This window comes from Arthrobacter sp. SX1312 (assembly GCF_002929295.1).
Lineage (GTDB): Bacteria > Actinomycetota > Actinomycetes > Actinomycetales > Micrococcaceae > Arthrobacter_D.
On sequence record NZ_PJIM01000001.1, the window covers coordinates 1,393,099 to 1,449,098 of the forward strand.

The window sequence follows — 56,000 nt, forward strand, 5'->3', positions numbered from 1 at the left end:
TGGGTGTGCGCCGCCTGCGAGTGGCGGGTCGGCGACGTCCTCGACGACGGCCTGCCGCCGCCGCGCGTGGACATCGTGTACTACCTCAGGTTCGAAAGCCGCATCAAGATCGGCACGACGGCGAATCCGCGGCAGCGGCTCGCCCGCCTGTGGCATGACGAGGTACTGGCGTTCGAGAAGGGGGACCGGCTGGTGGAGCACCGTCGCCACCAGGAGTTCGCCGCCTCACGCCTCGGCCGCTCGGAGTGGTTCGCGGCGTCGCAGGACCTCGAGGAGCACGTCCGCGACCTCGCCGCGGGGGTCGAGGACCCGTGGGCGCTGTACGCCCGGTGGCTGGGCGAGGCGGCGGCGTTACGGGGCTGAACGAGCCTGCCCTGAGAAGCAAACACCGGATGAACGGGGTGCCGGGTGGATGAAGGGCACCTTAATGCATTAGAACTGTTTGATGAAGTCCGCGCCCTTGATGACGGGGCATGCCCCTTACAAACTCTTCCGCACAGCCTTCGCGGTGGCGGCTGCCTTCGCCGTGCTCACCGCCCTCGTGGCCGTGGTCTTCGGCCTGCCCCTGCGCGATCCCGACGGCTTCCTCGGCCCCAGCTACGTCCGGCTGCCCCTGCTCCTGGCGGCGCTGATCCTCGTCGACGTGATCACCTCCATGCTGCGCAGTCGGCCCGCCCGGGGGGACGTGCTGCGCGCGGCGGCCGTCGAACTCCGCAGGCGCTGGCCGGCCCCGCGGCTGGTGGCGACCTCGGCGGGTCTGCTGACCTTCTACCTGGCGTACGTCTCGTACCGCAACATGAAGAGCTTCCTGCCGTTCGTCCGCGACCGGGTGACGGATCCGCTCCTGCAGGCGAGCGACCGCTGGCTCGCCGGCGGCGACCACCCCGGCGACGTGCTCCAGCAGGTCCTCGGCACGGGAGCGAGCGCGCACGTCCTGTCCGCCGTCTACGTGTCCTACCTCGTCTTCGTGCCCGTCTCCGTGGCTGCGGCGCTCGTCTGGTCACGCCGGCTCTCGCACGGCGCCTGGTACGTCACCGCGCTGTCCTTCAACTGGATCCTCGGAGCGCTCAGCTACTACGCCCTGCCCTCCCTGGGCCCGATCTACGTCGAACCGAAGCACTTCGCGGACCTGCCGGACACCGCCGTCACCGCGCTGCAGGAGTCCCTCTACCGGAACCGGGTACGGGTCCTGGGTGACCCCCACGCGACCCAGTCGGTCCACGGCATCGCCGCCTTCGCCTCCCTGCACGTCTCCGTCGTCTTCACCGCCGCCGTCATGGCGCACCTGCTCAACCTGCCGCGCGTGATCAAGGCGGCGCTCTGGGTCTACATGCTGCTCACCGCCCTCGCCACCGTCTATTTCGGCTGGCACTACGTCGTCGACGTCGCCGCCGGCGCAATCCTCGGTGCCCTGGCCATCTGGCTCGCAGCACGCGCGACGCGGTCCGGGGAGGAGGCGCCGCCCCGGACGGCGCCGGTCCTGGCGACGGCGGGCAGCGTGTGAGGTCAGGTCACCGGACGCCCGGTGCGTCCGGGCCGCCCTCGCAGGGACGGACCGACGGTGAGGCGTCGGAATGCCGCGCGATCGTCGCCGCTGCCCTGCGCGATGCCTGGCCCGGGACGTCGGACACGAGGTCCTCCAGGAAGGCGTAGCGGCGCCGCAACTGCTTCTGCACCGCGTCGCGTCCCGCGCTGACCCGGTGCCACCAGTCCGCGATGTCACCCCACCCGGGAGCTGCCAGCGAACCGCCGACGTGCTGCACGGACAGCGAGGCGCAGAGATTCGCGAAACCCAGGCGTTCGGCGAGCGGGAAGCCCGCCAGGTCGGCCATGACGAAGGCGGCGCTGAAGCAGTCGCCGGCGCCCGTGGGGTCGTGGGCGGACACGGGAAGGGCGGGCACCCACTCCTCCTCCCCCGTGAGCGAGTCGATGGCGATCGCGCCGTGCTGGCCGACGGTGACGACCGCGACCGGAACCCGGTCCGCCAGCGAGTACAGCGCCGCCCACGGATCGTCCATGCGGGTGTATGCCATGGCTTCGACGGCGTTCGGCATGAACGAGTAGAAATGATCGAGTGAGGCGAGCGTCTCGGGCGCCCACGCACCATCCGGGTCCCACCCCACATCGCCGAAGAGTTTCGTGCCGCGGGCCGCTGCCGCCTCCGCCCATGGCTCGATCTCCTGCTCCACGCTGACGACGGCGGCACGGCACGACGGCGGCGGCGCTCCGATGAGCTCGGTGGCGCGCAGCGGCGCGGCGTGGCCGTGCGTCACCATCGACCGGTCCTGGTGCACGGAGAGGGAGACCGTGACCGGAGAGTGCCACTGCCCGAAGACGCGCGAGCGGGACAGGTCCACGTGTTCCTGGTCCTGCAGCACGTCCCAGTTGAACTGCCCGTAACCGTCGTCGCCGAACGCCGCGGCGAGCGTGGTGCGCAGACCGAGGCGGCTCGCGGCGATCGCCTGGTTCGCGATCCCTCCCGGGCCGGAGCCCATGCCGTCGGTCCACACCTCGGTGCCCGGCGCCGGAAGCCGCTCCAGCCCCGTGAACACGATGTCGAAGAAGACCTGCCCGGTGAGGAGCAGGTCGAACTCGGGCCCGTCCGGGCCCCGCGTGGCTGCCAGGGGATCGAAGCGGTGCTGTTGGGCCATGTACGGCACCTTACTGGTCCGGCGAGAGGTCGGCGGCCCGCAGGAGTGCTCGTCTTGTGGAATCACCCCGAGGGGCGAGGATCCGGTGCTTCTTCCGTAGGCTGGAGGCATGGCAGGGACACCATGACCCCGGACAGGGACAGCGGCAGGGACACGGGCATCGACCGGTATCCGGGGGAGCCGTCACCGCTGCTGCCCTTGGGCGCCCGCATCCTGATCGGCGTGGCGGCCGTGGTCTTCGCCCTCTCGCTCGCCTTCGTGCTCGCGTACACCACGTCGGTGCCGGTCCTGGTATGTGTGCTCATCGGCCTGGTCCTCGCGGGAGCGCAGGTGTATGCCCTGCGCCGCGCCCTGTTCCGCGGCGGCCGATGAGCGCCGGCGCCACCCTCGTCGTCGTGGGGGGTGGGGGTTTCCGCGTGCCCCTCGTGTACCGGGCACTGTCCCAGGCACCGTTCACGGGACTGGTGTCCCACGTGGTCCTGGTGGACAGCTCGCCGGACCGCGCCCACGCCATCGCCCGTGTGCTCGGCGCACTGCCGTCGGGCGCGTCACCTGCGCCGTCGGTCCGCGTGGCAGCCCGGCTGGAGGACGCACTGCCCGGCGCCGACCTCGTGTTCGCCGCCGTGCGCAGCGGCGGGGCGGAAGGCCGGATCCTCGACGAACGCGTGGCCCTGGCCTCCGGGCTGCTCGGCCAGGAGACCGTGGGAGCCGGCGGCATCTCGTACGCCCTCCGGTCCATTCCCGACATGATGCGCGTGGCCACGCTGATGCGTCACCTCGCCCCCGACGCCTGGCTCATCAACTTCACCAACCCGGCCGGCATGGTCACCGAGGCGCTCTCCGCGGTCCTGGGCCACCGCGTGATCGGCATCTGCGACTCGGCGTCGGGCCTCGTCACCCGGGCGGCCCGCGCCGCCGGCGTGGATCTGCGCGGGTCCCTCGCCGGGGTGGACTACGTGGGCCTCAACCACCTGGGCTGGCTGCGCCGGCTCGACGACGGCGGCGCCGACCGCCTCCCGGGGCTGCTCGCCGACGCCTCGCGCCTGGCGGGCTTCGAGGAGGGACGACTCTTCGGCCCGGATCTGCTCCGGGTCCTGGGCGCGCTGCCCATCGAGTACCTGTTTTACTACTACTTCCATCGTGAGGCCCTGCGCTCCATCCGCGCCGCCGACAGGACGCGCGGCGAGACGCTCCGCGACCAGCAGGCGGACCTCTTCCCCCGACTCCTGGCGTCCGGGGATCCGCTCGCGGTCTGGGAGGCCGCGCGGCGCGAGCGGGAGTCCGGCTACCTGGCCGAGGCCCGGACGGCGGAGGAGGAGCGCGACGAGGCGGACCTCGCCGGCGGCGGCTACGAGCGCGTCGCCCTCCAGGTCATGCGCGCGCTGCTCACCGGACGCCGCGCGGAGCTGATCCTCAACGTCCCCAACGGTGCGACCTTCGGGGAGCTGCCCCCGGATGCCGTCGTCGAGGTGCCGTCCGTGGTGGACGCCGGCGGCGCCCGTCCCCTGCCGGCGGCGCCTTTGGCACCCCACCAGCTGGGGCTCATGGCCGCGGTGAAGGCCGTCGAACAGGACACGATCCGCGCCGCCGTCGACCGGGACCGCGATGCCGCCCTGCGCGCCTTCGCAGGGCATCCCCTCGTGGACTCCTTCCATGCCGCCACCCGCGTGCTCGCGGGTTACGAGGAGGCGTTCCCGGCGCTGAAGGCGTCCTGGTCCGGCTGATCCTGCCGGGCCGTCCGCGCCTGTCCGTGCAGGGCCTGGACGCCCAGGGCGAGCAGGCCCGTGTCCGTCGCCGCGGCGATCCAGTCGAAGCCCGCCGCCGCGAGCAACGCCGCCCGGTCGGCTGAACCCCCGTACGCGCCCGCCCGGATCCCGGCCTGCCTGCAGGCACGGACGATCCGTGCCAGCGGTGCGCCGTCCTCCGCGGAGGACAGGAGGTCGTCGACGTCCAGCCCGAGGGCGAGCGACAGGTCGAACGGCCCGACGAAGATCATGTCCACGCCGGGGACGGCGGCGATCGCCTCGACCGCCTCGAGCGCGGCGGCGGTCTCGATCATGACGGCACAGAGCGGTACGGCGACGGGGGCGTCGTCGGCCCCCGGACCGTGCACCGCCCGACTGCCCGGCAGGGGCCCCCAGCTGCGGGCGCCCCGTGGCGGGTAGCGGCCGGCCGACACCGCCGCTTCCGCGTCGGCGACGCTGTTGACGAGCGGGACGACGACGCCGTCGGCTCCGGCATCCAGCGCCCTGCCGATCAGTGCGGCGTCATTGGCCGCGACCCGCACGAGCATGGGGGCGGCGTCCGCGGCCCGGAGCGCGAGGGCGTCCCTGAGCGACCGGTCGTCGAAGTGCCCGTGCTGGGCGTCGAGGCCCACCCACCCCACGCCCGACCGCGCCAGTTCGCTGGTCAGGCGGGGCTCCCCGAGCGTCGCCCAGGCGCCGAGGAGCGGATGGTGGACGGCTGGTTCAGTAGTCATGCCCCATTGTGTCCCGGCGTCGCCGCGCCGGTGCCCCGCGCCGTCGTGTCGATGCCGTGGCGATGCCGTGGCCCGCTTACAGGAAGCGGTGCATGATGTGGAGGCCGGTCGGTCCGGCCGAGGGATGGAGGAAGGCGCCCGGGACGGTCCCGACGATCGCGAAGCCCAGTGAGATCCAGAGGGCGACAGCCCGTTCATTCGTCTGGACGACGGCGTTGAACTGCATCGCCGTGTAGCCCGCCGCACCCGCTTCCTCGAGCACGTGGCCGGCGAGGGCACGGCCCACCCCACGGCCCCCGGCGTCGGCCGCGACCAGGAAGGAGGCGTTCGCCACATGGGCCCCGTTGCCGCCCCGGTTGGCGTGCAACTGCGCCGTGCCGACGACGCGACCGGTGTCGGCCTCCACCGCCACGACCACGACGAGGGTCGGATCGGTCCCGGCCGCACCGGGAAGCCATTCGAGCCGGCCCGCTGCCTCGTCCAGGGAGGTGTCCCAGCAGTAGGTCTCACCCGCCCGGGCCACCGGTCGCAGGATGTCCCAGATGGCCGGCCAGTCCTCCGGGACGGCCACCCGGAACCGGAGCATCAGGCCTCGAGGGCGTTGGCCCAGAGGTTGATGTCGGACTCGACGGCGTATTCGTCGATGGCGTGAAGCTCCTCGGCCGTGAAATCCAGACGTTCGATGGCGGCGAGGCTGTCCTCGAGCTGGCGGACGCTGGAGGCCCCGATCAGCGCCGAGGTCACCGGGGTGCCGCTGGACCGATCCCGCAGGATCCAGGCGATGGCCAGCTGCGCCAGGCTCTGCCCCCGACCCTCGGCGATCCGGTTCAGGCCCCGGATCCGGTCCAGGTTCTCCGCACTGAGCTGGCCCTGATCCAGCGATTTCCCCGCGGCGGCCCGGGAGTCCTCCGGCACCCCGTCCAGGTACCGGCTCGTCAGCAGGCCCTGCGCCAGCGGGGAGAACGCGATCGAGCCTGCCCCGACCTGCTCCAGGGCCTCGAACAGATTCGGGGACCCGTTCTCCGTCCACCGGTTCAGCATCGAGTACGAGGGCTGATGGATCACCAGCGGCGTCCCCAGGTCCTTCAGGATCGCCGCGGCCTCCAGGGTCCGCTCCGGCGAGTACGAGGAGATCCCCGCATACAGGGCCCGCCCGGAGCGCACCGCGGTGTGCAGGGCGCCCATCGTCTCCTCCAACGGGGTCTCCGGATCGGGGCGGTGGCTGTAGAAGATGTCGACGTACTCCAGACCCATCCGCTCCAGCGACTGGTCCAGGCTCGCCAGCAGATACTTCCGCGACCCGAAGTTCCCGTACGGGCCCGGCCACATGTCGTACCCGGCCTTCGTGGAGATCACCAGCTCATCGCGGAACGGGCGGAAATCGTCCTTCAGATGCCGGCCGAAGTTCGTCTCCGCGCTCCCGTACGGCGGGCCGTAGTTGTTGGCGAGGTCGAAATGCGTCACCCCCAGATCGAACGCCCGGCGCAGGATGTCCCGCTGCACCCCGAACGCCTTGTCGTCCCCGAAGTTGTGCCACAGGCCCAGGGACACCGCGGGTAACTGCAGCCCGCTCACCCCCACCCGGCGGTACGGCATCGACTCGTAGCGGCTCTCAACAGGGTGATACGTCATTGCTTCATCCTAGGGGAGCATCCCGACGCGGCGTGGGACGGAATGACGTCGCTGGACATCCGGCGAGGAGGCGTGGCCGGCCTGATCGTCGGGAAGCCCGGGCCGGGGCGCCTGGTCAGGCGCTGGCGCTGATCGCCGCACCCGATCGGATCCGGACCTGAGGGAGTTCCTCGAAGGCCGGCTTCGCGAACCAGTAGCCCTGGAACAGGCGGATGCCGCTCCGCTTCAGGAACGCGAACTCCGCCTCCGTCTCGACGCCTTCTGCGAGCACCGTGATGCCGAGGTCCTCGGCGATGCCCACGATGCCGGCGACGACGGCCTGGCGGGCCGGGCTGCTGTCGGCTCCCCGGACGAGCTTCATGTCGATCTTGATCAGATCCGGCTGGAACTCGACCAGGAGCCCCAGTCCCGCATGGCCGGCACCGAAGTCGTCGATGGCGGTGGTGAAACCATGCTTGCGGTACTCGGTGATGATGTTCGTGAGGTGGGCGGTGTCCGCGACTTCCTCGTTCTCGGTGAACTCGAACATGATCGACGACGTCGGGAAACTGCATCGAGCGGCCGCGAGCAGCGTCGCACGGAGGCATGCCGCCGGTTCGTAGACCGCGTTCGGCATGAAGTTGATCGACAGCTTCACCTCTTCGTCCGCGGGAAACAGCCGCGACGCGAGTTCGATGGCCTTGATCCGGCAGTCCTGGTCGAAGCGGTATTTCTGCTCCGGGGAGACCCTCGACAGCACCTCGAAGGCGCCCTCGCCCGCCAGCCCCCTGACCAGCGCCTCGTAGCCCCACACCCGGTCGTCCACCGCGTCGTAGATCGGCTGGAAAGCCATGCTGAAATCGAAGTCGAGTCGTGACGATGTCGCGCAGCCGTTGCATGCCATGCGGAGTGCCCCCTTACTGGTCCGGTCCACCATAGGACATGCACCGTCCGGTGCGGATGTGCCACGCGAGAGCCGGTTTCCTCGCGCCGCGCCGGGCTGGTGATCACCCGACGCGCGGTTCAGACCCTGACGTCGTCCCCGGGAGATCCGGGGGACGTGCCGTGTCGCTGGTCCGCCGGTCCGACGGCCTGGACGGACTTGTCCCGCCCCCCGGCTTTCGCCGTGTACAGCGCGCGGTCGGCCGCGGCGATCGCCGCATCGAGGTCGTAGCCGGACGCCTCGATCGAGGAGATGCCGTAACTCACCGTGGGCATCGTGAAGCCACCCGGTGTGGGCTGCACCCGCAGCGCCAGGCTCACGTCGCGGGTGATGTCCTCGGTCCGGGAGACCGAGGCACCGGGCAGCAGGAAGATGAACTCCTCGCCGCCGTACCGCCCCACGAGATCCGTGGCACGGACCGTCTCCGAACAGGCCTGCGCGAAGGCCTTCAGCACGCTGTCACCGGCTGCATGGCCGTGGGTGTCGTTGATCGCCTTGAAGAAGTCGAGGTCGGCGAGGATGAGCGCTCCGGGCCGTTCCGTCCGTGCCAGGCGGTCCACGTGCAGGTGTGCGAGGTCGAGGAAGCCGGCGCGGTTGAGCAGCCCGGTCAGGGCGTCCCGGTCGGCACGCGTCCGCAGGTCGGCCGCGATCTGCTCGGCGCTGAGCGCGGCCGCGCTGAAGGACACGATGACCAGCAGGACCAGGGTGACCAGTGCCGTGATGCTCGAATCGAAGAAGGTGGTGAACACGTAGCCGTCCGGTCCTCCCACGACGAAGGCGACGCCCCGGGCGAGGTACAGCACCGCGACGGCCCCGGAGGCGGCCGCGAGCGGCGCCTGCACCCTGCTGTAGCTGCTGGGCAGGCGCCACAGCTCCCACGAGGCGAGCCCGATCGTCAGGGACATCATGCCGAGGAACACCGCTCCACCGGACCACGTGTTCGTCGCCGGGCTGTCGACCACCGAGGCCAGCAGGGTGAGCAGCGGCGCCGCCGCGAGTTGCAGCCAGCCCGGCCTTCCGGTCCGCAGGGTCCGCGCCCCGGCCCAGACGCTGACCGTTCCCATGACCGACAGCGTGTGGGCCGTGGGGTGCGCCCAGACCTGGTGGTGCGAGCCGTCGAGCAGGTGGATGGAGGATCCGATGCAGAAGAACAGGATCGCTGCACACCACCAGGCGCTGTAGGCGGAGCGGGTCTGGCGGAACGCCACGGTGTAGAAGAGCACCAGGAGGGTGATCGCGACGGCGCCGAAGGCAACCCGCAGTGTGGTGATGTCCAGCGTCATAGGTGTTCCTGCCGTCTCGTTCTTCCTGGTCCCGTCTCCGGATGCCCAGGGGATTCGCCTCCCGGGGGAAGAATCTCCAGCCAGTATGCAGGAGCCCACCGACCCTTCGGCCGGTGGGCTCCCTCTCCTGTCGAAACCCTTGCAGAGTCCTGATCTACGCTCGGCCCGGGGCGAGGACCAGGGAGGCGTGTGCCGGCAGCTGCACCGTGTCGGCCAGCAGCCCGACGCCGTCCACCGTGGACAGCAGGACCTCCGCGGTGCTGCCGCCCACCGGGACGGTCACCATCGCATCGCTCAGGTTGAGGATCACGGCGGTGCTGCCCCGATGCAGGACGATCCAGCGGCTGTCCTCGTCGAAGTCCACGGAGATGCTGCCGAAGTCGGGGTCGCGCAGTTCCGGTCGTGACCGGCGGAGGCGGATGAGCTCGCGGTACGTGGACAGCAGGTCGGCGTGGTGTCCCTGCTCCACTTCCGCCCAGTCCAGCTTGGCCGAGGCGAAGGTCGCGGGGTCCTGCGGGTTGGGGACGTCCTCCGGGCGCCAGCCCATGCGCTCGAATTCCCTGAGCCGCCCCTCCGCGGTGGCCTTTCCGAGCTCCGGCTCCGGGTGGGACGTGAAGAACGGCCACGGCGTCGACGCCCCGTACTCCTCGCCCATGAACAGCATCGGCGCGAACGGCCCGAGGATGTTCAGGACCGCCGCCTGCGCGAGCTGCGCCGGGTTCAGCGTGGCGCTGATGCGGTCGCCGGCGGCCCTGTTGCCGATCTGGTCGTGGTTCTGGGTCGCGACGACGAGTTGCAGGGGGCTGACCCGGGCCGGGTCGATCTCGCGGCCGTGGTGACGTTCCCTGAAGGACGAATAGGTGCCGTTGTGGAAGAAACCCTTCTCGAGGACCTTGGCGAGCGCGCCCACCGAGTCGAAGTCGAGGTAGTACCCCTCGGTCTCCCCCGTCAGGTTGACGTGCACCGCGTGGTGGAAGTCGTCGCTCCACTGCCCGGCGAGACCGTAGCCACCGACCTCGCGGCCCTGGATGAGGCGCGGATCGTTGAGGTCCGATTCGGCGATGAGGAACAGCGGCTTGCCGAGTTCCGCCGCGCACTCGTCCGTGCGGATGGCGAACTCCTCGAGAATGTGCACCGCGCGCTCGTCGTGGAGTGCGTGCACGGCATCGAGGCGCAGCCCGTCCACGTGGTAGTCCCGGAACCACATCAGCAGGTTCTCGAGGACGTAGTTCCGGACCTCGTCCGACTGCGGGCCGTCGAGGTTCAGGGAGTCGCCCCACGTGTTGGACAGGCCCTCGGTGAGGTAGGGACCGAAGAGCCCGAGGTAGTTGCCGCTCGGACCGAGGTGGTTGTGGACGACGTCCTGGATGACGCCCAGACCCGCCTGGTGTGCCGCGTCGACGAAGCGCTGGTAGGCGGCCGGGCCGCCGTACGTCTCCTGCACCGCGTACCAGAGGACGCCGTCATAACCCCAGTTGTGCGTGCCGTTGAACGCGTTGACGGGCAGGAGTTCCACGTACTGGACACCGAGGTCCACCAGGTGGTCCAGCTTGCCGATGGCGGCGTCGAGGGTTCCCTCGGGGGTGAAGGTACCGAGGTGCATCTCGTAGATGACGCCGCCGTTCATCCCCGGAGACTGCCACGATGCGTCCTGCCACTGGTGCGCGGACGGGTCGAACGTCCGCGAGAGCCCGTGCACTCCGTCGGGCTGGCGCCGTGACCGGGGATCGGGCACGGGTGTCCCGGCGTCGTCGACGAGGTAGCCGTAGGACACGTCCTCGCCGGCCGCGGGGGCCTCCGGGGCGTGCCACCACCCGCCTCCACCCTGCGTCATGGGGTATCGGGCGCCGTCGGCGACGAGGGTGAGGGACGTGGCGCGGGGTGCCCAGACCTCGAATGGCGAACTCATGCTGCGTCCTCCTGGACCAGTAGTGCTGCGGGGAAGGTGGAGAAGATGTCGGCGGCCCTGACGGTGCCGCCGGTCACCGAGGCGCCCGTGAGGGCACAGGTGTACCGGCCCTCGGGGAGCTCGAGCGTGGTGTCGCCCCAGCCGGAGCCCTGCGCGAGCGTGTAGGGCAGGCGCGTGATCAGGGTGACGGCCCCTCCGCGGTCGAACGCGAAGACGTGGTCCGCTGCCGCACCGGAGGACGTGATCGCGGTGTAGCCGGTGAACAGTTCGGGACGGTCACGGCGCAGTCTGAGGGCGCGTGACACGACGAGCAGCTTCGCGTGGGCGTCGGCATCGACCTGGGGCAGCGCGCCGAAGTCGAGGTCGGTCAGCACCTTGCGGCGGGCGTCGTAGTCCACCTCGCGGCGATTGTCGGGATCCACGAGGGAGGTGTCCCAGAACTCGGTCCCCTGGTAGACGTCCGGCACCCCCGGCATGGTGAGCTGGAGCAGCTTCAGTCCGATCGAGTTGGACCAGCCGGCCTGCTGGATCCGCGCGACGAGGCCGGAGATCAGCGACGCCACGGCGTCGTCGTCGAAGGCCGCGTCGACGGCGTCGTGCATGCCGCGTTCGAATCCTTCGTCCGGCGCGGTCCAGTGCGTGCTGGAATCCGCTTCGCGGGACGCCTTCTCGGCGTAGGCGTGGGCCCGCTCCCTGCTGAGCGGCCAGGCCCCGATGAGCGACTGCCACAGGAGCGGCGCGAAGGACGGGTCCTTGATGGGGGCCAGCTCCTCCAGCTGGTCGAGGAGGCCTGTCCATTCGCCGGCGAGTTCCGAGAGCACGGAGATGCGCGACCGCGTGTCCTCGCTGCGCTTGGTGTCGTGCGTGCTGAGGGTCGTCATGCCCAGCGGGCTCTCGGCCTGCCGTTCGAGCAGGCGACGGTGCAGTTCCAGCGGGTCGATCGAGAAGATGGACGGGTCGGCGCCGACCTCGTTGAGCGAGACGAGGCGGGAGTACCGGTAGAACGCGGTGTCCTCGACGCCCTTCGCCATCACCATGCCGGAGGTCTGCTGGAAGCGACGCGCGAGTTCGGTGAGCTCCCCGGGGCCCTCGAGGAACGGGTCCAGGAGCGGGTGGAGCACGGCGAGGGCGTCCGCGAGGTCGGGGCGGCGCACCTGGGCGTCCCGTACCGCGTCGGCGAGGTACTCGGCACCGCCGGGCAGGTAGCTGCGGTAGACGGGGAAGCAGGTGAGCAGTTCGGCGATCGCGTCGGCCGTCGTGTCGGCGTCGAGGTCCGCAGTGGCCGGGACGAGCCGCGCGAGCCGCAGCACCTCGGAACGGAGGATGCCGTCGGCGATGCCGCGCTTGGTCCCGTGGATCATCTCGTGGAACGGCGCGACCGGCACGGACCGCGTGAGCCCGTGCTCCCCCGCAGGGTCGGTGAACAGCCGGTCGATGTCCGCGAGGGCGTCGTAGCCGGTGGTGCCCTCCGTCGCCCAGTCCGTCGGGAGCTTCTCCCCCGGCTCGAGGATCTTCTCCACGAGCACGTAGGCGCCACCGGTCAGGGTGCGGAGGTCCTCCAGGTAGCCCTTCGGGTCGGCGAGACCGTCGGGGTGGTCGATGCGCAGTCCGTCCACGAGCCCCTCGTCGAACCACCGCTTGACCTCGCTGTGGCTCTCCTGGAACACCCAGGGGACCTCGACGCGCAGCCCTGCGAGGGTGTTCACGCCGAAGAACCGCCGGTAGTTGAGCTCCGCATCCGCCCGGCGCCAGTTCACCAGTTCGTAGTGCTGGCGGGCGTGGACCTCCGCCCCCGTGTCGCCCGGGTGGGCCGTGCCGTCCGCGATCGGGAACCGGTTGTCGTAGTAGTGCAGCTCACCGTCGACGACCGCGAGCTGGTCCAGCTCGTCGTCGCCGTCGCCGAGGACCGGGACCCGGAGGCGCCCCCCGTTGGCGTCCCAGTCGACGTCGAACGCCTCGGCCATGCGCGAGCGGCGGCCCTCCGCCAGGAGCTGCCACCACCACGCGTTGTCCGCGGGGGTCTCGATGCCCATGTGGTTGGGCACGATGTCGACGAGGACGCCCAGGCCCGCCGCCCGGGCGGCCTCACTGAGGGCAGCGAGGCCGTCCGGACCGCCGCGGTCGGGGTCCACGGTGGTGGGGTCGGTGACGTCGTACCCGTGCCCGGACCCCTTCTCCGCCGTGAGGATCGGCGACAGGTACACCCAGTCCACCCCCAGGTCGTGCAGGTACGGCACCAGGGCCGCGGCCCGATGCAGGTCGAACTCGCTCCGGATCTGCAGCCGGTAGGTCGATTTCGGTGTCAACACGTGGGGGTCCTCCTGGGACGGTGGGTGGGTGTACCTGTCGGGGCGGGACAGGCGCTAGGGGGTGCCCGTCTTGGCGGTGACCTCGTTGGCGAGGATCGCCAGCGACGCCGCGACCGAGTGGTCGAGGTCCTCGACCTCCGTGTGGACCCGGAGGACCACCATGGACTTCGCCTCGACCGAGACCGTGGCGCCGGCCGGGATGGCGGCGGTGTCGGCGTACTTGCCGGCCGTGTCGATCACCTCGTCCCAGGAGGTGCCGTACTCGTCCGACGGGATCGTGAAGTCGACGGCCTCGTCATGCGCGTTGAAGTAGAGCAGGAAGTTGGCATCGACGATCCGCTGTCCACGGGCGTCGCGCCCCTGGATGCCCTGCCCGTTGAGGAACACGCCGATCGAGCGGCCGAAGCCGCTGTCCCAGTCCTCGGGGGCCATGAGCTCACCTGCGGTGTCCAGCCAGACGATGTCCGGCAGCGCCTCGCCCTCGCCGCGGCGCACGGGCCGTCCGTCGAAGAACCGGCGACGGCGGAAGGTGGGGTGCTCGGAGCGCAGGCGGTTGACGGCCGCCGTGAACTCGAGCAGCGGCTGGTCCATCTTGTCCCAGTGCACCCAGCTGAGCTCGGAGTCCTGGCAGTAGGTGTTGTTGTTGCCGTCCTGCGTGCGGCCGATCTCATCGCCGTGCAGCAGCATCGGAACGCCCTGGGAGAGCAGCAGTGTCGCGATGAAGTTGCGCTGCTGCCGGACCCGGAGTGCGAGGACCCCGGGGTCGTCGGTGGGTCCCTCGGCGCCGCCGTTCCATGACCGGTTGTGCGATTCGCCGTCGTTGTTGTCCTCGCCGTTGGCCTCGTTGTGCTTCTCGTTGTAGGACACGAGGTCGCGCAGCGTGAACCCGTCATGGGCCGTGACGAAGTTGATCGAGGCGACGGGGCGTCGCATGCTGTGCTCGTAGAGGTCGGCCGAGCCCGTCAGGCGGGACGCGAACTCACCGATGCTGGAAGGCTCGCCGCGCCAGAAGTCACGGACGGTGTCGCGGTACTTGCCGTTCCACTCCGTCCACTGCGGCGGGAAGTTGCCCACCTGGTAGCCGCCGGGTCCGACGTCCCAGGGCTCGGCGATGAGCTTGACCTGCGAGACGATCGGATCCTGCTGCACGAGTTCGAAGAAGGCCGACAGGCGGTCCACCTCGTAGAACTCGCGGGCGAGGGCCGAGGCCAGGTCGAAACGGAAGCCGTCGACGTGCATCTCGGTGACCCAGTAGCGCAGGGAGTCCATGAGCAGCTGCAGGGAGTGCGGGTTCCCGACGTTGAGGGAGTTACCGGTGCCCGTGGTGTCCATGTAGTACTGCTTGTCGTCCTCCACCAGGCGGTAGTAGGACGCGTTGTCGATGCCGCGCATGGAGATGGTGGGGCCCATGTGGTTTCCCTCGGCGGTGTGGTTGTACACCACGTCGAGGATGACCTCGATGCCCGCCAGGTGCAGTTCGCGCACCATGGCCTTGAACTCCTGGACCTGCTCGCCCTGGTCCCCGGAGGAGTTGTACTTGTTGTGCGGCGCGAAGAAGCCGATGGTGTTGTAGCCCCAGTAGTTCGAGAGGCCCTTCTCCTGGAGCGTGCTGTCGTTCACGAACTGGTGCACGGGCATGAGCTCGATCGCCGTGACGCCGAGCTTCTGCAGGTGCGCGATCACCGAGGGGTGGGCGATGCCGGCGTAGGTGCCGCGCTGCTCCTCGGGGATGTCCGGGTGCAGCTGCGTGAGGCCCTTGACGTGCGCCTCGTAGATGACGGACTGGTGGTAGGGCGTCCGCGGCATGCGGTCGCCGTCCCAGTTGAAGAAGGGGTTGACGACGACGCCGAGCATCATGTGCGCTGCGGAGTCGTCGTTGTTGACGGAGTGCTCGTCGCCGAAGTTGTAGCCGAACAGCGCCTGGTCCCAGTCGAGGTCGCCGGAGATGGCCTTCGCGTACGGGTCGAGGAGGAGCTTGTTCGGGTTGCAGCGGTGTCCCTCTGCCGGGTTGTTCGGGCCGTGGACCCGGTAGCCGTACTTCTGCCCGGGAGTCACCTGCGGGAGGTACCCGTGCCAGACGTAGCCGTCGACCTCCTTGAGCTCGATGCGCGTCTCCGTGCCGTCGTCGTCGAAGAGGCAGAGGACAACCAGGTCCGCGACCTCACTGTAGAGCGCGAAGTTCGTGCCGGTGCCATCGTAGGTGGCTCCCAGGGGATAAGCGTCGCCGGGCCATAGTTCCATGAGTTCTCCTTGTATCTTCTGCCGCGGCCGCCTCCATGGGCGGTCACGTATCACTCGCAGGCGTCGGGGTCCTGGTGCCCCGCGTGCTTGCTTCATACATAGCGCATTCGTCTGTCAACGCGGTTAATTGGGTCGGTCACCTCAGGGGGTTGCGGCTAGGCGACGCTCCTCCACGAGGTCCGCGACCACCGCACGGATGGACCCGGGCAGACCGGACACCACCACGGGTCCGGACCGGGCAGCGAGCTGTCCGGCCCTTCCGTGGATCAGTGCTCCCGCGGCGGCGATGGCCGCCCAGAGGTCGGCATCCGCCACCCCTACGCGGTCCGCCGCGCCGTCGTCCCCGGCGAGGGTCGCGATGAGCGCACCGATGATACCGGAGAGCGTGTCCCCGGAGCCTGCGGTGGAGAGCCAGGGGGTCGCATCGGCCTGGACGAACAACGCGCCGGAGGGGGCTGCGACGACGGTCGTGTACCCCTTGAGCAGCACCGTGGCGCCCGTGCTCTCGGCGGCACGCAGCGCGAAATGCGCGGGCTCGGCCTCGATCTCGGACCGCTCCGCGTCGACCCCGCGGGCCGCCAGCAGCTCGCGCAGTTCTCCCGCGTGCGGCGTGAGGACGACCTGCGGGCCCATGCGTTCGGGCACCGCGGTGAGCGCCCCCGCGTCGACGACGACGGGCAGCCCCGAGGCGATGGCGTCGACGGCCCGGCGCCGCTGGTCGTCGTCGTCCACGGCACCGGGGCCGACGAGCCATGCCTGGGAGCGCGCCTCGGCGATCGATCCGGTGGACGCCACGGCCTCGGGGTTCCACTGGTGGACCAGCGCGGCGACGGGGTCCGGGCCGAGGTAGCGCACCATCCCGACTCCGGTGGCCAGCGCCGCACCGACGGCGAGGGCGGCAGCTCCCGGGTAGCGCGTGGATCCCGCGGCGACGCCGAGCACCCCGCGCGAATACTTGTGGTCGTGCGCCCCGGGCAGGCGGAGGAGGGCTGCGGCGTCGGCGCCCTGGAGGCTGCGCGCGGCCGGCGTGAAAGCGGAGAAGTCGAGGCCGATGTCGACCACGTTCAGCACACCGGCCGCCACTGCGCCGTCGCCGATCAGGAGGCCGGGCTTCGCGGCCCCGAAGGTGACTGTCGCATCCGCGAGGAGGACGGGCCCGTCGATGCGGCCTGTGTCCACGCCGATGCCGCTCGGCAGGTCGCAGGCGACGACGATCGTGGATCGGGCCGCACGCGGGCCGGCTGCCGCGTCGAAGGCCCGGACGAAGTCCGCGGCGGGGCCGCGCAGGCCGCCGCCGGCACCGGTGCCGAGGATCCCGTCGAGGAGGATGTCGGAGGCGGCCGCATGGGCCGCCAGGGCGGCGAGGTCGGGGGCGTCGCCCAGGCGGACGCTCGTCCCGCCGGCGTGCGTGAAAGCCTCGAGCGCAGCGTCGTGGACGCGGTCCGCCGTGAGGATCGCCGTTGCCCCGACGCCCCGCCGCAGGAGACGCTCCCCCGCGTACAGCGCATCCGCGCCGTTGTTCCCGCTCCCGGCCAGCACGACGGCGGTGGCCCCGTAGGTGCCGCGACCGGCCTCGCGCAGGAGGCCGAGGGCCACGCCGAACAGGCCGTGGGCAGCCCGCTGCATCAGGGCGTCACCCTGGCCGGCGTCGAGGAGCGGTGCCTCCGCAGCGCGGACGTCACCAGCGGAAAATGCTTGGAGCATATGATCGAGCTTAGCGGTAAGCCAGACGATAATCAGCAAGGTTACTATTGGCGGCCTGCCGGTATGCTGCCCTCGGCCACGACCATGGCCGTGGCGAGCCCGCCGTCGTGGCTGATGGACAGATGCCACGTCTGGACGCCCCGGGCGGCGGCGGCCTCGGCCACGGTCCCGTCCACCACGACGGACGGCGCGCCGGTCTCGTCCACCGCGATGGTGCAGTGCTGCCAGTTCATGCCCACGGGAGCGCCGACCGCTTTCGCGACGGCCTCCTTGGCCGCGAAACGCGCGGCGAGCGACCGGGTGTTCAGGTGGCGTTCGGCGGGCACGAACAGACGCTCGAGGAGCGCCGGGGTGCGTTCGAGCTGCTGCCGGAAGCGTTCGACGTCCACGACGTCGACGCCGATGCCGACGATCACACCCGCACCCGGCCAGGTGCCGCCGCGGAGCTCCGCAGCGGCACCGGGAAGGGACTATTCAACCGTGACCGACTTCGCCAGGTTGCGCGGCTGGTCGACGTCGTAGCCCTTGGCGCTGGCCAGGGCGAGGGCGAAGATCTGCAGCGGCACCGTGGTCAGCAGCGGCGCGAGCAGCGTGGGGGACTCCGGCACGTAGAACACGTGCTCCGAGTACGCCTCCACCGAGGTATCGCCCTCCTCCGCGATGACGATCGTCACAGCGCCGCGCGCGCGGATCTCCTGGACGTTGGACACCACCTTGGCGTGCAGGGAGTCGCGGCCGTTCGGGGACGGCATCACCACGACGACGGGCTGGCCCTCCTCGATCAGGGCGATCGGCCCGTGCTTGAGCTCGCCCGCGGCGAAGCCCTCGGCGTGGATGTAGGCCAGCTCCTTGAGCTTCAGGGCCCCCTCCATCGCCACGGGGAAGCCCACGTGGCGGCCGAGGAACAGGACCGACTTGGCGTTGGCCATGTCCGCGCCGAGCTGCTTGATCTTGTCGGCGTCGTCGAGGATGGACTGGATCTTGGCGGGGATGCTCGAGAGGTCCGTGAGCACGTCGGCGATCTCGTCCCGGTACTTGTTGCCGCGCAGCTGGGCGAGGTACAGGCCCAGCAGGTAGGCGGCGGTGATCTGCGCGAGGAACGCCTTCGTGGAGGCGACGGCGATCTCCGGGCCGGCGTGCGTGTACAGCACGGCGTCCGACTCGCGCGGGATCGTGGAGCCGTTGGTGTTGCAGATCGCGACGACCTTCGCGCCCTGCTCGCGGGCGTAGCGGACCGCCATGAGCGTGTCCATGGTCTCGCCGGACTGGGAGATCGCGACGACGAGCGTCTTCTCGGTGACGATCGGGTCGCGGTACCGGAACTCGTGGGACAGCTCCACCTCGGTGGGGATGCGGCACCAGTGCTCGATGGCGTACTTGGCCACCTGGCCGGCGTAGGCCGAGGTGCCGCAGGCGAGCACCACGATCTTGTCGACCGAGCGCAGGATCGTCTCGTCGATGCGCAGCTCGTCGAGCATCAGGTTGCCATCGACGTCGGAACGGCCGAGGAGGGTCTGGCCGACGGCGTCGGGCTGGTCGTGAATCTCCTTCTCCATGAAGGAGTCGAAGCCGCCCTTCTCGGCGGCCGCGGCGTCCCAGCTGACGTGGAACTCCGTGCCCTCGGCGGGGGCGCCGAAGAAATCGGTGATGGTGACGTCGTCGGGCGTGATGGTGACGATCTGGTCCTGGCCGAGCTCGACGGCGCGGCGCGTGAAGTCGATGAACCCGGAGACGTCGGAGCCGAGGAAGTTCTCCCCGTCGCCCAGTCCCACCACGAGCGGTGAGTTGCGGCGGCCGGCGACGACGACGCCGGGCTGGTCCTGGTGGATGGCGAGGAGCGTGAACGCCCCTTCGAGGCGCTGGCATGCCTGCTGCAGGGCGAGGGTCAGGAGATCGCCCTGGGCGCCGCTCTCGACGAGCCCCCGGTACAGCTGGCCGACGAGCCCGGCGGCGACCTCGGTGTCGGTGTCCGAGATGAAGCTCAGTCCCTCACCGGTCAGTTCCGCCTTCAGTTCGGCGTAGTTCTCGATGATCCCGTTGTGGATCAGCGCGAGCCGGTCGCCGTCGGCGAGGTGCGGGTGCGCATTCTCGTCGGTGGGTCCGCCGTGGGTCGCCCACCGCGTGTGCCCGATCCCGGTCAGCGAGCGCGGCAGCGGGTTCTCCGCCAGCTCCCCGACGAGGTTCGTCAGCTTGCCGGCCTTCTTCCGCGACTCGATGCCGGTCGGGGTGATCACTGCCACCCCGGCGGAGTCGTACCCGCGGTATTCGAGGCGCCTGAGGCCCTCCATGACGACGTCGAGCGCGCCGTGCTGCGCTTCGGACGGTTCCTGATCGAACGCCGGGGCGACAGAGTCAAGCGCCGACGATCCCTGGCCGTTGTCCCGGCCTACATATCCCACGATTCCACACATGACACCTAGCGTACCGGTGGCCGTGTTTGTTAATGCGCAGGCCACCGGGCAGAATCGTCGGGTGAATGACAGAGGCACGGGGACGCAGCAGGCCATCAATGCCGAATCCTTCACCCCCTTCGTCGAACTCGACCGCCAGATGTGGTCCCGCCTGTCCCACGAGATCAGGAGCCCCCTGAACGTCGAGGACGTCCAGCGCCTGCGCGGCCTGGGTGACGCCCTGAACCTCGACGAGGTGCGCGAGGTCTACCTCCCCCTCTCCCGCCTGCTGAACCTCTACACGGCGGCGGCCGGCCAGCTCCACGCGGCCACCAACACGTTCCTCGGCGAGCGCACCACGCGCACGCCCTTCGTGATCGGCGTCGCCGGGTCCGTGGCGGTGGGCAAGTCGACGACGGCGAGGGTGCTCCGCGAGCTCCTGCGGCGCTGGCCGGACACCCCCGACGTGGCCCTGATCACCACGGACGGCTTCCTGTACCCGAACGCGGAGCTGGAGCGTCGGGGCCTCATGCAGCGCAAGGGCTTCCCGGAGTCCTACGACCGCCGGCGGCTCCTGCGCTTCGTCAGCGAGGTCAAGAGCGGTGCCGCCGAGGTCCGCGCCCCCTCGTACTCGCATCTGACCTACGACATCGTGCCGGGCCGCGAGGTGGTGGTCCGCCGGCCGGACGTCCTCATCGTCGAGGGCCTCAACGTCCTGGCCCCGGCGCGTCCGCGGCCGGACGGCATCACGGGACTCGCGCTGAGCGACTTCTTCGACTTCTCCATCTACGTCGACGCGAAGACCGCCCACATCAAGGAGTGGTACGTCCACCGCTTCCAGTCGCTGCGCTCCAGTGCGTTCGCCAAGCCCGAGTCCTACTTCCACCGGTACGCCGACCTCAGCGACGAGGAAGCCCGCCGGACGGCGACCAGCATCTGGGAGCGCATCAACGAGCCCAATCTCGTGGCGAACGTCCTGCCCACGCGCGGGCGGGCGCAGCTGGTGCTCACCAAGGACGCCGACCACTCGGTGCGCCGTATGCTCCTCCGGAAGACCTGACCGTGCGCGTCCTGCCGTCGGTCGCGTTCGTCGTCCTCGCAGTGACGCTCTCGGCGTGTTCCGGGCCGGATCCTGCCCCCGCTACGCCTTCCGGCACCACGTCGGGTACCACGGCTGCGGGGAGCACCGCTCCCCCGGCTCCGGCGTCGGACCCGGCCGGGCCCACCCGGACGACGACGGACCTGCCGGCCCCGCCCCAGCGTGAACCCCGTCCCGCCGGGAGCGGTCCGGCGGCGGCACCCCCTCCGGCGTCGTCGGCACCCCCTGCCCCCGCCGCGAGCGCGCACACCGACCCCGTGGCCATCGACGTCGTCGTCAACAAGCGCAGGCCCCTGACCCCGCTGGACTACGCGCCCGCCGACCTGCGCCGGCCCGACGTCGCCACGCCCACCGGGTTCGACCTCCTGCGCCCCGATGCCGCCGAGGCCGTGGAGGAGATGTTCGCGGCGGCCGCGGCGGACGGCGTGGGCCTGGCCATGGTCAGCGGGTACCGCTCCTTCGCGGACCAGGAATCGACCTACGCGTACTGGGTGGGCCAGTACGGTGGTCCGGCGGGTGCGGACACCGTGTCGGCCCGCCCCGGCTACTCGGAGCACCAGACGGGCCTCGCCTTCGACCTCGCCCAGGCCGACGGCGCCTGCACCCTGGTGCGCTGCTTCCGGGACACGCCCGCCGGGCAGTGGGCGGCGGCCAACGCGGCCGACTTCGGGTTCATCCTCCGCTACCCGCTCGGGTTCCACGAGATCACCGGCTTCTCGGCGGAATCCTGGCACTTCCGGTACGTGGGCCGGGACGTCTCCCTGGCCATGGAGGCGGCCGGGACGCAGACCCTGGAGGAGCACTTCGGCCTGCCCGCGGCGCCCTCGTACTGAGCGCGGCGCGTCCCCTCACCGGCCGTCCGGGCGGCCGACCGGCAGGGACACGCCGGTCTCCCCGGCCAGTGCCTCGAGCAGGCGGTCCTGGAACGCGATGTCCCGCACGGCGTCGTGGGGCTGCCGCCGCCGGCGGTGGAACCAGTACCCGCCGGTGGTGAGTGCCTCGGGATCCTCTCCCGTGGCGAGCCACACCTGGGTCCGGTGGCCGAGGTCGAGATCATCGGGTGCATCGGGCCCGCCCATCCTCGTGGGGACCCATCCCGGATCCACCGCGTTGCTCAGGACGTCCGGACGCAGGCGTGCCAGCGCGGCGGAGAAGGCGGTGAGGAAGAGCTTGCTGTCCCCGTAGTGGCCGGGCGTGCGGCCCCGCCAGTCGACGCCGTCGAGGGACGGGCGCCCGCTGTAGTGCGACCCGCTGCTGAGGTACACGTGGCGCCGCGGACCCTCGAGCAGTGCGGTCAGGAGGTACGGGGCGATCACGTTGACGGGCATGACGGCGGTGCCGCTCCAGACTCCCGCGTTGTGGATGACGGCGTCGGGGGTCCCGCCCGCGTTCAGCCCGGTGGCGATCCGCAGGACCGCCTGCCGGTCCTCGAGATCCCCCACCACGAGCCCCGCTCCCTGAGCGGTGAGGGGCGCGAGAGCGCCGGCACGGCTCCCGGTGCGGGCGTGCACGACGACGTCGTGACCCTCCTTCAGGAGGGCCTCCGCCGCTGCCAGCCCGAGGCCGTCCGTGGATCCGGTGACCAGCACCCTCATGATCGTCCCCCTTCGCGGGATCCGGTGTCCGCTGCGCAGCGTGCACCCAGGACCTCACCGTACCGATCCGGCGCGGATAGGTGAACGTCACGGAGCGTTTACGCAGCACGCAGGGGACGGAAACGCGCGCTCACTAGCGTCGGGGGGAAGCAGCCACACCAGCCTCTGGAGGACGTCCGTGAGCATCGACGAAGCAGCATCTCCCGCACGTGCGACGGCGGCTCCCGCGCCTGTCGCGAGCGCACCCCCGCTGGTCCACCGCCCCGGCCGGTGGATCGACAACTGGGACGCCGAGGACACCACCCAGTGGAACAGCGGCGGCAGGTCCATCGCGCGGCGCAACCTGCGGTGGTCGATCGCCTGCGAGTTCCTCGGGTTCGTGGTCTGGCAGCTGTGGTCGATCGTCGTCGTGTACCTGCCGGCGGCGGGCTTCACCTTCTCCACCTCGCAGATCTTCTGGCTGATCTCCATGCCCTCCCTCGTCGGGGCGACGCTGCGCATCCCCTACACCTTCATGGTGCCGAGGCTGGGTGGCAGGAACTGGACCATCATCTCCGCGCTGCTCCTGCTGATCCCGACCATCGGACTCGGACTGTGCGTCTCGAACCCCGAGACCCCGTTCGGGGTGATGCTCGCCGTGGCGGCGCTGGCCGGCTTCGGCGGCGGCAACTTCGCGAGCTCGATGGCGAACATCACGTTCTTCTACCCCGCCCGGGAGAAGGGGTGGGCGCTCGGCCTGAACGCGGCGGGCGGCAACCTCGGCGCCGCCGTCGCCCAGCTGGTCGTGCCCATCGTCGTCGCCCTCGGCGCCGCCGCCACACTGGACCTGCCCCTCGCCGGCTGGATCTGGGTGCCCCTGATCCTCGCCGCCGCCTTCGGTGCCTGGAAGTTCATGGACAACCTCTCCAGTGCCCGGAGTGATCTCGCCGGGTCCCTGGCGGCCGTCCGTGAGCCGCACCTGTGGATCATGGCGCTGCTCTACATGGGGACGTTCGGCTCGTTCATCGGATTCGCCGGAGTCTTCCCGAAGCTGATCGTCGATTCCTTCCCCGCCTTCTCCACGATCGCCATGGGACCGGCGACGCTGTCCCTCGCGTTCCTCGGTCCCCTGGTGGGGTCCCTCGCCCGGCCCTTCGGCGGCCGGCTGGCCGACCGGTTCGGCGGAGCAGTGATCACCGTGTGCGCCTTCGCGGTCATGGCCGCGATCGCCCTGGCCGTCGTCTGGACGCTCCCCCTGGCCGACTTCTGGCTCTTCCTCGGGCTCTTCCTCGTCCTCTTCGCCGCAGCCGGTGCCGGCAATGGGGCGACCTACCGCATGATCCCCGTCATCTTCGCCCGGCGCGGCGCCGCAGCAGGGTCCGAACTCCGGGAATCGGTGAGCACCGCCCGCAAGTCCGCCGCCGCCCTCGGGCTGATCTCGGCGGTCGGCGCCTACGGCGGCTTCCTCATCCCGCAGGTGCTCAACGCCTCGAAGGGCGCCTCGGGCAGCTACGACGGCGCGTTCTACGGCTTCGTCGGCGGGTACGTCCTCATGCTCGCCGTCACCTGGTTCTTCTACCTCCGCCGGTCCTCGACCCTCGGCAAGGTCTGACCGATGCAGCAGGCAGCGACCGGACAGCCCACACACTGCCCCTACTGCGCCCTCCAGTGCGCCATGACGGTCACCGCGTCCGGTACGCACGACGGCGGTGCCCGCGTCGACGGCCGCGACTTCCCCACCAACCGGGGCGGGCTGTGCCGCAAGGGCTGGTCCGCCGCGGAGTTGCTCCGGCATCCCGACCGCCTCACCGCGCCGCTGCTCCGCGACGCCGACGGCGTCCTCCGGGAAGCCGCGTGGGACACCGTCCTGGACCTCATCAGCGACCGCGTCCTGAGTATCCAGGCCGGGCACGGCCGGGACGCCGTCGCGGTGTTCGGTGGCGGCGGGCTCACCAACGAGAAGGCCTACACGCTCGGCAAGTTCGCCCGCCTCGCGCTGCGCACGTCCCGCATCGACTACAACGGCCGGTTCTGCATGTCCTCGGCGGCCGCCGCGGGCAACCGGGCCTTCGGCCTCGACCGCGGCCTCCCCTTCCCCCTCGAGGACCTCGGCGGCGCGTCCGTGGTCCTGCTCCTCGGCTCGAACGCCGCCGACACCATGCCCCCCTTCGTCCAGCATCTGGGAGGAGCCCAGGCCGCGGGCGGCCTGGTCGTCGTCGACCCCCGGCGGTCGGCGACCGCCCGGCTGACCGACCAGGGCAGGGGGATCCACCTGCAGCCCACCCCCGGCACGGACCTCGTCCTGCTCCTGGGCCTGGCCCACGTCGTGGTGGCGGAGGGCCTGACGGACAACCGCTTCCTGGAGGCGCGGACCAGCGGGTACGACGGCGTCGCCCGTGGCCTCGCGCAGTGGTGGCCGGAACGCGTACAGGGCATCACGGGAGTCCCTGCGGCGTCCCTGCGTGCCGTGGCGCGGCTCCTCGCCGCGGGGGCCCGGCGCGGCTCGGACGGCAGCCAGGGCGCCTACATCCTGACCGGCCGGGGCATCGAGCAGCACGCCGACGGCACCGACACGACGACGGCCGCGATCAACCTCGCGCTGCTCCTCGGACTCCCGGGCACGGCCCACAGCGGCTACGGGACGCTCACGGGCCAGGGCAACGGGCAGGGCGGTCGGGAGCACGGGCAGAAGGCCGACCAGCTTCCGGGCTACCGGAAGATCACGGACCCGGCGGCGCGGGCCCACGTCGCCGCCGTCTGGGGCGTTCCGGAGGACCTGATCCCCGGGCCGGGCCTGCCCGCCGTCGAGCTCCTCGCCTCGCTCGGGAGGCCGGGCGGCACGCGCTGCCTCTTCGTGCACGGCGCGAACGTCGCCGTCTCCGCGCCCGACGCCGCCACGGTCATCGAGGGCCTGCGCTCCCTCGACCTCCTCGTGGTGTCCGACTTCTTCCTGTCGGAGACCGCGGCGCTCGCGGACGTCGTCCTGCCGGTCCTGCAGTGGGCCGAGGAGGACGGCACGGTGACGAACCTGGAGGGCAGGATCCTGCGGCGGCGCCGGGCCGTCGAACCGCCCCCCGGTGCCCGGAGCGAGCTGTGGGTCATGCAGGAGCTCGCGTGTCGACTGGACGCGCCCTCCCGGTTCAGCGAGGACCCGTCCACCATGTTCGACGAGCTCGCCCGCGCCAGCGCCGGCGGCATCGCGGACTACTCGGGACTCGACTACGGCGTGCTCGACAGCGGCGCCCCCGCGTACTGGCCGTACCCGGCGGGCAGCACCGGGACACCGCGGCTGTTCGTCGACGCCTTCGCGCACGCCGACGGCCGTGCCGTGCTGGTCCCCGTCGTCCCGCGGACCGCTGCGGCGGCGGCGCGCCGGCCGGGCCCCCTGCTCCTGGCCACGGGCCGGCTCCTCGAGCACTACCAGTCCGGCACCCAGACCCGGCGCGTCCCGGCGCTGCTCGCGGCACAACCGGTCCCACGGTTGCAGCTCCACCCCTCCACCGCGCAGGACCTCGGCATCGCGCAGGGCGAGCGCGTGGTCGTGACCAGCCCCCACGGCGAGGCCCGGGCGCTGGCGGATCTCACCCCCGACATCCGGCAGGACACGGTCTTCCTGGCCTTCCACTTCGCGGACGCCGGGTCCGCCAACCTCCTGACGGGCGGCAGCACCGACCCGGTGTCGGGCATGCCGGAGTTCAAGACGACGCCCGTCCGCGTGGCACGTCTGGTCCCGCTGGACGACGGCGTCCGCACGGACGGACTGGAGGTCGTCGCTTGAGACCGCCGGAATCCTCCGTCGCGTGCCGCGTCGTCGTCGTCGGTTTCGGACCCGTCGCGGCGCGGCTCGTCGAACACCTCGAGCCCCTCGTCGCCGCGGGGCTGGTCTCCCTGACCGTGATCGGGCAGGAGGCCGACGCCGCCTACAACCGGGTGCTCGTCGCCGATGTCGCCGTCGGCCGTACCCCTGAAGCCGCCATCCGGCTCGCCGACGCCGACACGCTCCGGTCCTCGGGCATCGACGTGCGCCTCGGGGCCTGCGTGGCGCGCATCGACCGGCCGTTCCGCCGCGTGCTGCTGACCGGTGGCGAGGCCGTCGACTACGACCGGCTGGTCCTCGCGACCGGTTCCCGCCCCGTCCGCCCGCGGCTGAAGGGACTGGAGGGGCCCGAGACCTCGCCGCTCCCACCGGGGGTCAGCTTCCTCCGCGACCTCCGCGACGCCCGGGCGGTGGCCGCCGCGCTCGCCGCGCAGCAGCGGATCGTCGTACTGGGCGGCGGCATCCTCGGGATCGAGGCCGCCCTCGCCGCGGCCGAGGAGGGTGGGCGCATCACCCTCCTCCACCACGGCCGCTCCCCCATGGAACGGCTCCTCGGGGACGGCGCGCGGGTGCTGGCGACCGCTCTGCGGCACGCCGGCATCAACGTGGTGGCCGGGACGTCCACGGGGATCGACCTGGAGGACGGGCGATTCGCGGGCGTCGGTCTGGAGGGCGGGACCCGCATCGACGGCGGCGCGCTCGTGCTCGCATGCGGCGTGCGTCCGCGCACGGAGCTCGCCGAGGGCAGCGACCTGGCGGTCGCGGACGGCATCCTCGTGGACCATTCGCTGCGAGCGGTCGGCACGGAGGACATCTGGGCCATCGGCGACTGCGCGGAGGTGTGCTGCCTCCGCCTCTCCTGTGAGGCGTGCGCGGGCGTCACCGCCCCCCAGGGCCTCATCGGCCCGGGCTGGCAGCAGGCGGACGACCTCGGGGAAGCCTTCGCCGCGGAGTTGTCCGGGGACGCCCGCGGGCCGAGCGACGGATCTGGCGGAGGGCCCGGCGCCGGGGCTGCCGGACGGCGTGACGCCGTCGTCGTGCTGAAGGCCCGCGGCGTCGACGCCGTGGTCGCGGGTGAGACGGACGCGGATCCGTGGACGGTGGAGCCGGGCCTCGCGGTGGCGGAGTGGGCGGACCCGGGGCACGGACGCTACGCGAGGATGGTCACGCGCGACGGCGTCCTCACCGGCCTCGTATGCGTGGGGATGCCGCGCACGGGCGCCGAACTGGTCCTGCTGTTCGAGCGCGGCAGCGAACTCCCGGCGGATCGCTCCAGCCTGCTGCGGCTCGACAGCGCGGAGGGACTGCCGGCCGCCTCACCTCCCGGCCCGGCCGCCACGCTGTGCCGGTGCGCGGGGGTCACCCGCGGCTCCGTGCAGGAGTCCGTGGCCGCCGGCTGCGCCTCCGTGCAGGACGTCTCGACCGCCACACGGGCCGGGACGGGGTGCGGCGGATGCCACGACGACATCCGGACCGTCATCGAGCGGCACTTCGCCGCAGCGGTCGCGTCGTGACGGTCGCCTCGTGACGCGGTGCCGGTCCGGGTCGGAGGTGGGTCCGGTCAGAGGTGCAGCCGGTACCCGCGCTTGACGACCGTCTCGATCAGGGTGGGGTCCGGCAGGGACTTCCGCAGGCGGTTGACGCTCATGTCGAGCGCGTGCGCCGCACCGGCGGGGGTGAGGAGGTTGGTCAGGGCCTCCCGGCTGAGGACCGCGCCGCGGGCCGACAGCAGGGCCTTGAAGAGCGCCAGCTGGGCGGGGGCGAGATCCACCTGAACGCCGTCCACCCGCACGGCCCGGCCGCGCACCTCGACGTGGCCGGAGCGCGTGGAGAGCTGCTCCACGTGGTGCTCGGCCAGCTGGTCGCAGACCAGTCGGATCAGCGCACCCATGCGGAACCGCTCGGGGACGATGGGCGTGATCCCGGCGTCGAGCAGGGGCTGCGCCGTCACCGGCCCGACGGCCGCCGCGAGGACGCCGTGCCGGAACCGGTGCACGAGGTCCTCCTGCAGGCCCTGCTCGGCCGCGGTGCTGAACAGGGCGTCGACCGCCGGTGCGCTCGTGAACGTGACGCAGTCGAGCTGCCCGGCGCACACGGCCTCGATGAGCCGCGGCAGGCGTTCGGAGCCCTCCGGCTTGATCCACCGGTAGGGCGTGACGGTGAGCAGCGTGGCGCCCGCGGCCCGGAGCCGTTCGAGCTGGTGCTCGTCGGCGTAGGCGTGCAGCTGGACGCCGATGGTGAGGCCCGCGAGGTCCTCCTGGAGCAGCTGGTCCACGAGGGTCGCCGTCGTCTCGTCGGAGCTGATGCCGACGTCGTCCAGCCCGGCCGCGCGCACCGCTCCCCTGGCCTTCGGGCCCCGGACGTGGATCCGGCCGTTCCCGAGCACGTCGAGCAGGTCGTCGCCCAGCCCCGCGGCGTCGGCGGCTTCAAACCAGCGGCGCATCCCGTACGCGGTCGTGATGACGAAGAGGTCCGGGCGGGCGGACACCACCGCGGCGGTGTCCGCGAGGAGCGCCACATCCTCCGCGATCGGTGCGATCTTCAGTGCGGGTGCGTGGAACACCGAGGCGCCCCGCCGCTCGAGGGCGTCGATCAGATCACTGGACCGGCGGTCCGAGGTCACACCGATGCGGAATCCGGCCAGCTGGCCGCCGGAGCCTGTGGAACGGATGGCTTCGGTCATCACGCCAGCGACTCCGTCAGACGCGCGAGGTGCGCGGCGCTGCCCTGCAGCTGGAGCCCCACCCGCACCACCTCGCCGATGACCAGGACCGCGGGCGACTGGCAACGTGCGGCACCCGCGGCGGTGACGATCGTCGACAGCGTCCCCGACGTCGTCCGCTGTGATGCGCTGTACCCGCGCTCGACGACGGCGACCGGCATGTCGGGGTGCATCCCCGCCCTGCCGAGACCCGCGACCAGCTGGGGCAGCGTCGAGACGCCCATGAGGACCACGATGGTCCCGCCGAGGCCGGCGAGGTGGAGGTGTTCGTCGTCGGTCAGCGGTGCGTGCCCGGAGACCACGGTGAAGAGGTGGCTGACGCCGCGGTGCGTGACGGGGATGCCCGCGGCCGCCGGGACGGCGATCGACGAGCTGATGCCCGGCAGCACGGTGCAGGGCACCCGCGCCTCGAGGCACGCGGCGAGCTCCTCGCTCCCGCGTCCGAACACGAAGGGGTCGCCGCCCTTCAGCCGCACCGCGTGCCGTCCGGCGAGGGCGTGCTGCACCAGGAGGGCGTTGATGCCGGCCTGCGGTACGCGGTGGTGGCCGGGCAGCTTCCCGACGTCGACGAGCTCCGCCGAGGGCGCCAGCTCGGCCAGGGACTCCGTGGGCCCCAGCCGGTCGTAGAGGACGACGTCGGCGTCCCGGAGCGCGGCGGCCGCGTCGAGGGTCAGGAGTCCCCGGGCGCCGGGTCCGCCGCCGACCAGGCTCACGTGCCCGTTGTCCGAGGCGGCCGGTTCCCGGGTCAGGAGCGCGCCGGCGTCCCTGCACCGCTGCCGCAGGACGCCGTCCTGCACGGGCGCCTGCGGTAGTGCCGCGGCAGCGCCGTCCACCCGCACCACCAGGGTGGCGCCGTCGAGCTCATCGACGGCGGACGCGACAGTGTCGAACCGATCGACGTCGGCTCCGGCGGCGCGGTACCGGGTGACGATCCGCCGCGCCTCCCGCGCGTGTCCGACAACCACCACGCGGCGTCCGGTCAGGTCGATATCCAGGTGCACGGCTCAGCCCTCCAGGTTCTCTGCTGCGGCCGGTCCCGTCGGGACGCGGACGGGGATCACTGCGCCCAGACCCACCCGGGCGGCTCCGGCGTCGATCTCCGCCTGCGTGGCGGGGCGGCGCTGGCCGCGCTCCTCGACGAGGACGATCGACTGGTCGGCGGCGTCGGGTGCGTTGACGAAGGACCTGAAGCGGCGGAGCCTGTCCGGGTCCTTGAGGGTGGCGGCCCATTCGTCCTCGTAGTGCTCGACGTGCCGGGCCATCGCGGCCTCGAGGTCCGCGGCGATGCCGAGGGAGTCCCCGATGACGACGTCGCGCACGTGGTCGAGGCCCCCGTCGAGCTCGTCCATCCACCGCGCGGTGCGCTGCATGCGGTCGGCGGTGCGGATGTAGTACATGAGGTAGCGGTCGATGTACCGGATGAGGGTCTCGCCGTCGAGGTCCTGGGCGAGGAGCTGCGCATGCGCGGGCTGGAAGCCGCCGTTCCCCCCGACGTAGAGGTTCCAGCCCTGGTCGGTGGCGATCACGCCGACGTCCTTGCCCCGGGCCTCCGCGCACTCGCGGGCGCATCCCGACACGCCCATCTTGAACTTGTGCGGGGCCCGCAGCCCGCGGTACCGCAGCTCCAGCTCGATGGCCATCGCCACGGAGTCCTGCACGCCGAACCGGCACCAGGTGGACCCCACACAGGACTTCACGTTCCGCAGCGCCTTGCCGTAGGCCTGCCCGGATTCGAACCCGGCCTCGACGAGGATCTTCCAGATCTCCGGCAGCTGCTCCAGCCGGGCCCCGAAGAGGTCGATCCGCAGCGCGCCGGTGAGCTTCACGTACAGGCCGAACTGCTCGGCGACCTGCGCGATGACCGCGAGCTTCTGCGGCGTGATCTCCCCGCCGGGGATGCGGGGCACCACGGAGTAGGTACCGTTGCGCTGCATGTTCGCGAGTGCGCGGTCGTTGGTGTCCTGCAGGACCCCGCGTCCGCCGTCGAGCACGTATTCCCCGCGCTGCGTGGCGAGGATGGAGCCGATGGCCGGCTTGCAGATGTCGCAGCCGTGGCCGGCCCTCGCCTCCTCGGAGGCACCGAACCGCCGGATGATCTCCTGGAAGGACGCGAGATCGAGGGCCTGGATGGCTTCGAAGAGGTCGGGCCGGGACATAGCGAAGTGCTCGCAGATGCCCTTCGTGACGGCCCGGCCCGCCTTCGTGAGCTCGGTGTCGAGCAGCTTCTTCAGCATGGGGACGCAGGAGCCGCACTGGGTGCCGGCACGCGAGCACGCCTTGAGGGCCGGGAGGTCGAGCGCGGGCTCCGCGGCGGACCCGTCGGGGCCGAGCCCGTGGACCGCGGACCGGCAGGCCCCAACCGTCACGTTGTTGCAGGAGCAGAGGATGACGTCGTCGGGCAGGTCCGACGGCGGGGCGTCGCCTCCCCCGGCCGAGGAGAGGTAGGCGCCGGGCTCGGCGGGCAGCTCGCGTCCCAGCAGCGGTCGCAGCGCGGAATAGGGTGCGGTGTCGCCCACGAAGATCCCGCCGAGGAGCGTCCTGGCGTCGTCGGTGACCACGAGCTTCTGGTAGAGCCCCCGGGCGGGGTCGGCGTAGACGATCTCGAGGCTGCCGTCCGTCTCCGCGAGCGCGTCGCCGAAGCTCGCGACCTCGACGCCCGAGAGCTTGAGCTTGGTGGCGGTGTCGAAGCCGGGGAAGCTGGAGTGGCCTCCGAGGATGCCGTCGGCACAGACCTCCGCCATCGCGTTCGCGGGAGCCACCAGCCCCATGCTGACGCCCTCGTAGTTCGCCACCTCCCCGATCGCCCAGACGCCGGGCCTCCCGGTCCCGCAGGCCGCGCTGATCACCACGCCGCCGCGGGGTGCCACGTCGAGTCCCGCGTCGCGGGCGAGCTCGTCGCGCGGCCGGATGCCGACGGCGAACACCACGAGGTCGGCCGGGAGGACGGCGCCGTCGCTCAGGGTCACGCCCGTGACCCTGCCGCCGTCGTCCGTCCCGATGGCGACGGGCGCCCCTCCGCAGTGGATACCCAGCCCCTTCGCGCTGATGAGCCGGCCGAGCGCCTGGCCGCCGCCCTGGTCGAGCTGCGCGTTCATCAGCCAGCCGGCGCGGTTGACCACCGTGGACGAGGCACCGAGCTGCTCGAGTCCGCCGGCTGCTTCGAGGCCGAGCAGCCCGCCCCCGATGACGACGGCGCGGGGAGCCCGGCCGAGGGCGGCCGCCAGCCGGGCCGTCTCGGTGCGCAGCCACTGCACGTCGTCGAGGGTGCGGTAGACCGCGGCGTGCTCCGACCCCGGCAGGGGCAGGCGCACGGCACCCGAGCCCGTGGCCAGCACGACGTCGTCGTACGCGTATCTCTCGCCGGAGGCGCCCTCGACGCACCGCGCGGCGAGGTCCAGGCGGACCGCCCGCTCTCCCGTCACGAGCCGGATCGCGGGTTCCCGCCACATGAGCGGCTCCCCGAGTCCGAGGTCCACGTCGCCGGTCAGCGCGCTGCTCAGGGCCACGCGGTCGTACGGTGCGTGGGCCTCCTCGGTCAGGACCGTGATGTGCAGCCCGTCCATGCCGCGCCGCCACAGTGCCTCGACCAGCCGGTGGGCGGCGGGCCCACCGCCCACGACGACGACGCGCCGCTCCCGCGGCACGGCGGCCGCCTCGACGGGCCGGGATGATCGGGTCTCGCTCATGTGGTGCCTTCCGTCCGGACCGGGGCGCTCCCGCTGCTCCCTCCACGGTACGAACAGGCAATTTCCCGGATGTGTCGCCGATGTGTCGCCACGTTAACTTCGGGCTCACCGGCGGGACTCCGCGCCGTGAGGCGCACGTTACCGCCGCGCAACAGCGCCGGGACCTCGATGACACGTCCGCCGCCTAGCGTTGCAGGAACGCATCCCGTCACCGAGGAGAACGCCATGACCGAGCTCATCCTGCAGCGTCCTGCCCCCTCGAGTACCACCTGGGTCGCCGTCTGCCGCATCGACGACCTCGAGGAGTGCTGGGGTGAGGCGGCGCTGGTGGGCCGGGAGCAGATCGCCCTGTTCCGCCTGCCCGGCAACCGGGTGCACGCCGTCGGCAACATCGATCCGCGGACCCGGGCCGCTGTCATGGCACGGGGGATCATCGGATCACGGGGAGCGGCGCCCACGATCGCCTCGCCCCTCCACAAGGAGGTCTACGACCTGGCGAGCGGGGCCTGCCTGTCCGGCGGCGAGGGGCTCCAGGCCTACCCGGTGCGGTGCAGGGACGGCATCGTCGAGGTCCACGTTGCCGCCTGAGGCGTGGGCGGTGCTTCAATGGCAGCCATGATCGCGAATCCCGTGCCGGGGCTCCCGCCCGTCCTCATCGCCTGCTCCCATGGCACCGACAACGCCCAGGGCCGGCGTGCGATCGATGCCGTGCGTGCGGGGATCACGGCGCTCCGCCCGGAGGTGGAGGTCCGCGAGGCGTACGTCGATGTGCAGGAGCCGGACCTCGTGGACGTGGTGGCGTCCCTTCCGGCCGGCCGGCCGGCTGTCATCGTGCCGCTGCTGCTCTCCGTCGGCTACCACGTCAAGGTGGACATCGCCCGGGCGGCGGCGAGCCGGCCCAGAACGGTGTCGGCTCTCCCGCTGGGCCCGGATCCGCGGCTGGCCCGGGTGCTGCAGCAGCGGCTCACCGAGGCCGGGGTGGACGACGCCGACGCCGTGGTGCTGGCCGCCGCGGGATCCTCCGACGCCTGTGCCGTGGAGGACGTCGCCGAGGTGCGGGCCGTCCTCGCCGAGCTCAGGACGGGCCGGGTGGGAGCGGGCTTCGGATCGAAGGCCGTCCCGTCCGTCCCCGACGCCGTCGAGGCCCTGCGAACGGGGTCGGGCCGGCGGGTCGCGGTGGCGTCCTACCTGCTGGCCCCAGGCTACTTCCACGACCAGTTGGCGACGGCCGGCGCCGATGTCGTGAGTGCACCCCTGCTCCCGAGTCCGCTGATCGCGGAGATCGCCCTGTCGCGGTACGACGACGCCGTCGAGCGCCTGCTCGTGGGGGTGCCGCACGGCTCCTCCAGCGGCGCTGCCGGCTGCGACCGGCCGTGCCGGGCGCAGGTGTCCTCGTGTGTCCGGAGCGGTGCTGCCCGCGTGGACTGACGGCGCCTGTCGGGGCACGGCCCTGCCGCGGTGGAGGCCTCGCTCGCATCAGGGCGCCGCCCGCGCCCTCGCCCACGGCGGCGGGGAGGATGACAATGGAGCGCGTGGGACATCCTGCCGCTGGCGGCGACCCGGTGCTGCTGCAGTACCCGCTGCAGGGGAGCTTCCGCGCACGCAACAGCCCTGCGCGTCGCGTCCCGAGTCACGGCACCCACCTCATGGGCACCACCTATGCCATCGACCTCGTCCCCGTGGGTGCCGGCGGCCGTCCGGCGCCCAGGACCTGGCGGAGCCTCGTCGCCACGGAGTCACCGGAGGACTTCATCGGGTTCGGTGCACCGGTGCTCGCGCCGGCCGGCGGCGTCGTCGTCATCGCCCACGACGGCGAGGAGGACCACGCGGCGCGACGGTCGCAGCTGGCGCTGTTGCCCTACGCGGCCGGGCAGACACAGCGCCTCGGGCGTGGGGCGGGCGCCATCGCCGGCAACCACGTGGTCATCGCCATGGATCCGGGTGGGCCCTTCGTGCTGGTCGCCCACCTGCGCAGGTCCTCCCTCCGCGTCGACGTGGGCACCCGCTTGAGCGCCGGTCAGCCGATCGGCGAGTGCGGGAACTCGGGGAACAGTACGCAGCCCCATGTGCACGTCCAGGTCACGGACAGCACGGCATGGCCGAGCGCCCGAGGGCTGCCGATCGCCTTCCGGACACCCTCGGGTGTCGAGCTTCCGGCCGAATCGCAGCTCATCGTCGTGCCGAGGACGGGACGCGCTGCTGCCGAGTAGTGCGTACCGGCGGGCGGAGTCGCCGGGTCAGGCGACCGTCTCGAGGGACAGACGCTCCTGCACCGTCGCGGCCAGGCTGTCGGCGATGCGCTGGGCGGTCACGAGGTCGGCTGCCTCGACCATGACGCGCACCACCGGCTCCGTGCCGGAGGGGCGCAGCAGCACACGTCCGGTCTCGCCGAGGATCGCCTCGGCCTCGCGGACGGCGTCCTGCACGCCCTCGTCCGAGTTCGCGGCGCTGCGGTCCACGCCCCTGACGTTGATGAGCACCTGGGGAAGTTTCGTCATGACGGCGGCGAGCTCCTTGAGGCTCTTGCCGGTCCCTGCCATGCGTGAGGCCAGCTGCAGCCCGGTCAGGACGCCGTCGCCCGTGGTGGCGTACTCAGCGAAGATGACATGGCCGGACTGCTCGCCGCCGAGGCTGTAGCCCCCGTCGCGCATCCCCTCGAGGACGTAGCGGTCCCCCACTCCGGTCTCCATGATGGTGACGCCCGCTTCGCGCAGCGCGATCTTCAGTCCCAGGTTGCTCATCACGGTCGCCACGAGGGTGTTGTCCTTGAGCTTCCCGGCGTCCTTCATCGCCAGCGCCATCACGGCCATGATCTGGTCGCCGTCCACGATCGTCCCCTCGTGGTCCACGGCGAGGCACCGGTCGGCGTCGCCGTCGTGCGCGATGCCGAGGTCGGCGCCGTGCTCGAGGACGGCGGACTGCAGCTTCTCGAGGTGCGTCGAGCCGTAGCCGTCGTTGATGTTCACGCCGTCGGGATCCGCGCCGATGACGATGATGTCCGCGCCGGCGTCCCGGAAGACCTCGGGCGAACAGCCGCTCGCCGCGCCGTGGGCGCAGTCGATGACCACCTTCAGTCCCTCGAGGCGGTGCGGGAGGGTCTTGAGGAGGTGGACCACGTAGCGGTCCTCGGCGTCGGCGAAGCGCTGGATGCGTCCTACTTCGCCCGCCACGGGGCGCAGCCTCGGCCGCGCCATCTCGTCCTCGATGGCATCCTCGAGCGCGTCGCTGAGCTTGTTGCCGCCGCGGGCGAGGAACTTGATGCCGTTGTCCGGGGCGGGATTGTGGGACGCGGAGATCATGACGCCGAAGTCGGCGCCGAGATCGGCCACGAGGAACGCTGCCGCCGGCGTCGGCAGGACGCCGGCGTCGTAGACGTCGACACCGGAGCTGGCGAGCCCGGCCTCGACGGCGGCCGCGATGAACTCACCGCTGATGCGGGGATCGCGGGCGATGACCGCGGTGGGGCGGCGGCCGTCCGAGGCGTTGTGGCCGAGGACGACGGCGGCCGCCTGGGCCAGCTGGAGGGACAACTCAGCCGTGATCAGGCCATTGGCCAGGCCGCGGACGCCGTCGGTTCCGAATAACTTGCTCATCGTGATCATCCTAAGTGCAGAGATTGGAACCGCTAAGGCGGGTCCTCAACAGGTTAAAGCACGATGCCCGCCCGGGAGGCCCGGACGGGCATCTGCGCGTGTCCTGGAAGGATCAGCGCTTGGAGTACTGAGGCGCCTTGCGTGCCTTCTTGAGACCAGCCTTCTTGCGCTCGATGACGCGGGCGTCACGAGTCAGGAAGCCTGCCTTCTTGAGGGCGGGGCGGTTGTTCTCGCGGTCGATCTCGTTCAGCGTGCGCGCGACTCCGAGGCGGAGTGCACCGGCCTGGCCGGAGGGTCCGCCGCCGTGGATGCGGGCGATGACGTCGTAGGCGCCGTCGAGCTCGAGGAGCTTGAAGGGGTCATTGACTTCCTGCTGGTGCAGCTTGTTCGGGAAGTAGTCGGCGAGCTCGCGCCCGTTGACGATCCACTTGCCGGTGCCGGGGACGAGGCGCACGCGGGCGACAGCTTCCTTGCGGCGTCCGACGGCTCCGCCGCCGACGGTCAGCGCGGGACGCTCCTTGACGGCGGTCTCGCCGCCTTCGGTGGACTCTGAGGTGTAGCTCGTGAGCTCCTCAGTCGGTTCGTTCAGCTCTTCAGTGTTCTCAGCCACGGTTCTCCTTGAAGTGATTTTTAGTACTGGTGGCCAGGACTACTGGGCGACCTGAGTGATTTCGTATGTCTTGGGCTGCTGCGCGGCGTGGGGGTGCTCGGCGCCGCGGTAGACCTTCAGCTTGCCGATCTGCTGTGCAGCCAGCGAGTTCTTGGGGAGCATGCCACGGATGGCCTTCTCGACCGCGCGCTCCGGGTTCTTGTCCAGGAGTTCCACGTAGGTGGTGGACTTCAGACCGCCCGGGTAACCGGAGTGGCGGTAGGCGCGCTTCTGCTCGAGCTTGGAGCCGGTGAGGGCTACCTTTTCAGCGTTGATGATGATGACGAAATCGCCCATGTCCATGTGGGGAGCGAAGGTCGGCTTGTGCTTTCCGCGGAGCAGGATTGCGGTCTGGCTGGCAAGACGGCCGAGGACGACGTCGGTTGCATCGATTACGTGCCACTGGCGGTTGATGTCGCCTGGCTTCGGGGTGTACGTACGCACGGTTATGGCCTTCGTTTCTATTTCGGTGTCGCCCGTGGCCACGGAGAACGTCCGTACCCGCGGGCTCAGCTTATTCATGCGTTACCGGAACTTCAGGTGAGGGCTGAAATACGACCAGTCATCCCGTGAATCTCGGCTCCGCCCCCGGGCCAGGTGGTTCTGCAACTGAACCGCTCCGAAGGGCGCAGACGTATCGAGAAGGGACACGCACAACGACTCCCAAGGATAGCCTGCCGTACTGGGGCGGGTCAAAAGGGGCCGGCGGCGGCGTCGGCGGAGGCGCAAAGCAGCGCGAGCGCAGGTTTTGCGCAGGGCGCGTGCAGACCCGACGCAGGTTCGTGAATGTTCACTCAGGATCAGGGCAAACCCGGTTTCCTGCGGGTTCCCGTTGCTAGGTTTCTGGCAGCGCTGGCGCTGGGTCAGCTGCCGTCCCCCCTCAGGAGTTCCATCATGTTCCTCGTATCCGACACCCGCATGCACCTCCTCCCCCGCCTGGTCCGCAAAGAAGACGGAGCGACCGCCGTCGAGTACGGCATCATGGTCGCCCTCATCGCCGTCGTTATCATCGCGGCCGTCACGCTGCTCGGCGGCGGACTGAACAGTGCCTTCGAAAATGCTGAGTGCACCATCGGTGGCGGAACATACGTTCCGGCAGCCGGCGCTAACCCCAGTGCCTGCAACTAACGCCGACTCGGAACGGGGTGCGGCTCACCCGCGCCCCGTTCTGCCCTCCAATCAGATCAACGTTCAGATCAATGAAGAGGTAATTCGACGATGGAAAGAAAGGAACACGGAGCTGTAGCAGTCGAAATGGCTCTCCTTCTTCCCATCCTCATCCTGCTCCTCTTCGGCATCATGGAGTTCGGTCGCGCTTTCAATACGCAAGTCACGCTGACCAATGCCGCCCGCGATGGTGTTCGCGTCATGTCCATCTCGAAGGATACGACTAAGGCCAAGACGTCGACAATAACCGCCGCGGGCACGCTACGGCCGGCCCTGAAAGCGACGGACATAGCGATCTCAGTTCCGGGGGCGACAACAGCCACTCCGTGCCCTGCTGGTAGCACGGCTACTGTCACCATTACCTACACGCTGAGCACCCTCACGAAGATTGCTGGACCGTTCTCCATGACCGGCAAGGGAGTGATGCTGTGCGGCGGCTGAAGCAGCGGCCCGGCATACGCCAGGAGCAGGGCGCCGTCAGTGTCCTCGTCGCCCTCCTCATGGTCGTCCTACTCGGGTTCGCCGCTCTGGCCATCGACGTGGGAATGCTCGTCTCCGAGAAGGCGCAGCTGCAGAACGGCGCCGATGCCGGCTCCCTTGCCATTGCCCAGAAGTGCGCTCTGAATTTGAATGACGCCGATTGTGACTCGACCGCGCCCGTTGCCCGCAGCCTGGCCAACAGCAACGCCCTCGATACGAAGAGCAACGTGAAGAACGTCGTCGTGAACGAGACAAGCCGGAAAGTCACCGTCACCACCGGTGCGCTTCAGGACGGGCAGGCACCCAATCGCATGTCACTTGTCTTCGCCAATGCACTCGGCATCAGTTCCAGTGAGGTGACGGCATCGTCGACGGCCACGTGGGGAAGCCCTACCTCCGGGCCCGCGCCGTTTCCCATCACCTTCTCGGAGTGTGAACTGAAGGATGGGCCCGGCTGGCAAGTGGTGGAGTTTCGAAAGAAGTCGGACGCTACACCCGCGTGCACAGGCGGTCCACCGGGGGGCTTCGGCAGCCTGGATCAGGTAGCCGGGAAGTGCGAGGCCTTCGTCAACATCTCGCAGAGCGCCTCGGGCAGCAACACCGGCAATACCGGAGCGCCCAGCAACTGCGTCCCGCTCCTGCAGGAATGGCGGGCACAGATCGAAGCAGGCGACGCTCCCGTCGGCCTGTTCCCGATCTACCGCAGCGTCAGTGACAGCGGCAGCAATGCCGTCTACCAACTCACTGGTTTCGCCGCATTCGAGGTCCACGGCTGGAAGTTCAAGCAGGAGGGGAACTCCACGTTCCCCGACTCCTTTCGCGACAACTACTACGCCGGCCACAAGTGCAGCTCCACGCAATGCATCGGCATCATCGGCAGGTTCGTGAGGATGGTCTCTCTTGACGACGCCTACAAGCTCGGCCCCTACGACCCCACCATGGGCACCGCGGTCGTCCGACTCACCCTCGAGGAAGCAACTTCATGAAATCCCGTCTCCTGGCCGGCGTCGCCGCCGTCGTCCTCGCGCTCGTCGGAGCCCTGATGCTGTTCGGCTACGCGCAGGGCGCGGAAGCACGCGCGGTCGAGGGCCTCGACCCGGTGGACGTCCTGGTCGTGGCCACCGCCGTTCCTGCAGGCACGCCGGTCGAGGAACTCCAGCCATTCCTCACCACCAAGGCCCTGCCGGCCACCGCGGTTGGAGGATCCGCGCTCAAGGACCTCGACTCGTCCACGGGCAGGATCACCGCCGTGGAGCTCATGCCAGGTGAGCAGCTGCTCGCCGAGCGCCTCGTCGACCCGGATGACGCCGCAACGACCGGCAGCGTCGATGTGCCCGAGGGCCTGCAGGAGGTCTCCTTCACGATCGAGCCGGACCGCGCCGTCGGCGGCAAGATCGCCCCCGGTGACACCGTGGGCGTGTTCATCTCTTTGGAGACGGGAGGTCTCGAGCAGGAGCCGGACGTCCCGACGACGAAGCTCGCTCTCCACAAGATCCTCGTCACCTCCGTGCAGCGCGCCCCCACCCCCGTCGCAGCCGACCCCGCCGCGGATCCTGAAGCGCAGGCCCGCGCCGAGGCCGAGGCGCTACCGAGCGGCTCCCTCATGCTCACCATCGCCGTCGACACCGCCCAGGCGACGAAGATCGTGCACGCCAACCAGAACGCCACGCTGTGGCTGAGCAAGGAAACGGCCGCGACGGTCGAGGGAGACTCCCCCATCGTCCAGAACAAGGAACTGTACCGATGAGCAGATTCGTCCTGATCACCCCCAGCTCGGACTTCGAGCAGAAGGTCCGCCACGCCGTCGCCGGCGGGCTGCAGGGCCACGTGAAGAGCCTGCCCGCGAGCGTCCTGACCGGGGACCCGACCTCCGTCCTCGACCAGCTGGGACTCGAGCGGCCGGAAGTGCTGGTCTTCGGGCCGGGCATCGCCATCGAGGAAGCGCTGCGCCTCGCCCTGGTCGTGGACGTGACCTTCCCGGAGATCAGCGTGGTGCTCGTGCACGACGACCACCCGGACATCGCCCTGCAAGCGATGCGTGCCGGCGTCCGCGACATCCTCTCCCCGCTGGCGGACATCGCGAGCATCCGAGCCCAGCTCGAACGCGCATGCCAGGCCTTCGCGACCCGCCAGCGCACCGGGACGCAGCCGCCCCGCGAACAGCAGAGCGGTCTCGTCATCGGCGTGTTCTCCCCGAAGGGTGGCGTCGGCAAGACGACGGTCGCCACGAATTTGGCGGTCGGCCTCGGGAAGCTGGCGCCGATGAGCGTGGTCATCGTGGACCTCGACCTCCAGTTCGGCGACGTCGGCACCGGCCTCTACCTGACCCCCGAGTACTCCGTGCTGGACGCCGTCACGGGCGCTGCCACCCAGGACTCGATGGTCCTCAAGGCCTTCCTGACCCCGCACCCCTCGGGCATCTACGCCCTCTGCGGCCCCAAGAACCCCGCCGACGCCGACCGCGTCTCCTCGGCCCAGGTGACCCGCCTGATTCAGCAGCTGGCAATGGAGTTCCGCTACGTCGTCGTCGACACCGGCCCCGGGCTCACCGAGCCGAGCCTCGCCGCGCTGGAGCAGTGCACCGACGCCGTCTGGGTGACCGGCATGGACGTGCCGAGCGTCCGGGGCCTCCGTACCGGCCTCGACGTCCTGCAGCAGCTCAACCTCCTGCCCGAGACCCGCCACGTGGTCCTCAACTTCGCCGACACGAAGACGGGCCTCTCGGTGGAGGACATCGAAGCGACCCTCAACGCGCCCGTCGATGTGTCCATCCCCCGCTCCCGGGCCATCACCCTCGCGACGAACCGCGGCGTCCCTCTGCTCCAGGACAAGGTCCGTGATCCCGCGACGAAGAGCCTCACGGAGCTCGTGCAGCGGTTCGACCACGAGTGGCGCGCGAAGTCGCAGAAGAAGCTGCACCGCCGGGTGGTGGTCCGATGAAGCTCTCCGCCCGCATCCAGGCCGCCGGGCTCTCGACCGCGCCCGCCGTCGTCGAACCCGATGCTCCCGACGCGCCACCGGCAGCTCCGCGCCCGGCCACCCTCGCGCCCGCCGTCGTCCGCGAAGCACCCCAGAAGCCCGGCAGTGCGAAGGTGGACGTCTTCGCGGGCCTCAAGCAGCGCGCAGCCTCCGCCCTGTTCGAGCGCATGGGCACCCGCGCGAGCGACACCTCCATCAGCGAGGAGGACCTGAAGGTCGTCGCGCGCGAGGAGCTGAGCCAGATCATCGACGCCGAGCAGGTACCGCTCAGCCCCGATGAACGGCGCCGCCTCATCCAGGACGTGGCCGACGACGTCCTCGGGTTCGGCCCGCTCCAGCGCCTCCTCGATGACGAATCGGTCACCGAGATCATGGTGAACCGGATGGACCAGATCTATGTGGAGCAGCAGGGCAGGCTGACGCTCAGCGACTCCCGGTTCAGCTCGGAGGAGCACCTGCGCCGCGTCATCGAGCGCATCGTCTCCAAGGTGGGCCGCCGCATCGACGAGTCCTCCCCCTTCGTCGATGCCCGCCTCGAGGACGGGTCCCGCGTCAACGCGGTCATCCCTCCGCTCGCGGTCAACGGCTCGTCGCTGACCATCCGCAAGTTCAGCAAGGTCCCCCTGACGGTCCAGAACCTCATCGACTTCGGCACGCTCACCCCGGAGATGGCCGAACTGCTGGACGCCTGCGTGAAGGCGAAGCTCAACATCATTGTCTCGGGGGGCACGGGCACTGGGAAGACCACCCTGCTCAACGTGCTGTCCTCGTTCCTCCCCGAGGGCGACCGCATCGTCACCATCGAGGACGCCGTCGAGCTGCAGATCCAGCAGCAGCACGTGGTGCGCCTGGAGAGCCGCCCGCCGAACACCGAGGGCAAGGGCGCCGTGAGCATCCGCGACCTCGTCCGCAACTCCCTCCGCATGCGGCCCGACCGCATCGTCATCGGCGAGGTGCGTGGCGGCGAGTCCCTCGACATGCTGCAGGCCATGAACACCGGACACGACGGCTCGCTGTCCACCGTCCACGCCAACTCCCCCAGGGACGCCGTGGCCCGCCTCGAAACCCTTGTGCTCATGGCCGGCATGGACCTGCCCCTGCGGGCCATCCGCGAACAGCTGGCGTCCGCCGTCAACCTCGTGGTGCAGATCTCGCGCCTCCGCGACGGCAGCCGGCGCATCACGCACGTCACCGAGGTGCAGGGCATGGAGGGCGACGTCGTCACACTGCAGGACGCCTTCGTCTTCGACTACTCAGCGGGAGTCGACCACAAGGGCCGCTTCCTCGGTAAGCCCGTGCCGACCGGCATCCGACCGCGGTTCATGGAGCGCTTCGAGGACATGGGGATCACGGTGTCGCCGGCCGTCTTCGGGTCCGCGCCGCCGCGCGGGCGGTAGGCGCATGACCCTCCTCCTCGTCGGCGGTGCCGCCCTGGTGATCGGCGGGATCGTCCTGCTGCTCGTGGCACTCCGGCCTGCCCAGTCGCCGGTCCCGCTGGACCGCCGCCGGCCACCTCGACAGCAGCAGGACTCGCAGCTCTCACGCTTCGCGGGGGCGGCCGGACGTGCGATGGATGCCTACCTGCGCCGGCACCCGATGCGCTTCCTCGACCAGAACGTCCTCGAGACGGCAGGCATCAGGATCAGCCAGGCCGAGGTCTACCTGCTCGTGGTCCTCGGCGGCATCACCGGGCTCCTGCTGGGGTGGGCGCTGCTCGCGCCGGTCGTCGGCGTCCTCCTGTTCCTGCTCTCCCCCGCCGTCGCGCACCTGGTGGTGTCCTTCCGGACGGGACGACGGCGTCGCCGCTTCGACTCACAGCTCGGCGACACGCTGCAGCTGCTCACCGGAGGCCTGCGGGCGGGTCACAGCATCCTGCGGGCGATCGACGCCGCGGCCACGGAGGCGGACAGCCCGACGTCCGAGGAGATGCGCCGGATCGTCGCCGAGACGAGCCTCGGCAAGGATCTCCTTGCCGCGCTCATGGACACCTCGCACCGCATGCAGAACGAGGACTTCGCCTGGATCGCGCAGGCCATCCAGATCAACCGCGAGGTCGGTGGGGACCTCGCCGACGTGCTCGACCAGGTGGGGCACACCATCCGCGAGCGCACGGAGATCAAGGGCCACATCCGCGCCCTCGCCGCGGAGGGGAAGTTCTCCGCCTACATCCTGGGAGCGCTGCCGTTCGCGATTGCGCTGATGCTCACCGTGGTCAGCCCCGGCTACGTCGACCCGCTGTTCACGAAGCCGCTGGGCTGGGTGATGCTCGGAGCCGCCGCCGTCATGATGGCGATCGGCGGGCTCTGGCTGCGCAAGATCATCGACCTGAAGTTCTGAGGAGACCGTCATGGACCCCACCCTGCTCGCCTCGCTCCTGCTCACCTCCGCACCCATCGGCTACTTCACCTGGTCCCTGCTCACCTCCGACGCCCGGATGCGCCGCACCGTGCAGCACAACCTCAACCAGGGGATGGCCGGGGTCGTCGCCGACGCTGACCGCCCGAACCCCCTCCTCCGGCTGGGCCGGCACCTCACCCCGCAGGCATACGTCCTCAAACTGGACCACCTGCTGGCCCTCGCCGGCCGGCCGGCCTCGATGCCACTGGCCAAGGTCCTCACCGCCAAGCCACTCCTCGGTCTCGCCGGCGGCCTGGCCGGACTGCTGCTCGTGCAGTCGAACCCCAGCAGGCTCTTCGTGCTGCTTGCACTCTTCATCACGGTCCTCGGTTACTTCGTGCCGGACCTCCTCCTCTACAGCAAGGGACAGGAACGCCAGAAGGCCATGGCCCTGGAACTGGCCAACACCCTGGACCAGATGCTGATCTCCGTGGAGGCGGGCCTGGGATTCGAGAGCGCCATGCAGCGCGCGGGCGAGACAGGGAAGGGACCGCTGGCGGACGAACTCGTGCGGACGCTGCAGGACATGCAGGTGGGACGCAGCCGGCGCGAGGCGTACCTCGCCATGGCGGACCGCAGCACCATCCCGGAACTGCGCAGCTTCGTGAAAGCCATCGTGCAGGCGGACGCCTACGGCATCGCCCTGTCGGGTGTGCTGCGGACGCAGGCGAAGGTCATGCGCGTGAAACGCCGTCAGCGTGCGGAGGAGAAGGCGATGAAGCTCCCGGTCGCGGTGCTCTTCCCGCTCCTGCTGTTCATCTTCCCGGTGCTGTTCATCGTGATCCTCGGCCCGGCCGCACTCAACGTCATGGACACGTTCGCCGGGCAGTGAGCCCGGCTCCCGGCTGACCGTCAGACCGCCGCCGTAGGCTGGGACGGTGCTTCCGAATACCGCCCAGCCCGACCCGCCGCTCGTGGACCTCACGGTCCTCGCGCACCTCGAGCAGCAGTTGAACGACGCCGGGCCGGCGCGCACCTTCGCCCGCGACTACATCACGGGCTTCGCCAACCGCCACCTTCGGCTCGTACGCTCGGTCGCCGACCAGGACCTGCCCGCAGCCCTCGAGGCCGCGCTGAGCCTCCGCAATTCCTCCCTCATGGTGGGTGCCCAGCGGCTCGCGGTCCTCACCGCGGCCTTCGAGGCAGCCATCTCCTCGGCCGACCTCGACGCCGCGCGCCGCACGCTCCCCGGCATCGAACGCTGCGGGCTGGAGACGATCCGCGAGCTCGAGACCCGCTACCTCGACCCTGCCTGAGGGGCCCGTAGCCCGTCAGGCACGCACCGGGGTCAGCCGGTAGCCGACGCCGCGCACGGTCTGCAGCCAGCGCGGGTTCTTCGGATCCTCGTCGAGCTTCCGTCGGAGGTTGCCGATGTGCACCTCGATCGCCCGCTCGTCGGAGTCGCTGATGTAGGTGTCCTCGCCGTAGTAGTCGCCCCGGACAACCCGCACGAGGTCGGCCTTCGTCCTCACCGCGCCGCTGCTCCTCAGCATCTCGTTGAGGAGGTCGAACTCGCTGCGCGTCAGCGGGAGGTCGCGTCCGTCGACCACCACGGTGCGCGCCGAGGCGTTCAGGGCCAGCCCGTTGTGTTCGAACACGGGCGACGCCACGACGGCCGGTGCGGGTGCGGCGGGCGGGGCCGACGTCGTCGGCCCGGGACCCTCGGCGGCCGGCTCCGGGACCGCGCGCGGTCGCCGCAGCATCGCCGCGATGCGCGCGCGCAGTTCCCGCGGGCGGAACGGCTTCGTCAGGTAGTCGTCGGCCCCCGACTGCAGCGCCGTGAGGGTGTCCAGCTCATCACCCCTCGACGTCAGCATCACCACATAGCAGTTGCTGAAGTCGCGGATGCGCCGCAGCACCTCGTATCCGTCGATGTCGGGCAGCCCGACGTCGACCGTCACCACCGTGGCGTCGTGCGTGCGCACCATCTCGACGCCCGCCCGGCCGTTCGGCGCCACCTGCACGTCGAAGCCCGACTGCCGCAGCACCGCCCCGACCAGATTCCGTACATCGGCGTCGTCCTCGATGACGACTGCCACTCCCGGATCGCTCATTCGCTTTCAACCCCCATCCGACCTGCGGTGAAGCCCGGTCGATTTGTCCTGGCAACCATTCTGCCCGCCTACCTGCACGAATTGCGCCGGATGGGCGTGCAAAACGCGGGGATGGCGACATAATGAAGGCAGTACGTAGGTCTCAGCGTCCGAAAGACATTCAGAATGTGGAGTTCTCCCGTCCCCTGGATCGTGCATGGCTAGGATTTCCAGCGCGTCCTGGTCGAGCGTGGCGGCGTCGAGAATGACCATCGGCCGCGCCGGGATCCTCTGCCAGATCCCCCTCACGCTGATCGTCGTCATCCTCTCGGTCACCGCTCCGGTCCTCCGGCCCGGGCTGCTGGCCGACCCGACGTACGAGCTGGGCTTCTGGCTGATCCTTGTCCTGCTGGCCCTGTGCGTGGTCGTCCCGTGGAACGAACTGCCACCCGGCATCCTGCTGGTCGTCCCGGCCCTCGACTTCGTCGCCGTCGCCCTGCTCCGGACCGGCGGTGCTGACATCCAGCCGGCGCTCGGCGTCCTCGCCGTCTTCCCCGTCCTCTGGCTCATGCGGTCCCCGCTGCCCACCTGGGCAGCCCTCACCGGCAGCGTAGCCGGTTCGCTGCTCATCACCGCCTGGCCGCTCCTCGGATCCTTCGATCCCACGCGGCTGACCTCGTACGCAGGGGCCCTGCTGCTGCCCATCGTGATGTTCTGCATCGGCGTCACGATTCACCTCATGAGCGCCGGCGCCGATGCCCGCGAAGCCGAGATCGCACGCAAGGACCGCGAACTCAACGACCTCCTGCAAGCCGCCATCGATCGCGAGCGGGTACTGACGGCCATCCTCAACACGGTCGACGTCGGTCTCACCGCCGTGGACGCCCACGGCAACACCACGCTGACGAACCGGCAACAGGAGCTGTTCAACCGACTTTCGACCGGCCACGGCGACGAGGCACAGGACGGCCTCGTCTTCGGGTCGGACCGCGTCACGCCGCTGCCTCCGGACCGGCGGCCCGTGCATCGGGCCCTCACGGGTGAGACGTTCGCGGACGAGCTGGTGTGGGTCGGTGGCACGGACGCACAGCGTGCACTCTCCACCGCAGCCCGGCCCATCAAGAACGCCGACGGCGGCATCACCGGCGCCCTGGTCGCCTGCAGCGACGTCACCGAACTGGTCGAGGCCGTGACCGCGAAGGACACGTTCATCTCGAACATCTCCCACGAGTTCCACGCCCCGCTGACCTCAGTGCTGGGCTACCTCGAACTCGTCCTGGAGGACGAGCACCCCCTGCCCCCGCACCTCGCGGGCTACGTCGACGTCGCGGGCCGCAACGCCGAGCGCGTGCTCCACCTGGTCGCAGATCTGCTGTCCACCGCCGGCGACCGCGTCCGCGTGCATCCGCGCCCCGTGGACCTCGCGGCCGTGATCGAGATGAGCGTCCGCTCCAATCGGATCCGCGCGCAGAAGAACGGTGTGCGGCTCCGGACCGACGTGCACAGCCCGCTCTGGACGCTCATCGATCCGCTGCGGATCTCCCAGGTGCTCGACAACCTGCTGTCCAATGCCATCAAGTACTCCCCCGAGGGCGGCCTGGTGATCGTGCGCGCGGAGGAGACCGACTCGCAGATCAACCTCCACGTCGACGACCGCGGGATGGGTATGACCGAGCAGGAGGCCCGCCAGGTCTTCTCCCGCTTCTACCGGACGCCCGCCGCCCGCCGGGCAGACATCGACGGCGCGGGGCTCGGGCTGGCCATCACCAAGTCGATCGTCGAAAGCCATGGCGGCTCGATCCACTGCACGAGCTCCCCGGGCAGGGGAAGCCGTTTCACGGTGTCGCTGCCGGTCGACGGGGACGTGAGCCGGTCCCCGCACGACACCCTCGAGGACTCCCTCTAGGTGGTTGCTGCCCTGATCATCGCGCCTGTCACGGCCGGGCTGGCGTACGCGCTGTTCGCCCTCGCCGGCAGGGATCCGCGGACCGTCCTGCCCGAGCGCGCGCGGCTGCCTCTGGCACTGCTCGCGGGCGTCCTCGCGGGCGCCGGCGGTGCCGTCACAGGCGAGTGGTGGACGCTTCCGCTCGTGGGGTGCCTCGCGGCCTTCGGTGTGCTCCTCGCGGCCATCGACGCCCGCTCGAAGCTGCTGCCGAACGCCGTCCTCGTGCGCTTCACCGCGGTGACCATCCCGCTGCTCCTCCTCGCGGCAGGCGCGGGCGGTCACTGGGGCGGCCTGCTCGGCGCCGCGGCCGGAGCAGCGGCGCTGTTCGCGGTCTACTTCGTCCTCGCGCTCATCAACCCTGCGGGCATGGGGATGGGCGACGTGAAGCTCGCCGCCGTGCTCGGTCTCTTCGGGGGCTGGGCCGGAGCCTCCGCCTGGCTGGGCACCCTCCTCGGCGGCTTCCTGCTGGGGGGCCTGGCCGGGCTCGCGGTCCTGCTGTTCCGCCGCGGCTCGCGCGGCTCCACCTTCCCCTTCGGCCCCGGGATGCTCCTCGCCGCATTCGCGAGCTTCGTCCTCCTCGCCTAGTGGGGCGGCGCGTCCTCGCCTAGCCGGGCAGCGCGTCCTCGCCTAGCCGGGCAGCGCGTCGTCGCCGACGATCGCGGCGTCGGCCCCCGGTGCTCCGCGCGGGGCGAGGTGCCCGGCGTTCCGCCGTGCGCGGGTGAGCCCGGCCCGCCCCGCGAGCTCGTCGCCGCCCGGGTAGGCGATCTCCTCCAGCACGAGCGGGTGCGGCGCAGCCAGGATGGACCGGGCGTCCTTCAGGCGGGCGGCCAGTCGCTCGGCCAGCCACACCGGGGGCATCTCCCCCGATCCGACGCGCAGGGTCGATCCGATCAGCGCGCGCACCATGTTGTGGCAGAACGCGTCCGCCTGGATGGTCGCCGTGATGACGCCGTCGTGGCCGCGCACGAACTCGTACCGCTGCAACTCACGGATCGTCGTGGCGCCCTCGCGGGGTTTGCAGAACGCGGCGAAGTCCTGCATCCCCAGCAGGTGGGTGGATCCTTCGTTGAGGAGCGCGACGTCCAGCGGCGCGGGGTACCAGAGCGTGGTGTGGCGGCGCAGCGGGTCCTGCCCGCTCGCCACGTCCGCGATGGCGTAGCTGTAGCGGCGCCAGAGCGCAGAGAACCGTGCGTCGAATCCTTCGGGTGCCGGGGCGGCCGACCGGACGACGACGGCGGGTACCGAGTTCCTGACGGATCGGCCCCGCCCGGTGATCCCCTCTGTGAGCACGCGGTTGACCGTGCCGGTGAGGCGCCGCAGGAAGGCCTCGGACGGATCCATGTCCCGGCCGCGGGGCATGGACTCCCACTCGGCCCGGGTGAGGTCCACATGGGCCACCTGACCCCGGGCGTGCACGCCGGCGTCGGTGCGCCCGCCCACCGTGAGGCGGGCCTGGCGGCGCAGGAGCGTGAAGAGGGCGTCCTCGAGCACCCCCTGGACGGTCGTGAGCTCCGGTTGCAGGGCCCAGCCGGAGAACAGGGCGCCGTCGTACGCGAGGTCGAGCCGGACACGCAAGAGCCCGCCGTCCCTCGGGGGGACGGCGGGCTCGAGCGGTGTCATGGCGTGCGTGAGGCGGGAAGAATTACTTCTTCTCGTCCTCCACGGTGCCGTCGACGACGACGACCTCGTCGGTGCCTTCCTCGGCATCGATCGTGGTCTCCTCGGCGGCAACCTCCTCGGCGGACTCAGCCGATTCGGCAGACTCAGCCGAATCCACCGAATCAGCGGACTCGGGCGAATCCACGGAATCCACCGAATCGACGGACTCGGGCGAATCCACGGAGTCAGCCGACTCGGCGGACTCCGGCGCCTCGACGGGCGCCGCCGCGGCGGGAGCCTTGGCCTGCTCGGCCTCGGCGACGACGGACTGCTTCGCGGACATGGGCTCCAGCACGAGTTCGATGACTGCCATGGGAGCGTTGTCGCCCTTGCGGTTGCCGATCTTCGTGATGCGGGTGTAGCCGCCTTCGCGGTTGGCGACAGCAGGTGCGATGTCCGTGAACAGCTCGTGGACGATGCTCTTGCTGCTGATGACACCGAGGACGCGGCGACGCGACGCGAGGTCGCCCTTCTTCGCGAACGTGATGAGACGCTCGGCGTAGGGGCGGAGGCGCTTGGCCTTGGTCACCGTGGTGGTGATCCGCTTGTGCTCGAACAGTGAGGCGGCCAGGTTGGCGAGCATCAGGCGTTCGTGCGCCGGACCGCCTCCGAGGCGTGGGCCCTTTGTAGGTGTGGGCATGATTCTTTCTCCTCATTAGGGGTGTCCGTCCCGTCGCCCAGGAGGGCGATGGGACGGACAGATAGCGTTTTAGACCTCTTCGTCGCCGAAGGGGGCGTCGTCCTCTTCGATGGCTGCGGCGCGGGCGGCGAGGTCGAACCCTGGAGGGGAATCCTTCAGGGACAGACCGAGCTCCACGAGCTTCGCCTTGACCTCGTCGATGGACTTCGCGCCGAAGTTGCGGATGTCCATGAGATCGGCCTCGGAGCGCGCAACGAGTTCACCCACGGAGTGGATGCCCTCGCGCTTGAGGCAGTTGTACGAGCGGACCGTCAGTTCGAGATCCTCGATCGGCAGCGCCATGTCCGCAGCAAGCGCTGCGTCCGTCGGCGACGGGCCGATCTCGATACCCTCGGCGGCGGTGTTCAGCTCGCGGGCGAGACCGAACAGCTCCACCAGGGTGGTGCCGGCGGAAGCGACGGCGTCGCGCGGGGCGATGGCGTCCTTCGTCTCGACGTCGACGATCAGCTTGTCGAAGTCGGTGCGCTGCTCCACACGGGTGGCTTCCACACGGAAGGTGACCTTGAGGACCGGCGAGTAGATGGAGTCGACCGGGATGCGGCCGATCTCCGAGTCGCCGGACTTGTTCTGCGACGCCGAGACGTAGCCGCGTCCACGCTCGATGGTCAGTTCGAGCTCGAACTTGCCCTTCGAGTTGAGGGTCGCGATGTGCAGGTCCGGGTTGTGGAACTCAACGCCGGCCGGAGGCGCGATATCGGCGGCGGTGACGACGCCGGGTCCCTGCTTGCGCAGGTAGGCGACGACGGGCTCGTCGTGCTCCGAGGAGACGGCGAGGTTCTTGATGTTCAGGATGATCTCGGTGACGTCCTCCTTCACCCCGGGAACCGTGGTGAATTCGTGCAGGACGCCGTCGATCCGGATGCTGGTGACGGCGGCACCGGGGATCGAGGACAGGAGCGTGCGGCGGAGCGAGTTGCCGAGGGTGTAGCCGAAGCCGGGCTCGAGCGGCTCGATGACGAACCGCGAACGGTTGTCGGCGACTACTTCTTCAGTCAGGGTGGGGCGCTGTGCAATAAGCACTTACATTTCCTTTCGGGAAGCATCCGCTATATGACGCTTCCAAATGGGCGGGACTGCTGGTCGACCGGCTCAATAGCAGCTGGAACGGCACCGAACCGCCCTGCCGGAACCTGGGTTCCTGCAAGGCGGCACGGTGACCGGGAAGCTGGTTAGACGCGGCGGCGCTTGGGCGGACGGCAGCCGTTGTGCGCGCTCGGGGTGACGTCCGAGATGGAGCCGACCTCGAGGCCGGTGGCCTGCAGCGAGCGGATCGCGGTCTCGCGGCCCGATCCGGGGCCCTTCACGAAGACGTCGACCTTCTTGACGCCGTGCTCCTGCGCACGCTTCGCAGCCGCCTCGGCGGCCATCTGCGCCGCGAACGGCGTCGACTTGCGTGAGCCCTTGAACCCGACCTCACCGGCGGAGGCCCAGGAGATGACCGCTCCACTGGGGTCCGTGATGGACACGATCGTGTTGTTGAAGGTGCTCTTAATGTGCGCCTGGCCGAGGGTGATGTTCTTCTTGTCCTTGCGACGCGGCTTACGCACCGCTCCACGAGTCTTGGGGGGCATTACTTCTCCTACGAAGGTATTGGGTAGAGCATTGATCGACTGATCGGAAGTTCTCCGGTGATTTGGACAATCACCGAGCGGATGGGCCCCTGATGGCGGGGTTCCCTGGCCGGGCGAGCGCTAGCGAGTCCGGTTAGGGTGCCATTAGGGACTAGCGTCCGACCTTCTTCTTGCCTGCGACCGTACGCTTCGGACCCTTGCGGGTACGGGCGTTCGTCTTCGTACGCTGTCCACGTACGGGAAGGCCGCGGCGGTGCCGGATGCCTTCGTAGCTGCCGATCTCGACCTTGCGGCGGATATCGGCTGCAACCTCGCGTCGGAGGTCACCCTCGACCTTGAAGTTGCCTTCGATGTAGTCGCGGAGCTGGACCAGCTCGATGTCGGAGAGGTCCTTGACGCGCGTGTTCGGGGAGATCCCCGTGTCGACGATCGTCTTCTCTGCACGGGTCTTGCCCACGCCGTAGATATAGGTGAGCGCAATGACTACCCGCTTTTCGCGGGGGATGTCTACGCCAGCGAGACGTGCCATAGTGGCGGTTCTCCTTTGGTGTTACCGGAGGTATGGAGCAGGACGTCCCCGGAACCGATGTTCCGGTCCCCGGCCTCCGAGCCGGGGGTGTACACCCCGTGAGGGGTGCTGTTCTGCCGTTGAATGTACTTCTACGCGCGGGGAAGAGCCTCGGGAGAGGTTCTTAGCCCTGGCGCTGCTTGTGGCGCGGGTTCTCGCAGATGACGAGAACGTTGCCCTTGCGGCGAACCACCTGGCACTTCTCGCAGATCCGCTTCACGCTCGGGTTGACCTTCATGGTTTTCCTTCGAGTTGATTCTTATTTGTAGCGGTAGACAATACGGCCCCGGGTGAGGTCGTACGGGCTGAGTTCCACTACGACCCGGTCCTCAGGAAGGATTCGAATGTAGTGCTGGCGCATCTTTCCCGAGATGTGGGCGAGGACAATGTGACCGTTGGCCAACTCAACGCGGAACATCGCGTTGGGCAGTGCCTCGTTCACAGTGCCTTCAATCTCAATGACACCGTCTTTCTTGGCCATATCCTCCGCTAACGTCTGTGCCCACCACTTGCGTGACGGGCGGGTTCAGGGTTTTGATTGTCTGACCCCGCGGGAGCCGGGGCTCCGCTGACGGGCAGGTCTCCATGGCCCATTGGGCATGAAAAGCAGAGACAACCAACAGACAACGATACGCTACCGCCCGGCGATAGTTAAATCGCCCTGCGACCGTGGCGGAACGGCGAAGGCCCCGCACGGGTGTGCGGGACCTTCGGTGTTCGTGCTGCCGTCTACGTGGGGGCCGCGGTCATCCGGCGAGGGGCGCCGGCGTCACACCGAGCGGCTCGAGCCGGGACGCTCCCCCGTCGGGTGCCGAGAGGACCCAGATGCCGCCGTCGTGGACGGCCACACTGTGCTCCCACTGGGATGCGCGCTTGCCGTCCGTCGTGACGACCGTCCAGTCGTCGTCCAGTACGGCGGTCTCGAGGCCGCCCTGCACGAGCATGGGCTCGATCGCCAGGCACAGCCCGGGCCGGACCTTCGGGCCCCGGTTGGCGCTGCGGAAATTGAGGACGTCGGGCGCCTGGTGCATCTGCGTGCCGATGCCGTGTCCCACGTAGTCCTCGAGGATCCCGAGTGCCGGGCCGGGGACGGACGACACGTAGTCGTCGATCGCGGCGCCGATGTCTCCGACGAACCGCGCGGTCGCCAGGGCGGCGATGCCATGCCACATCGCCTCCTCCGTCACCTCGGAGAGGCGTACATCCTCCGGGCGGGGTGTGCCCACGATGACGGTGCGGGCGGAGTCCGAGTGCCAGCCGCGGACGACGGCGCCGCCGTCGATCGAGAGGATGTCCCCGTCCTGCAGGATGTAGTTCCCGGGGATCCCGTGGACCACCTCCGCGTTGACCGAGGTGCAGATGCTCGCCGGGAAGCCGTGATAGCCGAGGAAGTTCGAGGTCGCGCCCTCCTCGCGGAGGACCTCCTCGAACACGGTGTTCAGCTGGGCGGTCGTGACCCCCACGGCGGCGGCGTCGACCGCACGGTCGAGGGCCTTCGCCAGCACCAGTCCGGCGTCACGCATCACGAGCATCTGCTCGGTGGTCTTGTACTCGATCTTGGGCTGGCGGAACATGGGGACGTCCTAGCGTGCGACTTTGAGGGCGGTCATGACTCGGTCGGTGACCTCGTCGATGGTCCCGATGCCGTCCACCCGGGTGACGATCCCGCGCTCGTCGTACCGGGACACGACCGGCGCGGTCTGGTCGTGGTACAGGCCGAGGCGGTGCCGGATGACCTGCTCGTTGTCGTCCGACCGGCCGTCCAGCTCGGCCCGGCCGAGGAGGCGCCTGACGAGCTCCTCGTCGTCGGCGGTGAGCTGGAGCACCACGTCGAGCGCGAGCTCGTTCTCGCGGAGGATGTCGTCCAGTTCCGCGACCTGCGAGGCGGTGCGCGGGTAGCCGTCGAGGAGGAAGCCCTCCTGGACGTCGTCGGCGGCGAGCCGGTCGCGCACCATGCGGTTCGTGACGCTGTCGGGAACGAAGTCGCCGGCGTCCATGAACGTCTTCGCCTCGACCCCGAGCGGGGTCTCCCGCTTGACGTTGTCACGGAAGATGTCGCCCGTCGAGATGGCCACCACCCCGAGGCGCTCGGAGATCCGCGCGGCCTGGGTTCCCTTACCGGACCCGGGGGGACCGATGATCAGCATTCTCGTCAACGCAACAACCCTTCGTAGTGACGCTGCTGGAGCTGAGCGTCGATCTGCTTCACCGTCTCGAGGCCCACACCCACCATGATCAGGATCGAGGTGCCGCCGAACGGGAAGTTCTGGTTGGCGCCGATGGCCACGAGGGCGATCAGCGGGATCAGTGCCACGAGCCCGAGGTAGATGGCGCCCGGGAGCGTGATGCGCGAGAGCACGTACTGCAGGTACTCCGCCGTCGGGCGTCCCGCACGGATGCCCGGGATGAAGCCGCCGTACTTCTTCATGTTCTCGGACACCTCGTCCGGATTGAAGGTGATCGCGACGTAGAAGTAGGTGAAGAAGACGATCAGCAGGAAGTACATCGCCATGTACAGCGGGTGGTCGCCGCTGGTCAGGTAGGTGGAGATCCAGTTGACCCATCCGGCCGGCGCGCTGCCGTCCTGGGGGGTGTTGAACTGAGCGATCAGGCTGGGCAGGTACAGCATCGAGGACGCGAAGATCACGGGGATGACGCCGGCCATGTTGACCTTGATCGGGATGTAGGTGCTGCTGCCGCCGAGGGTGCGGCGCCCGACCATGCGCTTGGCGTACTGGACCGGGATGCGGCGCTGCGACTGCTCCACGAAGATCACGAGGGCGACGACGACGACGCCCATCAGCAGGACGAAGGTGAAGACCATGGCGCCCTGGGTGCGGAAGATCTCGCCCAGCGAGGTGGGGAAACCGGCGGCGATCGCGGTGAAGATGAGCAGCGACATGCCGTTGCCGACGCCCCGCTCGGTGATGAGCTCGCCCATCCACATGATGAGGCCGGTTCCCGCGGTCAGCGTGAGGATGAGCAGCAGGATGGTGACCAGCGAGTCGTCCGGGATGATGGGCACCGGGCAGTTGCCGAGCAGCGCGCCCGAACGGGCGAGCGAGACGAGGGTGGTGGCGTTGAGGAGCCCCAGGGCGATCGTCAGGTAGCGCGTGTACTGGGTCAACTGTGACTGGCCCTGCGCGCCTTCCTGGTGCAGCTCCTGGAAGCGGGGAATGACCACGCGGAGGAGCTGCGTGATGATGCTGGCGGTGATGTACGGCATGATGCCCAGGGCGAAGATCGAGACCTGGAGCAGCGCTCCGCCGCTGAAGAGGTTCACGAACTGGTACAGACCACCCTCGGTGTTGCCGAGGGCCAGGCACTCCTGGACGTTGCCGTAGTCGACGCCCGGGGCGGGGATGAACGCCCCGAGGCGGAAGATGGTGATGATTCCCAGCGTGAACAACAGCTTGCGCCGCAAGTCTGGCGTCCGGAATGCCCGGCCAATAGCGCTTAGCAAGCGTCCTCCTGAAGGTCTGTTGGTCCTGGCGCGGACCGTACACAACAACCGAGTCTAACGGTTGGTCATGGCTGCGGGACTTCCCGCGGGTGGTGGGTGGCGTAAGCCGAAAAAAGACTCCTGGTGGGCTGATCCAGCCCTGCCCACCAGAAGTCTAGTTCCTTGATGCGGTAGATCACAGCCGACCCTCCCCCGGCGGCGCGGTGGAGGGTCGGCAGAGGACCTACAGTTCGGTGACGGTGCCGCCTGCTGCGACGATCTTCTCTGCAGCGGATGCGGAGAAGGCGTCGGCCGACACGTTCACGGCCACCGTGATGTCGCCGGTCCCCAGCACCTTGACGGGCTGGTTCTTGCGGACGGCGCCGTTCGCCACCAGGC

54 protein-coding genes (2 of these 54 only partly in view) are annotated in these 56,000 nt (G+C 70.1%); 23 read left to right on the forward strand and 31 right to left on the reverse strand.

Translation table 11 applies throughout. The features are described 5' to 3' along the window. Positions 1-363, forward strand: the 3' portion of a protein-coding gene (locus tag CXQ92_RS06550) for a GIY-YIG nuclease family protein (protein ID WP_258069764.1). The gene continues 216 nt to the left of window position 1, outside the view; only the last 363 of its 579 coding nucleotides appear in the window; its start codon lies beyond the left edge, outside the window; its stop codon occupies positions 361-363. An 82-nt stretch (positions 364-445) separates the two neighbouring features. Continuing rightward, positions 446-1,504, forward strand: coding sequence for a phosphatase PAP2 family protein (locus CXQ92_RS06555; protein ID WP_104166279.1), 1,059 nt, complete (start codon positions 446-448; stop codon positions 1,502-1,504). 7 nt (positions 1,505-1,511) lie between these two features. On the opposite strand, the gene CXQ92_RS06560 is transcribed toward CXQ92_RS06555, so the two are convergent. Then, the gene (locus CXQ92_RS06560) at positions 1,512-2,651 is read right to left on the reverse strand and encodes a PfkB family carbohydrate kinase (RefSeq protein WP_104166281.1); all 1,140 of its coding nucleotides are present in this window, start codon (positions 2,649-2,651) and stop codon (positions 1,512-1,514) included. Positions 2,652-2,774: 123 nt separating this feature from the next. Between CXQ92_RS06560 and CXQ92_RS06565 the strand changes: the two genes are divergently transcribed. Both CXQ92_RS06565 and CXQ92_RS06570 read left to right on the forward strand, forming a co-directional pair. Then, positions 2,775-3,023 (forward strand): hypothetical protein, encoded by a 249-nt coding sequence (locus CXQ92_RS06565; RefSeq protein WP_104166283.1) that lies wholly within the window; start codon positions 2,775-2,777, stop codon positions 3,021-3,023. Further along, a complete protein-coding gene (locus CXQ92_RS06570; protein WP_104166285.1) occupies positions 3,020-4,375 on the forward strand; it encodes a 6-phospho-beta-glucosidase in 1,356 nt (451 codons plus the stop codon). Before CXQ92_RS06565 ends, CXQ92_RS06570 begins: the two co-directional genes overlap by 4 nt. Here CXQ92_RS06570 and CXQ92_RS06575 read toward each other — a convergent pair. From CXQ92_RS06575 to glmS, 11 genes are all read right to left on the reverse strand, one after another. Then, positions 4,330-5,130 carry an HpcH/HpaI aldolase/citrate lyase family protein gene (locus tag CXQ92_RS06575; protein ID WP_104166287.1) on the reverse strand — a complete coding sequence of 267 codons (801 nt, stop codon included), beginning with the start codon at positions 5,128-5,130 and terminating at the stop codon, positions 4,330-4,332. The two genes, CXQ92_RS06570 and CXQ92_RS06575, sit on opposite strands and share 46 nt — an antisense overlap. A 76-nt stretch (positions 5,131-5,206) precedes the next feature. Further along, entirely contained in the window at positions 5,207-5,716 is a 510-nt protein-coding gene (locus tag CXQ92_RS06580) for a GNAT family N-acetyltransferase (RefSeq protein ID WP_104166289.1), read from the reverse strand. Continuing rightward, on the reverse strand, positions 5,716-6,762 hold the full coding sequence (mgrA, locus tag CXQ92_RS06585; RefSeq protein ID WP_104166291.1) for an L-glyceraldehyde 3-phosphate reductase: 1,047 nt from the start codon (positions 6,760-6,762) through the stop codon (positions 5,716-5,718). Before mgrA ends, CXQ92_RS06580 begins: the two co-directional genes overlap by 1 nt. 115 nt (positions 6,763-6,877) lie before the next feature. Continuing rightward, the gene (locus CXQ92_RS06590) at positions 6,878-7,594 is read right to left on the reverse strand and encodes an EAL domain-containing protein (protein ID WP_258069765.1); all 717 of its coding nucleotides are present in this window, start codon (positions 7,592-7,594) and stop codon (positions 6,878-6,880) included. 170 nt (positions 7,595-7,764) lie between these two features. Further along, positions 7,765-8,967 (reverse strand): GGDEF domain-containing protein, encoded by a 1,203-nt coding sequence (locus tag CXQ92_RS06595; RefSeq protein WP_104166293.1) that lies wholly within the window; start codon positions 8,965-8,967, stop codon positions 7,765-7,767. A 154-nt stretch (positions 8,968-9,121) separates the two neighbouring features. Then, the gene (gene treZ, locus CXQ92_RS06600; RefSeq protein ID WP_104166295.1) at positions 9,122-10,876 is read right to left on the reverse strand and encodes a malto-oligosyltrehalose trehalohydrolase; all 1,755 of its coding nucleotides are present in this window, start codon (positions 10,874-10,876) and stop codon (positions 9,122-9,124) included. Continuing rightward, on the reverse strand, positions 10,873-13,185 hold the full coding sequence (gene treY / locus CXQ92_RS06605; RefSeq protein ID WP_104166297.1) for a malto-oligosyltrehalose synthase: 2,313 nt from the start codon (positions 13,183-13,185) through the stop codon (positions 10,873-10,875). Before treY ends, treZ begins: the two co-directional genes overlap by 4 nt. 54 nt (positions 13,186-13,239) lie before the next feature. Beyond that, on the reverse strand, positions 13,240-15,426 hold the full coding sequence (glgX, locus tag CXQ92_RS06610) for a glycogen debranching protein GlgX (protein WP_104166299.1): 2,187 nt from the start codon (positions 15,424-15,426) through the stop codon (positions 13,240-13,242). 141 nt (positions 15,427-15,567) lie between these two features. Then, on the reverse strand, positions 15,568-17,130 hold the full coding sequence (locus CXQ92_RS06615; protein ID WP_104166301.1) for a bifunctional ADP-dependent NAD(P)H-hydrate dehydratase/NAD(P)H-hydrate epimerase: 1,563 nt from the start codon (positions 17,128-17,130) through the stop codon (positions 15,568-15,570). A gap of 44 nt (positions 17,131-17,174) precedes the next feature. After that, positions 17,175-17,546 carry a holo-ACP synthase gene (locus tag CXQ92_RS06620; RefSeq protein ID WP_104166303.1) on the reverse strand — a complete coding sequence of 124 codons (372 nt, stop codon included), beginning with the start codon at positions 17,544-17,546 and terminating at the stop codon, positions 17,175-17,177. A 54-nt stretch (positions 17,547-17,600) separates the two neighbouring features. Beyond that, on the reverse strand, positions 17,601-19,541 hold the full coding sequence (glmS, locus tag CXQ92_RS06625) for a glutamine--fructose-6-phosphate transaminase (isomerizing) (protein WP_104166305.1): 1,941 nt from the start codon (positions 19,539-19,541) through the stop codon (positions 17,601-17,603). 61 nt (positions 19,542-19,602) lie between these two features. On the opposite strand from glmS, the gene coaA reads away from it, so the two are divergent. Beyond that, on the forward strand, positions 19,603-20,580 hold the full coding sequence (coaA, locus tag CXQ92_RS06630) for a type I pantothenate kinase (protein ID WP_258069766.1): 978 nt from the start codon (positions 19,603-19,605) through the stop codon (positions 20,578-20,580). A 2-nt stretch (positions 20,581-20,582) separates the two neighbouring features. Next, positions 20,583-21,452 carry a D-alanyl-D-alanine carboxypeptidase family protein gene (locus CXQ92_RS06635; protein ID WP_104166309.1) on the forward strand — a complete coding sequence of 290 codons (870 nt, stop codon included), beginning with the start codon at positions 20,583-20,585 and terminating at the stop codon, positions 21,450-21,452. Positions 21,453-21,467: 15 nt separating this feature from the next. On the opposite strand, the gene CXQ92_RS06640 is transcribed toward CXQ92_RS06635, so the two are convergent. Beyond that, the gene (locus CXQ92_RS06640; protein WP_306738458.1) at positions 21,468-22,214 is read right to left on the reverse strand and encodes an SDR family NAD(P)-dependent oxidoreductase; all 747 of its coding nucleotides are present in this window, start codon (positions 22,212-22,214) and stop codon (positions 21,468-21,470) included. Between the two features lie 178 nt (positions 22,215-22,392). Between CXQ92_RS06640 and CXQ92_RS06645 the strand changes: the two genes are divergently transcribed. Genes CXQ92_RS06645 through CXQ92_RS06655 form a run of 3 tightly spaced genes read left to right on the forward strand, consistent with a single transcriptional unit; the run spans position 22,393 to position 27,524 of the window. Continuing rightward, positions 22,393-23,805: an MFS transporter gene (locus tag CXQ92_RS06645; protein ID WP_104166313.1), complete on the forward strand. Its 1,413-nt coding sequence runs from the start codon at positions 22,393-22,395 to the stop codon at positions 23,803-23,805. A 3-nt stretch (positions 23,806-23,808) separates the two neighbouring features. After that, complete coding sequence (locus tag CXQ92_RS06650) at positions 23,809-25,971, forward strand: molybdopterin oxidoreductase family protein (protein ID WP_104166314.1); 2,163 nt, start codon at positions 23,809-23,811, stop codon at positions 25,969-25,971. Next, entirely contained in the window at positions 25,968-27,524 is a 1,557-nt protein-coding gene (locus CXQ92_RS06655) for an FAD-dependent oxidoreductase (protein WP_104166316.1), read from the forward strand. The genes CXQ92_RS06650 and CXQ92_RS06655 overlap by 4 nt, the downstream gene beginning before the upstream one ends. Before the next feature lie 47 nt (positions 27,525-27,571). Here the strand turns inward: CXQ92_RS06655 and CXQ92_RS06660 are convergent, their stop codons facing one another. From CXQ92_RS06660 to nirB, 3 genes are read right to left on the reverse strand one after another with little or no spacing between them, the layout of a single operon-like run. Next, complete coding sequence (locus CXQ92_RS06660; protein WP_104166318.1) at positions 27,572-28,693, reverse strand: uroporphyrinogen-III synthase; 1,122 nt, start codon at positions 28,691-28,693, stop codon at positions 27,572-27,574. Beyond that, positions 28,693-29,733 (reverse strand): uroporphyrinogen-III C-methyltransferase, encoded by a 1,041-nt coding sequence (cobA, locus tag CXQ92_RS06665; protein ID WP_104166320.1) that lies wholly within the window; start codon positions 29,731-29,733, stop codon positions 28,693-28,695. Before cobA ends, CXQ92_RS06660 begins: the two co-directional genes overlap by 1 nt. 3 nt (positions 29,734-29,736) lie before the next feature. Continuing rightward, on the reverse strand, positions 29,737-32,418 hold the full coding sequence (nirB, locus tag CXQ92_RS06670) for a nitrite reductase large subunit NirB (protein WP_104166322.1): 2,682 nt from the start codon (positions 32,416-32,418) through the stop codon (positions 29,737-29,739). Positions 32,419-32,643: 225 nt separating this feature from the next. On the opposite strand from nirB, the gene nirD reads away from it, so the two are divergent. The 3 genes from nirD (at position 32,644) to CXQ92_RS06685 (ending at position 34,628) form a co-directional block, all read left to right on the forward strand. Further along, complete coding sequence (gene nirD / locus CXQ92_RS06675; RefSeq protein ID WP_104166324.1) at positions 32,644-33,006, forward strand: nitrite reductase small subunit NirD; 363 nt, start codon at positions 32,644-32,646, stop codon at positions 33,004-33,006. A 27-nt stretch (positions 33,007-33,033) separates the two neighbouring features. Beyond that, the gene (locus CXQ92_RS06680) at positions 33,034-33,846 is read left to right on the forward strand and encodes a sirohydrochlorin chelatase (protein WP_104166326.1); all 813 of its coding nucleotides are present in this window, start codon (positions 33,034-33,036) and stop codon (positions 33,844-33,846) included. A gap of 104 nt (positions 33,847-33,950) precedes the next feature. After that, positions 33,951-34,628 carry a M23 family metallopeptidase gene (locus CXQ92_RS06685; protein WP_258069767.1) on the forward strand — a complete coding sequence of 226 codons (678 nt, stop codon included), beginning with the start codon at positions 33,951-33,953 and terminating at the stop codon, positions 34,626-34,628. A 27-nt stretch (positions 34,629-34,655) separates the two neighbouring features. Here CXQ92_RS06685 and glmM read toward each other — a convergent pair whose 3' ends face one another. From glmM to rplM, 3 genes are all read right to left on the reverse strand, one after another. Beyond that, positions 34,656-36,011 (reverse strand): phosphoglucosamine mutase, encoded by a 1,356-nt coding sequence (glmM, locus tag CXQ92_RS06690; RefSeq protein ID WP_104166810.1) that lies wholly within the window; start codon positions 36,009-36,011, stop codon positions 34,656-34,658. Between the two features lie 112 nt (positions 36,012-36,123). Next, positions 36,124-36,621 carry a 30S ribosomal protein S9 gene (rpsI, locus tag CXQ92_RS06695; protein ID WP_043440692.1) on the reverse strand — a complete coding sequence of 166 codons (498 nt, stop codon included), beginning with the start codon at positions 36,619-36,621 and terminating at the stop codon, positions 36,124-36,126. 39 nt (positions 36,622-36,660) lie between these two features. Then, the gene (rplM, locus tag CXQ92_RS06700; protein WP_043440690.1) at positions 36,661-37,104 is read right to left on the reverse strand and encodes a 50S ribosomal protein L13; all 444 of its coding nucleotides are present in this window, start codon (positions 37,102-37,104) and stop codon (positions 36,661-36,663) included. A gap of 450 nt (positions 37,105-37,554) precedes the next feature. On the opposite strand from rplM, the gene CXQ92_RS06705 reads away from it, so the two are divergent. From CXQ92_RS06705 to CXQ92_RS06745, 9 genes are all read left to right on the forward strand, one after another. Continuing rightward, positions 37,555-37,788: a Flp family type IVb pilin gene (locus tag CXQ92_RS06705; protein WP_104166330.1), complete on the forward strand. Its 234-nt coding sequence runs from the start codon at positions 37,555-37,557 to the stop codon at positions 37,786-37,788. Between the two features lie 90 nt (positions 37,789-37,878). Beyond that, positions 37,879-38,268 (forward strand): TadE/TadG family type IV pilus assembly protein, encoded by a 390-nt coding sequence (locus CXQ92_RS06710; RefSeq protein ID WP_104166332.1) that lies wholly within the window; start codon positions 37,879-37,881, stop codon positions 38,266-38,268. Then, entirely contained in the window at positions 38,256-39,293 is a 1,038-nt protein-coding gene (locus tag CXQ92_RS06715; protein WP_258069768.1) for a pilus assembly protein TadG-related protein, read from the forward strand. The genes CXQ92_RS06710 and CXQ92_RS06715 overlap by 13 nt, the downstream gene beginning before the upstream one ends. After that, positions 39,290-40,054 (forward strand): Flp pilus assembly protein CpaB, encoded by a 765-nt coding sequence (gene cpaB, locus CXQ92_RS06720; RefSeq protein WP_104166334.1) that lies wholly within the window; start codon positions 39,290-39,292, stop codon positions 40,052-40,054. Before CXQ92_RS06715 ends, cpaB begins: the two co-directional genes overlap by 4 nt. Then, positions 40,051-41,247 carry an AAA family ATPase gene (locus CXQ92_RS06725; protein WP_104166336.1) on the forward strand — a complete coding sequence of 399 codons (1,197 nt, stop codon included), beginning with the start codon at positions 40,051-40,053 and terminating at the stop codon, positions 41,245-41,247. The genes cpaB and CXQ92_RS06725 overlap by 4 nt, the downstream gene beginning before the upstream one ends. Beyond that, entirely contained in the window at positions 41,244-42,683 is a 1,440-nt protein-coding gene (locus CXQ92_RS06730; RefSeq protein ID WP_104166338.1) for a CpaF family protein, read from the forward strand. Before CXQ92_RS06725 ends, CXQ92_RS06730 begins: the two co-directional genes overlap by 4 nt. A 4-nt stretch (positions 42,684-42,687) precedes the next feature. After that, positions 42,688-43,623: a type II secretion system F family protein gene (locus CXQ92_RS06735; protein WP_104166340.1), complete on the forward strand. Its 936-nt coding sequence runs from the start codon at positions 42,688-42,690 to the stop codon at positions 43,621-43,623. 10 nt (positions 43,624-43,633) lie between these two features. Beyond that, positions 43,634-44,515 (forward strand): type II secretion system F family protein, encoded by an 882-nt coding sequence (locus CXQ92_RS06740; protein ID WP_104166342.1) that lies wholly within the window; start codon positions 43,634-43,636, stop codon positions 44,513-44,515. 46 nt (positions 44,516-44,561) lie between these two features. Further along, positions 44,562-44,939 carry a hypothetical protein gene (locus tag CXQ92_RS06745; protein ID WP_104166344.1) on the forward strand — a complete coding sequence of 126 codons (378 nt, stop codon included), beginning with the start codon at positions 44,562-44,564 and terminating at the stop codon, positions 44,937-44,939. A gap of 15 nt (positions 44,940-44,954) precedes the next feature. Here the strand turns inward: CXQ92_RS06745 and CXQ92_RS06750 are convergent, their stop codons facing one another. Then, positions 44,955-45,737, reverse strand: a complete 783-nt coding sequence (locus CXQ92_RS06750) for a response regulator transcription factor (protein WP_104166346.1) — start codon at positions 45,735-45,737, stop codon at positions 44,955-44,957. 196 nt (positions 45,738-45,933) lie between these two features. Here CXQ92_RS06750 and CXQ92_RS06755 point away from each other — a divergent pair, with 196 nt between their 5' ends. Then, positions 45,934-47,622: a cell wall metabolism sensor histidine kinase WalK gene (locus CXQ92_RS06755; RefSeq protein WP_104166347.1), complete on the forward strand. Its 1,689-nt coding sequence runs from the start codon at positions 45,934-45,936 to the stop codon at positions 47,620-47,622. Next, positions 47,623-48,246, forward strand: a complete 624-nt coding sequence (locus CXQ92_RS06760; protein ID WP_104166349.1) for a prepilin peptidase — start codon at positions 47,623-47,625, stop codon at positions 48,244-48,246. Positions 48,247-48,288: 42 nt separating this feature from the next. On the opposite strand, the gene CXQ92_RS06765 is transcribed toward CXQ92_RS06760, so the two are convergent. The 11 genes from CXQ92_RS06765 to rplO all read right to left on the reverse strand — a co-directional run. Further along, entirely contained in the window at positions 48,289-49,281 is a 993-nt protein-coding gene (locus CXQ92_RS06765; RefSeq protein WP_104166351.1) for a tRNA pseudouridine(38-40) synthase TruA, read from the reverse strand. A 22-nt stretch (positions 49,282-49,303) separates the two neighbouring features. Next, positions 49,304-49,960, reverse strand: a complete 657-nt coding sequence (rplQ, locus tag CXQ92_RS06770; RefSeq protein ID WP_104166353.1) for a 50S ribosomal protein L17 — start codon at positions 49,958-49,960, stop codon at positions 49,304-49,306. A 69-nt stretch (positions 49,961-50,029) separates the two neighbouring features. Next, positions 50,030-51,040 carry a DNA-directed RNA polymerase subunit alpha gene (locus tag CXQ92_RS06775; protein ID WP_043440664.1) on the reverse strand — a complete coding sequence of 337 codons (1,011 nt, stop codon included), beginning with the start codon at positions 51,038-51,040 and terminating at the stop codon, positions 50,030-50,032. A gap of 149 nt (positions 51,041-51,189) precedes the next feature. Next, positions 51,190-51,591 (reverse strand): 30S ribosomal protein S11, encoded by a 402-nt coding sequence (gene rpsK, locus CXQ92_RS06780; protein ID WP_043440662.1) that lies wholly within the window; start codon positions 51,589-51,591, stop codon positions 51,190-51,192. Positions 51,592-51,742: 151 nt separating this feature from the next. Next, entirely contained in the window at positions 51,743-52,120 is a 378-nt protein-coding gene (gene rpsM / locus CXQ92_RS06785) for a 30S ribosomal protein S13 (protein WP_104166355.1), read from the reverse strand. 163 nt (positions 52,121-52,283) lie between these two features. Continuing rightward, on the reverse strand, positions 52,284-52,397 hold the full coding sequence (gene rpmJ, locus CXQ92_RS06790) for a 50S ribosomal protein L36 (protein ID WP_043440658.1): 114 nt from the start codon (positions 52,395-52,397) through the stop codon (positions 52,284-52,286). Positions 52,398-52,418: 21 nt separating this feature from the next. Then, the gene (infA, locus tag CXQ92_RS06795; RefSeq protein WP_019481515.1) at positions 52,419-52,640 is read right to left on the reverse strand and encodes a translation initiation factor IF-1; all 222 of its coding nucleotides are present in this window, start codon (positions 52,638-52,640) and stop codon (positions 52,419-52,421) included. A 265-nt stretch (positions 52,641-52,905) separates the two neighbouring features. After that, complete coding sequence (gene map / locus CXQ92_RS06800) at positions 52,906-53,733, reverse strand: type I methionyl aminopeptidase (RefSeq protein ID WP_104166357.1); 828 nt, start codon at positions 53,731-53,733, stop codon at positions 52,906-52,908. Positions 53,734-53,742: 9 nt separating this feature from the next. Then, complete coding sequence (locus tag CXQ92_RS06805) at positions 53,743-54,306, reverse strand: adenylate kinase (RefSeq protein WP_104166359.1); 564 nt, start codon at positions 54,304-54,306, stop codon at positions 53,743-53,745. Positions 54,307-54,311: 5 nt separating this feature from the next. Then, complete coding sequence (secY, locus tag CXQ92_RS06810) at positions 54,312-55,622, reverse strand: preprotein translocase subunit SecY (protein WP_104166361.1); 1,311 nt, start codon at positions 55,620-55,622, stop codon at positions 54,312-54,314. Between the two features lie 223 nt (positions 55,623-55,845). Beyond that, on the reverse strand, positions 55,846-56,000 hold the final stretch of the coding sequence (rplO, locus tag CXQ92_RS06815) for a 50S ribosomal protein L15 (RefSeq protein WP_104166363.1). It continues 343 nt past the right edge of the window; only the last 155 of its 498 coding nucleotides appear in the window; its start codon lies beyond the right edge, outside the window — the gene reads right to left on this strand; it ends in the stop codon at positions 55,846-55,848.

Coding starts and splice junctions, on each gene's coding strand:
- glmS (WP_104166305.1), bottom strand. CDS start 19,541: ATGTGTGGAATCGTGGGATATGTAGGCCGGGACAACGGCCAGGGATCG.
- CXQ92_RS06660 (WP_104166318.1), bottom strand. CDS start 28,693: ATGACCGAAGCCATCCGTTCCACAGGCTCCGGCGGCCAGCTGGCCGGA.
- rpsK (WP_043440662.1), bottom strand. CDS start 51,591: ATGCCCCCCAAGACTCGTGGAGCGGTGCGTAAGCCGCGTCGCAAGGAC.
- CXQ92_RS06735 (WP_104166340.1), top strand. CDS start 42,688: ATGACCCTCCTCCTCGTCGGCGGTGCCGCCCTGGTGATCGGCGGGATC.
- CXQ92_RS06750 (WP_104166346.1), bottom strand. CDS start 45,737: ATGAGCGATCCGGGAGTGGCAGTCGTCATCGAGGACGACGCCGATGTA.
- treZ (WP_104166295.1), bottom strand. CDS start 10,876: ATGAGTTCGCCATTCGAGGTCTGGGCACCCCGCGCCACGTCCCTCACC.
- CXQ92_RS06805 (WP_104166359.1), bottom strand. CDS start 54,306: ATGCTGATCATCGGTCCCCCCGGGTCCGGTAAGGGAACCCAGGCCGCG.
- glmM (WP_104166810.1), bottom strand. CDS start 36,011: ATGAGCAAGTTATTCGGAACCGACGGCGTCCGCGGCCTGGCCAATGGC.
- mgrA (WP_104166291.1), bottom strand. CDS start 6,762: ATGACGTATCACCCTGTTGAGAGCCGCTACGAGTCGATGCCGTACCGC.
- CXQ92_RS06725 (WP_104166336.1), top strand. CDS start 40,051: ATGAGCAGATTCGTCCTGATCACCCCCAGCTCGGACTTCGAGCAGAAG.
- CXQ92_RS06560 (WP_104166281.1), bottom strand. CDS start 2,651: ATGGCCCAACAGCACCGCTTCGATCCCCTGGCAGCCACGCGGGGCCCG.
- CXQ92_RS06765 (WP_104166351.1), bottom strand. CDS start 49,281: ATGACACCGCTCGAGCCCGCCGTCCCCCCGAGGGACGGCGGGCTCTTG.
- CXQ92_RS06705 (WP_104166330.1), top strand. CDS start 37,555: ATGTTCCTCGTATCCGACACCCGCATGCACCTCCTCCCCCGCCTGGTC.
- CXQ92_RS06595 (WP_104166293.1), bottom strand. CDS start 8,967: ATGACGCTGGACATCACCACACTGCGGGTTGCCTTCGGCGCCGTCGCG.
- CXQ92_RS06650 (WP_104166314.1), top strand. CDS start 23,809: ATGCAGCAGGCAGCGACCGGACAGCCCACACACTGCCCCTACTGCGCC.
- glgX (WP_104166299.1), bottom strand. CDS start 15,426: ATGGAACTATGGCCCGGCGACGCTTATCCCCTGGGAGCCACCTACGAT.
- infA (WP_019481515.1), bottom strand. CDS start 52,640: ATGGCCAAGAAAGACGGTGTCATTGAGATTGAAGGCACTGTGAACGAG.
- CXQ92_RS06755 (WP_104166347.1), top strand. CDS start 45,934: ATGGCTAGGATTTCCAGCGCGTCCTGGTCGAGCGTGGCGGCGTCGAGA.
- CXQ92_RS06615 (WP_104166301.1), bottom strand. CDS start 17,130: ATGCTCCAAGCATTTTCCGCTGGTGACGTCCGCGCTGCGGAGGCACCG.
- CXQ92_RS06590 (WP_258069765.1), bottom strand. CDS start 7,594: ATGGCTTTCCAGCCGATCTACGACGCGGTGGACGACCGGGTGTGGGGC.
- nirD (WP_104166324.1), top strand. CDS start 32,644: ATGACCGAGCTCATCCTGCAGCGTCCTGCCCCCTCGAGTACCACCTGG.
- rplQ (WP_104166353.1), bottom strand. CDS start 49,960: ATGCCCACACCTACAAAGGGCCCACGCCTCGGAGGCGGTCCGGCGCAC.
- CXQ92_RS06640 (WP_306738458.1), bottom strand. CDS start 22,214: ATGAGGGTGCTGGTCACCGGATCCACGGACGGCCTCGGGCTGGCAGCG.
- CXQ92_RS06710 (WP_104166332.1), top strand. CDS start 37,879: ATGGAAAGAAAGGAACACGGAGCTGTAGCAGTCGAAATGGCTCTCCTT.
- cpaB (WP_104166334.1), top strand. CDS start 39,290: ATGAAATCCCGTCTCCTGGCCGGCGTCGCCGCCGTCGTCCTCGCGCTC.
- CXQ92_RS06580 (WP_104166289.1), bottom strand. CDS start 5,716: ATGCTCCGGTTCCGGGTGGCCGTCCCGGAGGACTGGCCGGCCATCTGG.
- CXQ92_RS06555 (WP_104166279.1), top strand. CDS start 446: ATGAAGTCCGCGCCCTTGATGACGGGGCATGCCCCTTACAAACTCTTC.
- CXQ92_RS06575 (WP_104166287.1), bottom strand. CDS start 5,130: ATGACTACTGAACCAGCCGTCCACCATCCGCTCCTCGGCGCCTGGGCG.
- rpsM (WP_104166355.1), bottom strand. CDS start 52,120: ATGGCACGTCTCGCTGGCGTAGACATCCCCCGCGAAAAGCGGGTAGTC.
- rpmJ (WP_043440658.1), bottom strand. CDS start 52,397: ATGAAGGTCAACCCGAGCGTGAAGCGGATCTGCGAGAAGTGCCAGGTG.
- map (WP_104166357.1), bottom strand. CDS start 53,733: ATGTTCCGCCAGCCCAAGATCGAGTACAAGACCACCGAGCAGATGCTC.
- CXQ92_RS06680 (WP_104166326.1), top strand. CDS start 33,034: ATGATCGCGAATCCCGTGCCGGGGCTCCCGCCCGTCCTCATCGCCTGC.
- nirB (WP_104166322.1), bottom strand. CDS start 32,418: ATGAGCGAGACCCGATCATCCCGGCCCGTCGAGGCGGCCGCCGTGCCG.
- CXQ92_RS06740 (WP_104166342.1), top strand. CDS start 43,634: ATGGACCCCACCCTGCTCGCCTCGCTCCTGCTCACCTCCGCACCCATC.
- CXQ92_RS06565 (WP_104166283.1), top strand. CDS start 2,775: ATGACCCCGGACAGGGACAGCGGCAGGGACACGGGCATCGACCGGTAT.
- CXQ92_RS06570 (WP_104166285.1), top strand. CDS start 3,020: ATGAGCGCCGGCGCCACCCTCGTCGTCGTGGGGGGTGGGGGTTTCCGC.
- CXQ92_RS06730 (WP_104166338.1), top strand. CDS start 41,244: ATGAAGCTCTCCGCCCGCATCCAGGCCGCCGGGCTCTCGACCGCGCCC.